Raw genomic sequence first — 57,671 nt, 5'->3', positions numbered from 1 at the left:
GCCGATTACCGTGACTTCAACCGCGAGACCTATGTGCGCGGCCGCGCCACCTTCGACGAGACCTACGCGGGCTTCAAACGTCTGCTCCTGGCCACCTGGCGCCGCGACGAACTGGCCGCGCAGGCGGCGGCGGAATGAGCGGCGGCGCGCCACGGGATCGGCCTGCGGCCAATGCCTCCGGCGGGGAGTATTTTTGGCCCAGTGAAAGAGCAGGCTGTGCCAGCAAGGCGGCCTCGGTTTGCCTTCCTGCGGGTCCGACCTCTCAATGGCCAAAGTCCGCCGCCCTCCTGGGCCCCGTCTCGCTCTTTCACTGGGCCAGAAATACTCCGGGGGAGTCCGCCGCAGGCGGGCGAGGGCGGAGCCCCCTACCCCGGACCGGAGGGGACTGTTTCGCGCGCGAAACATTTTGCGCGCGCCCGGCCCACGCCCTCTTAACCCTTGCTGCCCAGCCTGTGGGCGCCGTCCCCCGAAAGGAGTCCGTCCATGGCCAAGCGTAAACGTCTGACCCCCGCCAACCCCAATTTCCTGGGCGCCCCCGAGGGCAAGCCGCTGCCGCAGACCGGCCTGGCGGCCGAGCCCGATGTTCCCGAGGCGGCGCCGGAGGCCAAGAGCATCCCCCTGGGTGTCGCGCCGGTGCGTGGGCGCAAGCCGCCGATTGCCCGGGTCTCGGGGGAAAGCGCCGCCCAGGCCGCGTTGGAGGAGCTGTCGGCCGAGATGACCCGGGTGCGCGACGAGGGCCGCCTGGTGCATGATCTGCCCCTGGACGACATCGAGACCGGCCATCTGGTGCGCGACCGGCTGGAGGCCGAGGAGGACGAGTTGCAGGTGCTGATCGAAAGCCTGCGCCGCCGCGGTCAGCAGACCCCGGTGGAGGTGGTCGACCGGGGCGCGGGTGCCCGGCCGCGCTACGGGCTGATCTCGGGCTGGCGGCGCATGGCGGCGCTGGCCCGGCTGCGGGCCGAGGATCCGAGATTCGGCCAGGTGCTGGCCCTGGTGCGGCGGCCCAAGGATTCCTCGGAGGCCTATGTGGCCATGGTCGAGGAAAACGAGATCCGCGTCGGGCTGAGCTATTACGAACGCGCCCGGATCGCGGTGAAATCGGTCGAACAGGGGGTCTATCCCGATCTGAAGACGGCGCTGAACACGCTGTTCGAAAATGTTTCGCGCGCGAAACGTTCGAAGATCAAAAGCTTCACTCGCCTGGTGACAACGCTGGATGGCGCGCTGACCTTCCCCGCCCAGATCGGCGAACGCCTGGGCCTGGAGCTGGCCAAGCGGCTGGACGAGGAACCGGGGCTGGGCGAACGCCTGCGCGGGCGCCTGGCCGAGGCGGGCCCGGCCAGCGCGGAGGAGGAACAGCGCCTCCTCTCTGCCCAGCCTGGCCCGGCCAGGGCGCCGGCGACAGAGCGGGGCCAGGACAGCGGCAAAGAGCGGGCGGGGCAGGGCGGCGCGGTGGCCGTCGCGGCCGAGGCGGGGCGGATTGTCCTGTCGGGCCCCGGGGTCGCTGACCCGGCCTTCCTGGCCGAGCTGCGCCGCTGGCTGGCGCGGCGCTGACCCTGCGCCGGGGGGAGTGCCCAAATGCCCGGCAGCGGGGCAGGGGCGCCCGGGCGCACCGCGCCGCCCTCTTGCGCTGTCCCGGCTTTCCCGGCAGCTCTCGGGGCAGGATCACAGGCCGGGCCGGGAATAACTGCAATGTCTGATCGTCACGGGCGTCTGGTGGGGGCGCTGCTTACCCTGGGCGCCCTGCTGGTGCTGGGCTGCGCCGCCGGGCGGCTGGTGCCGGAACAGTGGATCGGCAGCTCGATCCTGCGGTTCCTGGAAAACCCCGCCCCCTGGGGCCTGGCCCTGGCGGCGGGGCTGGGCCTGCTGGCGGCGGGGCTGGGGGCGCGGCGCAGCGGCGCGGCCCTGGCCCTGCTGAGCCTGGTGGCGGGCGCCGCGATCACCCTCGATCACCTGCGCCTCAGCCTGCCGCGGGTGCCGCCTGCGCCAGGCGGCGCGGGCGAGATCCGGGTGCTGTTCTTCAACGTGCTGCAAAGCAATACCGCCCATGCCCAGGCCATCGCCCGGATGACCATCGCCCTGGACCCCGACGTGGCGATCTTTGCCGAGGCCTCGGGGCTGGCCCCGGCGCGGGATCTGCTGGCGGCGCATTTCCCCTTCGCCACCGGCTGCGACGCGGCCACGCCCGAGGGCGCCTGCGACCTGGCGGTCTATGCCCGGCGCCCCTTCCTGGATCATGAGATCGGCCCCGTGGCGGCCTTCTCGCGACAGGGCTACTTTCGCGGCCGCACCCTGGATTCCACCGGCGCCGAGGTCGAGGTCTTCGGGGTGCATCTGCTGAAACCCTGGTTCTCGGGCTTTGCCGAGGGCGAGCGGGACAAGCTGACCTGGCGGTCGCTGTTTTCCCGGGCCCGGCCGGCGCTGATGGTGGGGGATTTCAACGCCGCCCCCTGGACCCATGCCCTGTCGGACCTCTTGCGCCAGTCCGGGTTTCGCGCCGCCCGCGCCATCACCGCCACCTGGCCGCCCGCCGCCGGGGCCTTCGGCGTGCCGCTGGATCATGCGCTGGTGCGCGGCGGGATGCGCCTGGTGGCGGTCGAGCCGATCGGCGCCGATCTGGGCTCGAACCACCGCGGGCTGCTGGTCACCGCGCGGCGGGTGCCGAAAGAGGGCGAGACCGGGGACTGATCAGCTCTGCTCGAAGAGCACCTCGTCGGGCGAGATCAGGGCCACGGTCAGCCGCCCCGTGGCATAGGCGCCGGTGTCGATCGCGATTCGCCCGGCCCGGGCCTGGGGTTGGTCGACGATCGTGTGGCCGTGGACGATCCATTGCCCGTCTTCGCGCGGGGTGCCCTCGAAGTCGGGATGCCCCCAGAGCAGGGTCTGACGCTCTTGTCGGTCCAGCGGTCGCTGCGGGTCGGCGGCGGCATGGACCACGGTGACATTGCCCGAGGTCCAGATCAGCGGCCGCCCCTCGAGCCAGCGCCGCAGCTCGGGGCCCAGGGCCTCGGTCAGGCGCTCTGCGATCTCGCGCCACTGTGCCGCCGAGGCGTTCTCGGAGATATAGCCCAGGCCGAAGCTGGCCAGGGTCTGCAAGCCGCCATAGCGGACCCAGCGGGGGCCCTTCTCTTCGGGCGCGGCGAGGAACTCGAGCATCATCTGTTCGTGGTTGCCGAGCAGGCAGGTGACGCCTGGCCGGACCTGGCTCAGGGCGTAGAGGCGGTGCAGGACCTGGGCGCTTTGTTCGCCGCGGTCGATGTAGTCGCCGACGAAGATCAGCGGGAAGGCGGTCAGCCACTGGCCGTCGGGGCTGTCGAGCCTCGTCAGCAGCCGGTCCAGCAGGTCCAGCCGCCCGTGGATGTCGCCGACCGCCAGCAGCGGCTGATCCGGGGCCGGGGGGAGCTCGGCCTCGGGGGGCGCGTCGCGCCGGAGGCGCTTGAGGACTTTCATGGCCAGGTCTTCTCGTCTTCGTCTTCGGAAGTGGTCCCATACCTTGCCATGGGGCGGGGCGCCATCAAGCCCTGCCTTTGGGCGGATTGTCGCTATGACGGGACCGGCGCCCCCCCCTGGGGTCAGCCGGGCCGGGGCGGGGGGCAAAGCGCCGCAATATGCGGCGGTCCGTGGGCGGCTCAGGCCGAGGGCGCGGGGGCTGTGCGCTTGCCCGGGTGGCGGCGGGAGCCGCGCAGCCAGGCCTGGGCGGGCCGTTCCACCAGGCGGAACGACAGGGCGGCGGCGCCGGTGGCACAGGCCAGGAAAAGCGCGAAGCACAGCAGGGGCGGCAGATGCGCGGTCAGGTCGAGGCGGTTGACGATGGTCAGGAAGGGGGCGTGGAGCAGGTAGAGGCTGAAGGAGATCTGGCCGAACCAGGTCAGCAGGCGCCCCGAGAAGAGGCGGAAGGGCCCCGCCGCCCGCAGGGTGAACCACATCAGGACCGGCAGCAGCGCGATGACGAAGGCATCGAAGGGGTTCGGATAGTCGCGCAGCCCCAGGGCTGCGCGGATCTGCGGCGGCGTCAGCAGCAGCAGGGCGAAGACCCCCCAGGACAGGGCGATCAGCCCGGGCCCGGCCGGGGCGGCCCTGCTGTCGGCGCGGGGCAGCAGGTTGCGCGCCCCGGTGTCCAGCAGCCAGCGCACCAGCACGCCGATCAGGAAGAAATGCAGCCAGAAGGCCAGGGTGCGGGTGTCGCCCAGCCCGGACTTGAGAAGCGGCATGGCCAGAAGGGCAAGCCCCATGAGAGCGGCCAGCATGGACAGCAGCAGGCCTTTGCCCTGGGCCCACCAGATGGCCAGGAAGAGGAGGTAGAAATGGATCTCGATCGGGATCGACCAGAAGACGCCGCTGCCCCGGAGCAGCAGCCAGTTCCCGGCCACGTCCCCGAGGGTGTCGAAGGAATAGAAGGCCTCGCCCAGGGCCAGGAACAGCAGGGTGTTGAGGAAGACCAGCAGGTAGAACAGCGGCAGCACCCGGGACAGGCGCGCCAGCATGTAGGATCCGACGCTGTCGCGGGTCATCTCGCGGCCGAAGGTGACATGGGCCATGAGGAAACCGCTGAGGGCGTAGAAGAGGCAGACGCCGACCTGTCCCATGCCTTCGCCCAGGATCTCGGGTAGCATCCCTGCGTTGGCGGAATGCGAGACCAGCACCATGAGGGCGGCGAAGCCGCGCAATCCGTTCAGCGACGGCAGGGTCTTGTCGAGGGGGTGATACATGGCCATCCGAAAGGGGGGTCTGTGATAATATCGGTGAATATTATCTCTATGGGTATCACAAAGCCGGCCGCCGTTTATGGAAAATGCGGTTCAGGCCGGGTGCAGGGCGTGGGTGGGCGGCGGGTTGCTCAGGGCTGCAGCAGGGCGGCGTAGTCTGCCGCCACCAGGGCCGTCAGCCGGGCATAGCTGCGCGCGTCGCGCACCCAGGTCCCGGCCCGGGCCTGCTCGGCTGCCGAGGGGGGCCCTGCCTGGGCCGCCCGGGCCAGGGCCGCCGCGAATCCCGGCGCGGTGAAATCGCACATCTCGGCCAGGCCGGTGCCCTTGGCCACCACGTCCTGGTCGGGGTGGTGATTGGCCACCACCCGGCGGCCCATGGCGGCATATTCCACCAGCTTCGTGGGCGTGGCCGAGGCCAGCATGGGGATGTCGGCGGGGTAGGGGGCCAGGCAGATATCGGCCCGGCGCACATGGGTCAGCATCGTCTCCAGCGCCATGAAGGGCTGAAAGATCACCCGGTCGGCCAGGCCGCGCGCCTCGAAAGGGGCCAGCACGGTGGCGCGTTCGGCCTCGGTGCTCTTGCCGATCAGGGCGAAGACCCAGGCGGGGTTTGCCGCGCAGAAGCGCGCGACCCCCTCGGCGGGCACCTCCATCCGGCGCGAGGCATCCAGGGTGCCGGTATAGAGCACCAGCTTGCGCTCGGCATAGGCGGGGTCCCGGGCCGGGGCCAGGCTGTCGGGGGTGAAGCGGTCGCAATCCACGCCCATGGGGACGGCGGTGATCCTGGCCGCCGGGATGCGGCGGCGGGTGATGTCGCGCTTCATCTGCTCGCTTTGCACGAAGATATGGCGCGCCAAGGGCAGGGCCAGGCCGAAGAGCGAGGCCCGCCCCGCCAGCCCGATGGCGCCGCGCACCAGCCCCGCGGCGATCTTGCGGCTGCGAAAACTGTCGCGCGCCCGGTGCAGATAGCCTTCCTCCATCGGGTAGGACATCCAGTAGACGAAGGGGCGCCCGCGCGCCCGCGCCGCCAGGGCATAGGCCCAGGCCACCAGGAAGGTGTCGCGGCATTGCACCGCGTCATAGCGCCCGGCCAGCACCCGGCCCAGGGCGCCCAGGTGGCCCCGGATCTGCGCCGGCAGCCCGCGCCCCATGACATGGACGGTGCCCCGCCCCTGGGGGTCGGTCCGGCTGGCCCCGCCCGCCTCGTCGCGCATCAGCCAGTCGAAATCATACTCCGCCGCCAGCCCGTCGTGAAACAGCCGGGTGATGTCGACGCGAAAGGCCGGATGGGTGTCGCGGGCGGTGACCAGGATGCGCGGGCGGCGGGGCATTCGGCTATTCTCCGCGCATTTTCAATACCTTGGCGGGAACGCCGCCGACGATGGCGCGGGGCGGGATGGTGCCGCGCACCACCGCGCCCGCAGCCACCACGGCGCCATCGCCGATCACCGCCCCGTCCAGCACGGTGACATGGGCGCCGATCCAGACATCCTCGCCGATGGTGATCCCCTTCAGGTCCAGCCCCTGTTCGCGGATCGGCCGGGTCAGGTCGCTGGTCACGTGGTTTTGTGCCACGATGGCCGTATGGGCGGCGATGCGGCAGTCGCGACCGATCTTCACCCCCCCCGCCGCATAGATCACGCAATAGGGGTTAAGCGAGCAGTCATCGCCGATCACGACCCCACCGTCGAAGCTGCGGATGACCGTGCCGTCGTGGATCTTGCAATTCCGGCCGATCCGGATCGGCCCCCGGGCGCTGGCCTGAAGCCGGGTGTTGCGATAGACGATCGTCTTTGCCCCGATCGAGATCTGGCGGGCCTGCTGGATCGAGACGCCGGGCCACAGGGTCACCCTCGGGCAGCGGCGCCGCAGGCGCCAGCGCTGGCGCATGTTCCGCAGCAGGATCATCAGCATCATCGGTGCATCCCCATCAGTTTCAGGATCCGGCGGTTGCCACCGGTCAAGGCTTCGATTTCGGCCCGTTCCTCGGGGGTGCGCAGGGCCAGGCGCAGATAGGCCAGGGCGCAGGGCAGTCCCAGCAGGACCAGGGCCAGCAGCACCAGCAGGTCCGAGCCGAGCAGCTGTTGCAGCCCCCGGCCCAGGGCAATGTAGCTGCCCCAGATGCCAAGGGTGACCAGGGTGAAATAGCCCAGGTGGCGGGGCCGGGCGATGTCGCGCACGAACCACCAGACGAACAGATCCTTGGCCAGGGTACAGACCCCAGTGGCCACCACCACCCCGGCCAGACCGAACAGGGGGATCAGCACCAGGTTCAGGGCAAAGTTCAGAAAGCTGAATATCTTGGAATACAGAACGATATCCGCTCGCTCGCGGAGCTGTGCGACCAGTCCAACCGGTCGTCCGATTATCCCTGTCGCAACCGTGATGCCCATGACCGCCACGACCACCCATGCAAATTCAAGGAACTTGCCGCTGAAGACCACTCTCAGCAAGGGTTCGATTCCTGCCGCAGTGCCCGCCCAGAGAGGTACGAGGACCAGGAAGCTTGACTTGAACATGATCCCGAAGAGGGTGTTAATCTGCTCTTTCTGGGTGCTGGTATCCAGAGTGAAGAACATTGGCTGGATGACCGTGTAGAAGAACTGCATGGGGTTCACCCGCAGCACGATGTCGGCGAATTTTCCCGCGAAGGCATAGGCGCCGACGGCCACCGGGTCGGTCATCGCCCCCAGGAACAGGTTGTCGATGTCCCGGCCCAGGCCCAGCACCCCCACGTCGTTGAAGTTGTAGAAGGCGGCATAGCGGAAGATCCGCTTGCGTTCCGTCCCGCCCAGGGTGGCGGGCCCGCCCTGCAGGGGGCGGACATGGCGCAGGTAGGAGGTGCCCAGCAAGGCCAGCATCAGCAGATAGGCCGCCAGATCCACCCAGAGCACCACCGACAGGCCCAGGCCCGCCTGCATCATCACCAGGTAGCCCAGCACCTTGCCCCCCGACAGCGCGATCTGCCCGACCAGGGAATAGCCCTGGAACATGAAGCCCGGCAGCACCTGCAGCAGGACGCGGCACTGGAAGTGGGTCAGCACCACCAGCAGCAGCGGCAGGTAGAGGTGTTCATAGCCCTGCAGGTCGTACATCCGGGTCAGCGGCTCGAGGAAGAACAGCGCGCCGCCCGCCAGCAGCAGGATGGACCCGGCCCGCAGCAGCATGGCGGTGATGGCCACCCGCTTGGCCCGGGTGTATTCGCCGCTCTTGGCGTATTCCGGCACGAAGCGCTGCACCATGCTGGAGATCCCCAGGGACAGGATCATGCCGATGAAGGCCAGCACCGACAGGAACAGGGCATAGATCCCGTAATCATGTTCCGGCAGCAGGTTCACGATCAGCACCAGGCTGACCCCGGTCAGCACCTGGCTGATCGGGCGCATCATCAGCGTCTGGCGCATCCCGCGTTTCGCCGTGTCACGGGTGTAGAGATTGCTCATGTCAGAAGGGTCACCAGGGGGGACAGGGCAGGCAGGCCGAAGGCCTGGGCGGAATAGGCGCGCGCCCGGGCGCCGATCTCGGCGCGCAGGGCCGGGTCGGCCAGCAGGCGGGTGATGTCGCGTTCCATCCCGTCCAAGCTGCCGGAGCGGAAGCCCATGCCCTTTTGCAGTGCGTCATCGGGATCGGCGTTCAGGCTGACCACCGGCACGGCGCGCATCCAGGCCTGCAGGAAGGTATTGGGGAAACCCTCGGCGGTGGAGGTGTTCACGAAGATCGCGGCCCGGGCCATCAGATCCAGCACCGCGCCCTGGGGGAGGGCGCCCAGATGGGTGATATTGGGCTGGGCCCCGATCTGGCGCAGCAGCTCGGCGTAGTCCTCCTTGGCCTGGCCCACCATGACGAATTGCGCCCCCGTGCCTTCCAGGCGCCGGGCCAGGTCGAGGAAGAGTTCGGGCTGCTTGAACGCCTTGAAGTTGGCAACCCAGAGGACCAGCGGCGGATCGGCGCGCAGGTCCGGCTCGGGCAGATCGGGGACCGGCTGGGCATTGGGCAGCACCAGGTCCACCTCGCGGCCATAGTGCGCCTTCAGCAGCTCGGCCTGCAACGGGGTCTGGGCGATGATGTGATCGGCCTGGACCAGCCCCTTTTCCAGCAGCGCCTTGTCGATCCGTTTCAGGAAGTTGCGCGGATAGGGCTTTCGCAGCGGGGTGACATCCTTGTCATGGGCCAGATGCAGGACCAGCTTCGCCCCCGCGGCCCTGGCCGCCCGCGCACAGGCCCAGGTATAGGCGCCGGCATCGCGGTTGTAGATCACCGCCGGTTTCAGCGCCTTCAGCCGCGCCAGCAGCACCGGCAGGTCGACGAAATAGGCATAGCGCGCCAGCCCCGGCACCTTGGGCAGCACCGACAGGGCGTGGCTGGGATGGGCATAGCCCAGATTGCCCTGGCGGCAGAAATAGGTGGCCGCGCGCCCCTCGTGGCCGGGGGTCCGGGCCAGTTCCTGCAAGATCAGATGGGCCTGGTATTCGGCCCCGCCCGCCTGGGCCGAGACATGGCCGGGCAGCACGAAGGCCAGCTGGCGTTTCGCCGGATCGGGGGCGGGCTGCGGTTTCGGATGCAGGTTCAGCGCCACCCGCGCCCGGGCCTTCACCACCTCGCGGCGCGGCAGGGATCGGCGGATGCGGCGCAGGGTGACATCGCGGTCGCGCATCGCCAGCCCCTCGGGCAGGGGGGTGGCCTCTTCGCGGCCCCGCGCCTCCAGGAAGGCCTCCATCCGGCCGATCAGCGGGTCCTCGGCCTTCTGGCGGTCGATATGGGCGGCCAGATCGGGGTCGTTGGGGGCCTTGTAGTAGATCGAGTGCAACTGCGAGCTGTCGACATAGCTGCCGCCCATCAGGGAGGCCTCGACCGCGTTCAGGTGGCGCCGGGCAGAGCGGTTGCCGAAAAGCGTGTGGTGGACCTTTTCCCAATAGCGTTCCTTGCCGGGGAAATAGGGGATGCCCAGCTGGGCGCAGACCGCCTCCAGCCGCTCGGGGCGGGTGGCGAAATCGCGGTAGGAGAGGGTGATGAAATCCGCCCCCAGCTGGTGCACCAGCAGGCGGTGATAGTTCATCCAGTGCCGCTTCCACTGGTCCAGCTTGCCGCGGCTCTTGAAGGAGGCGGCGATCTCCAGCGGGTCCTTCCAGATGATCAGCGCGGCGCTGTCGATGCCATGGGCGGCCAGATAGCCGCGCTGGCGGGCGATCCACAGCGGATCCTTGCTGCTGTCGACGGCGAAGTCGATCCCGGGGTGCTGCGCGAAGAGGGCCGGGTAGAAATCCTTTTCGGGCACGTCCCTCAGGTTCTGCCAGATCCGGCAGGTGGGATCGGCACAGGCACAGCGGGGTGTCAGGTGGTGGGCCTGTTCGGGCCGGTAGGTAAAGCTGAGTTCGCCGCAGGAGAAGCCGCGCGGATCATTGGCCACCACCAGGTCCATCATGGTGGACCCGCTGTAGGAGGTGGAGCCGACGAAGAGGACCGTCTTGCGGCGGTCGGCGGCGGCAGGAGAGACGGTCATGCGGGGGCCTCCGTCCGGGCCCGCCGGTTGCGGAGGTCCTGGGAATAGGTGACCCAGAGCAGGGCCATGAGCATCATGAAGAGGAGTTTCACGGTCACGGATTCCGTCATCGAGGGTTTGTAGACAAGGGACAGGATGAGGATCAGGGCAATCCCCGCGATGGTGCGGTAGCGGCTGGTGAAAAGGGCATCGCGGGTGCGTTTCGACTGGACCAGCCCGAACCGCATGGCGGCCAGCATCGTGGTCAGGAAGAGGCTGAAGCCGATGATCCCCACATCCCACAAGAGCTGGGCCGCTGCGGTCGAGGTCAGCTTCAGCGGCACATAGGCCAGGGCGATCATGCCACTGCCGAAGCGGCTGATGCGGCTGGCCCCCAGCCCGTAGCCGACCCAGGCGGCCAGGGTGTCCTGCTGGACATGGGTGTACCAGATATGGAGCGTCGCCACCCGGCCCAGTTCGCCGGCCTCGTAGTCGACATTGTCGGTGTCCAGGAAGCGCTCCAGCGTGGCATCGGCCATTTCCAGCGCGCTGACATCGGCCATGTCGGCGTAGCGGGCGCCATAGTTGAAGGTGGCATAGGCGGACCACAGCAGCGTAATCGCCCCCAGAAGGACGGTGCCGAAGAGGATGGCCTTGTGCGGTTCGCGCTTGATCCGGGGCCATTGCTGCATGACCAGCAGGATCGGCAGATAGACGAAGAAGGCCTTCGTCTCGCCTATGCCGGTGATCACGAAGACCGCCGCGAAGATCGCCCAGAACAGGCGTCCGCTGATGCGGTTGCTCTGGTAAAGGTGCAGCGCCATGGCGAAGGAGGCGATCATGAACAGCATCAGGTCGGAATTCCGGCCGACTCCGCCGTAGATCCCGCCGAAAGACCCGGCGACGGTGTCCCAGTTCGTCGTTCCGCGGGCGACGAAGAAGCGCTGGTGCAGGGTGATCGGCAGTTGTAGGAAGGGCAGGCAGGCCAGCGCCTTCTCGAACCAGTCGATATGCCTTTCGGGATCGCGGCGGGTCACCATCAGCACGGCGGGTAAGCTGGCATAGACCATCAGGAAGGTGATCAGCGACACGATCAGTTGCACCAGCCCGGTCATGTTGGTCAGAGAGAAGGCGCACCAGACGACCGCGGTCAGCGCGAAGAGCCAGATGAAGGCCGGGGCCGGGGCCATCTCCAGCCCGCGGGCCTTGCGTGGTAGGCCCCACAGAAGCAGGCCGAGGCCCAGCAGGGAAGGCGCCAGCATGAAGCCCGAGACCCGGCCGTAATATTCGATCAACCCGGCCAGCAGGATGGTGAAGATCAGGTAGGCGCGCAGCAGGAAGGCACCGGGCAGCGCGATGAACAGCACCCCGCCGCCCACCAGGGACAGCAGGGCCACCGCCGTGGCCCCCGAGGTGCCGGTGCCCGCGCCGCTGACATAGAGAATGCCGGCGATGAGCAGCGACAGCGGCAGGAAGAACAGGATGAGACGGCCGGTATTCATGCGCGATGTCTCTCTTCGGGCTCATCGGCCCTGCGCGGGGCGCGCGGGGCGGGAAAATCTGGCGCGGGTCGCGCCGGTGATGCGGTCACCCTGCCACGGAAAAGAGGGGCGAGGCTGCCCTCCTTTTGGCTATGCGGCGCCCTCAGGCTTGCAGGAAGCGCAGGATCCGCTTGCGGGTATTCTTGTCGGTCAGGAACGCGCCCGCGTAGTGGCGGGTGAAGATCAGGCTTTGTTGGACGAAATAGGGCAGCCCGTCCAGAGCCAGCTTCTTCGGCGGCGCGTCATAGCCGACGCGGCCCCGGCAGGCGCCGACGATGCGGTCCGCCGCCCAGCATTCGAAGCCCGAGACCTCGCGCCGGACGGGGCGGGCCACGGTCCGGTCGTCGCGGAACGAGGTGTTGCTGCCCAGGGATGTCAGGTCCAGATCCTCGGGGATGGTGGTGCCCAGAAAGGCGTTCATCCGCCGCATCTGCGCGGAGGTCTCGGCCACCAGATCCTCGTAGCGGACGATCTCGACGCTGTCGGGATAGCGCGCCCGGGCGCCTTCATAGCCGCGGATGGCGCGTTTCCAGGCGGCGGCCTGGGCCAGGGGGTGATAGCGGCGCAGGGCCTGGGCATTGGGGCGGAAGCGGAAGGATTTCAGCACCGCGAAGGGATCGCGCATCATGAAGAGGATCCGCGCCTGCGGATAGGCGCGCTTGATCTTGTCGACGTGATACAGATCCTGCGGCGTGTTCCAGCCCCAACGGGTCTTGCCTGCCGCCGCTGCGGCGGTGGACATCACATGGGTCATCATCGTGGCCCAGTGGTTCTGGGGCACCTTGTCGAAGGTGATCCGGGCCAGCACCTGGTCCAGCTGTTCGGCGGTCAGCCGCGAGGAGTTTTCGAGTTTCTTCGAGGTGCTCACGGCGGCGCGCCAGGTGATCATCTCGGTCAGCTGGGCCAGGAAGGCGCGGGCGTCCTCGGGCGTGGCGAAACCGTCCCAGCTGTCGGTCGCATCCACCTGTTGCAGGAAATAGGCATCGTTGATCACGAAAAGCTCTGGCGCCTGGTTCAGCACCGCAGTGCACAGGGTGGAGCCGCTGCGGGGCAGTCCTACGAGAACAACAGGGTCGGTCATCTGTCAGTTTCCACGCGCTTGGGAACGGAATGGCAAGGGGCTGCTCAGGACGTCTGGCGCGCCGGGCTGGAGCCCCGCCCGGCCAGACGCCGGGCGCCGCGTACCAGGGGTTTTTCAATGAAGAGATAGGCGAGGTAGCCCAGGAGGCAGATCCCCGGGATGGCGGTCGCCAGGAAGATCCCCTGGGCCAGGGCGGTGTCGTCCGGCAGGCCGAGCCGCTGCCAGACCAGACGGTAGAAGGACAGCGGGAAGAGATGCATCAGGTAGATCGTGTAGGAGGCGTCGCCGATCGCATTGAGCCAGGCCAGCCCCGGGCGCCGCGCCAGCCCCTCCAGACTGGGAGTGGCCAGCAGGATCAGCGCCGCCGCCGGGCCCCAGACCAGGCCGCGCAGGCTGTCGTGGTTCTCGAAGCGCACGGTGTAAAGCGCCCAGGCCAGCCCCAGCAGGATCAGCAGCCCGGCCAGGGGCGCGGGCAGGCGCAGCCCGGCCTGGCTGGCCAGGGCGCCGCCGCTCACCAGCAGCACGATCGCCGCCGCGGTCAGCCAGACGCGCAGGCGCAGGCTGATGGCAATGGCGATGGCGAAAAGCAGGTAGAAGAACATCTCGTAGTTCAGCGTCCAGCCCAGGCGGAGGAAGGGCGAGGTGCTGCCGGTCACCGGGTTCTCATGGGCGATGAAGAGCATCGACAGCAGGACGTGCCCGGCGCTTGCCTCGGTGCCGCGGAAGGCCCCGGGGGCCACCAGGTAGATGGCCAGGGCCAGCAGGGTGTAGAACCAGTAGGTCGGCACGATCCGCAGCACCCGTTCGGCCAGGAAGCTGGACCAGGTGACCAGCCGGCGGCTGGAGATGAAGACCATGATGAAGCCGCTGATCACGAAGAAGATGTCGACGCCGAAATGGCCCGTCACCTGCCAGGGGCTCTTGCCCGGGGCCAGCTGGTTGCTGGCATGGGCAAAGAGCACCAGCACCACCGCCAGGGCGCGCAGGCCCTGGAGGGAGTAGAGCTTTCCATCTGTGGCGGGAAGGGTCTTCATCTGCGATCCGTACTCAGGGCTGGGCCGGGGCGGCCGGCATCGGGACGAGAGGCCACAGGGTCTTGCGCCGTTCGGGCGGGGCGTCGCGCTGGATGACGCGCCCGGGGGTGCCCACCACCGTGGCATTGTCCGGCACGTCCTGGATCACCACCGCCCCGGCGCCGATCATGACGTCATTGCCGCTGGTTATATCGTTCACCAGTCCGACGCTCGGGCCGATATAGACGTAATCGCTGATGATCGCCGCCCGGCTGTCGCCGGTGGCCCCGATGGTGGTGAACTGGCTGAGATTGCAGTTGTTGCCGATCTGGGTCTTGGGATGCAGATGCAGCGCATAGCGTTCCGCCAGCCGGTTGCGCCGCCAGCGCGCCAGACGCCGCAGCAGCGGGTTGGGCACATCGACCAGGCGGAACCAGACCTGGAAACGGAAGCCGCGGTTCTGCCGGTAGCAGCGCAGCAGCGCCCGGGTGTCGGTGCGCCCGGTATAGCGAAACAGGTCGCTGCGGATGTCATCCCGAGCAGGGGCATCGGTCAGGTTCATCGGCGGCCTCCTTCGGCCAGGCGCGGGGCGCGGGGCATCAGGCCTTGCCCCAGATCTTGCGATAGGCCGCGACCAGGGCGGGCACCTGGTAGGGCCAGGCCATTTCCGTCTCGACCCGCTGGCGACCGAAGGCGCCCATGGCGGCGCGGCGCGCGGGATCGGCCAGAAGGGCCTCGATCTTGTCGGCGAAATCGACGGTGTCGTTCTCGGCGGCGTAAAGGCTGGCTTCCAGCGCGGAATAGCGGCCCTCGGTCACGTCGAACTGCACGATCGGCTTTTCGAAGGCCATGTATTCCAGGATCTTGTTCATCGTCGACTTGTCGTTCATTTCGTTCACCCGGTCGGGGTTCACGCAGACATCCGCGGTCGAGAGCACCTCGAAAAGATCCTGATCCGGCGCCCGGCCGGTGAAGGTGACATAGTCCTCAAGGCCCATGTCCGCCGACATCTGGCGCAGGGCGTCCAGGCTGGGCCCGCCGCCCACAAGGCAGAACTGGATGTCCTCGCGGCCCTTGTCGCGGACCAGGTGGCGGATGGATTCCAGCAGCAGGTCAACGCCTTCCTGATCGCCCATGACGCCCACATAGCCCACCATGTACTGGCGCCCGTTGCGCCATTTTGGCGCGTCGGGCTGGCGGATCAGCCGGGTCAGGTCGGGGCCCGAGCGGACGATGAAGACGTTTTCGGGGTCCATGCCGCCACGCTCGATGGCGATCTTGCGGTAGCTCTGGTTGGTGGCGATCGACACCCGGGCGGCCTTGAAAGTCATCCGCTCGAAGAAGCGCATCGCCTTCCAGAAGAAATCCCGGCGGCCGAACTTGGCCTCGTAGAGCTCGGGATTGATGTCGTGGTGATCGAAAAGGTACTTCACCCCCAGAAGCTTGAAGGGGATCGCCACCAGGAAGATCAGGTCGGGCGGGTTGCAGCCGTGGATCACGTGGAAGCCACGGGTGAAGTAGATCTTCAGCGCCAGCCAGGTTTCCCAGAAGAGCGCCGCGCCATATTCCAGGAAATAGCCCGTGGCGCCCTTGGCATCCAGCGGCAGGGGGTGGCGGTAGACCTTGATCCCCTCGTCTTCCCAGACGCTTTCCTCGTGGCCCTTGCCCTTGGGGCAGATGATCGACACCCGGGCGCCCGCCGCCGACAGGGTGCGGGCCTCCATCCAGACGCGGCGGTCGAAGGGCACGGGCAGGTTTTCCACCACCATCAGCACCTTCAGCCCCGCCAGGGGGGTGGTCTCGCGCAGCGCGTCCATGCTGATGGCGGTCAGCGCCGTCCCGGGGGCCTCAGTCATACTGATAGGTGGCGATGAGGGGGACATCGGGCAGGTCCAGGTCTTCGACCGTGCGGTTCGAGGCGACGATCAGATCCCAGGGGCCGGTCTCGGCACTGGCCTTGTCAACCAGCAGGTCCTGCATGGTCGGCAGATGGGTATAGGCATAGCCCAGGTTCTGGCCGCGCAGGTTGGCGGGTTTCAGCGCCGGGTCATAGACCGACAGCTGATAGCCGTTCTCCAGCAGCTTGCGGGCGATGTCGACATTGGGGCTTTCGCGCAGATCGTCGGTATCGGCCTTGAAGGCCAGGCCGACCATCAGGATCTTCCCGCCCTTGGGCGCGGCGCGCATGATGTCCTCGGCCTGATAGCTTTTGTGGCTTTCGTTCGAGGACAGAAGCGAATTGATCAGATAGGTCCCCGCGCCCACGTCCTGGGCCACATATTGCAGCGCGCGCACGTCCTTGGGCAGGCAGGAGCCGCCGAAGGCGCCGCCCGGGCGGGTGTAATAGGCCGAGATGTTCAGCTTGGTGTCCGAGACGAAGATCTCGTGCACCTTCTTGGCCGAGATGCCCATGCGGTGGCAGACGCGGCCGATCTCGTTGGCATAGGCCACCTTCACCGCGTGCCAGGTGTTGTCCACGAACTTGGTGATCTCGGCCTCGCGGTAGGCGGTGTAGAAGACCGGCGCCTCGAGCCCTGCGTTCATCGCGTCCATGGCGGCGGCGGGCTGGCCGTCCCTGGTGCCGATGACGATCTTGGGCGGGTTGAAGAAATCCCAGACGGCGCTGGATTCGCGCAGGAATTCGGGGTTGTAAACCAGTTCGACCTTGCCCGAGAGATCGCCGTCCAGGGCATGGCGGAAGATCGGTTCGATCAGCGTGTCCATGGTGCCGGGCCGGAAGGTCGAGCGGAAGGCCACGGTCAGCGGCCTGGCCCGGTCGGTGCCGCTGAGGTTGGCGGCGATCTGGCGCGCCACCTCGGCGATATAGCTCATGTTGTGCGAACCGTCGGTGGCCGAGGGGGTGCCGACGCAGACGATGGCCAGGTCGACATCCGACAGGTCGGTCAGGGTCTGGGTGGCGGTGATCAGCCCCTTGGCGCGGGCCTCGGCGAAGAGCTCGTCCAGCTGCGGTTCGGTGATCGGGGTCCGGCCTTCGGAAATGTCCCGGATCTTGTCCGCGCTGACATCGACGCCGACGATTTCATGTCCCTGGGAGGCAAGACAACAGGCGGCGGTGAACCCGACGTAGCCCAGGCCATAGATGGCGATTTTCATGCTGGGGAGGCTCCAGTAACGATTCGTATTAAGATGCAGGGGGCAGGGGCGACGGCGGGGGCGCTCAGGTCCCCGTCGCTTTGAACACGACCTGCACCGTCTTGTAGAGGATCTTCAGGTCGCTGCGGAACGACAGGTCCTGCCAGTAGCGGGTGTCGTAATCGACCCGCTCGACGAAGGAGGTTTCGCCACGGCCCATGACCTGCCACAGGCCGGTGATGCCCGGGCGCATGTGGTAATAGGCGACGCCGCCGGCCTGGCGATACATGACCTCTTGCGAGCTCATGAAGGGGCGCGGCCCGATGAAGCTCATGTCGCCCGCCAGCACGTTCCAGATCTGCGGCAGCTCGTCCAGGCTGGTGGCGCGGATGAAGCGGCCGAGGGGGGTGATGCGGGGATCGACCTTCAACTTCTGGTAGGTCTTCCATTCCGCCGCGATCTTGGGGTCGCGGGCGCAGAGGTCCGTCAGGATCTGCTCGGAATCGACATGCATCGAGCGGATCTTCCAGCAGGTGAACAGGCGGCCGTCCTTGCCGACCCGCATCTGCGAATAGAAGCCCGGGCCGCCGTCGCGCCGGGTCAGCAGCCAGATGGCCAGGATCACCGGCACCAGCATGGGCAGCAGCAGCAGGGCCAGGGAGATGTCGAACAACCGCTTGCCGAACCTGGCATAGAAGCGGTCATGGCGGGCTTCGGCAATTGCTTGCCGGGCCTGGGGGTCGAGGGGCTCGACGGTTTCGAGACCGTAGGGGGTCGTACCGCTGAAATCTTTCATGGTTGCGCCTTCCGCTGGGTCATATGCGCCAAATGGGATGTCGAAATAGGGGTCGTCACGGCCTGGGGGCCAGTTGGTTCGTCTGAAAGTACTTACCTTCACTATTATCGCCAAGGTTGAGTCGTTGCATCCCTCACGGCCCTGTATTTCGTCTCGATCATGTCCTGCGCATGAAAAAATATGCGCTTGCAGAAAAACTTTGCACCCGCAGCAAGGGTGGGGTCATGAAGAGTGGTAGAGGTGGGGGACTGTCGGGTCAACATGAGGCACCCCCCCGGCGCCCGGAGCTGCGGTGTTTCCGCCGTTGCCCCGCCCTGGCGCCTTGATAAGACGCACGTTTAAGTCCCGGGTTCAAGACCCGGGGGTCCGGTTCCGGCCGGATGCCCGGCTGTGACGGTGTCTCTGGGGCGCGGGCGGCAGATATCCTCTTGCTAATCAATGTTATGTTAATAATTCGTTTACCGTTGCGCGGTCGGGGTCCCGTGATCCGGAGGATCGGCCCGGGATCTGTCCCCCGCGACCTGCGCACGGTCCTTTCAGACTTCGTTCCGCCCTGCTGCGGAGAATGCCCGCCACATCGTGCAACGGACGAAGGCAGCTGCCATGGCGATCATCTACACTGCGGCCCCCCTGCAACAGCCGACGCAGCCCGGCGCCTCTGGCGCGACGGGCTATCAGGATATCCTGGTCATGCGGGCCGCCGTGAAATTCGGCACCTGCCGCGACATCCTGGAAAGCGACCTGGGCTATCGCAGCGAGAAATACTGGTACAACTACCTTTACCCGGGCGAGACGCTGCGGGCGATGACCACCCAGTCCTACCGGGTCGCCGAAGAGACGGCGACGGATCATCACGTGATGACCAAGGGGGGGCTGAAGCTTTACGTGCTGCCCAATGACGGCAAGATCACCTTGCAGCAATGCGGGGCGATGCTGGACGGGGTGAGCGATGACACCGAGGCGCTGCGCCTGGCGCTGGACATCCTGCCCGACGGCGGCACGCTGAGCATCGGCGGCACCGCCTTGATCCAGGGGAGCGTACAGCCGACGCAGCCGCGCAACGGGGTCACGGTGACCGACGGCACCCTGCTGCGCACGCAGGGCGGCGAGGCCAGTGCGAATGCGCCGGTCTTCGACCTGAGCGGCTGGACCCGGTCGTTGTTCCGGCTGAGCTTCTCGCTTGGCAACGACAGCTCGGCCAGCCGGGAAATCGCCTTCCTCCTGCGCGGCTGCGAGGATCTCGCGTTGCAGGATTGCATCTTCGATGCGTGTCATTACGGGGTGCTGGGGTCCGGCGCGGTGTCGCGCGACATCCGGCTGCTGAACTGCCGCGGGGTGAATGCCCGCTCCGAGCATGAGGCCAGCGTGGCGGCCGGGATGGTCGCGGCGCAGGGCGGCGGGGCCATGGTCTTTGGCAATGACGTGCTGAACGAGGTCACCATAGATCAATGCGAGGGCCGGGGCTGGAACCACCTGGCCCTGTCGGGGGATGCCAGCGGCTGGACGGTGTCGAACTCTGCCATGGACGACAGCGGCGACAGCACGATCTACCTGCGGGGCAGCAATCACCTGGTGCAGAACTGCGCGATCCGGCGGGCGGGCAAGGACGGGATCAAGATCCTGGACTACCGTTCCGGCGCCCGGGGAGAGTACAATATCATCTCCGACTGCCGGGTTCTGGGGGCGGGCTATACCAAGTCCGACGGCGGGATCTGCGTCAACCTGGAGACGGATCACAGCAAGATCGCGGGGTTGGTGCTTCAGGTCGATGCCACCTCGGCGCTGGCCTCGGAGGCTACCTCGGGGGTGACCGTCTCGGGCGAGAACATCCTGGTGGAGAACGTGGTGGTGAACGGCGCGGGCGGCTATGCCGAGGCGGGGGTCGGCGTGGGGGTGTCGATCAACAACAGCGCCCGCAACACGTCGCATCTGACCCTGTCGAACCTGCGGGCCACGGCGGTGCGCTATGCCTGCACCATGTATTCCCGCCCCGGCTGGACGGTCAGCCGGGTGGTGCTGAGCGACCTGTGGTGCCGGGATGTCGATGGCGCGGTCATGGTCTACGACCTGAGCCAGAACACCTCGCGGGTGACCGTCTCGGGGGGCGGGCTCGACGGGGCGTCGAGCCATGGCATGACCTTTGCCGGGGTGGCCGATCTGACGGTCGAGGGATTCGCGTTCATGAATGTCGCGGGCGATGCCTATTGCCTCAACATCCGCCAGGGATCGAGCGGGCGGTTCCTGGGCTGCGCCTGGGACAGTACCGCCCTGGCACCGGTGAAGACCGACCAGGCCGGGCCGGGCACGCAGCGCGGCAACGACTGGAACTATTGCGACCGGGCCACGGGGCCCGTGCCCGGGACCTGGTGGTGGGTGGGGGATCGGGTGCGGTTCCGCGAAACCGCGCCCGGAGAGGTGCCGGGCCTGATCTGCACCGCCTCGGGGACGGTGGCGGGCGGCGGGGCGGTCTTTGCCGAGGAGGCTGCGTTGCCGAGCTGATCCGGGCGGGGCCTGACGGGGCGGCGGCGCATAAATTTTGGCCTTGCTGCCCCCGGGACAGGAGGATCTGGGGCCACAGGCCGGGCCAGGCGAGCGGAACCTTGCTGTTGCGCGCATTTGGGGAGACCCGCCAATCTTATCAGTGATATGGTCCGGAGCATGTTCGAAAGTGACTCTGTGGTATAAAGTCATGCCCGACTGTTCCGACCCTGTCCCGCCTGGGCCTTGCGCGCGCCGCCCTCTTCTCCCCGCTGATTTCAAAAGACGATTTAGATGAACCAACCCTTCCAAAGTTCCGCCGGCTCCGAGCGCGAGAGCGCCCCGCAGGCCTTGCGTCAGCGTCTTATGAACAGCGAAGACGGCGTCGATATCTCGTCGCTGACAGCGGCCCTGTGGCGGGGCAAGTGGTGGATCGCGGCGGCGACCCTCGTGATGGCCATGATCGGTGCCTATTACGCCAATGCCATCGCCACCCCGATCTACCGGGCCAGTTCCGTGGTCATGCTGGAGACCCGCGAGGAAAGCGTGGTCGACATCGGCAATGTGATCGGCGGGCTGGGCACCGATACCACGGCGGTGAACACCGAGGTCGAGGTGATCCGCAGCCGGCTGCTGCTTGGCAAGGTTGTCGATGCCCTTGATCTGACCCAGGACCCCGAGTTCAACCCGCTGCTGAGCACGCCCAGCCCCCTGGTGCAGCGCAAGCAGCGGCTGATGGCGCTGCTGACGGGGCTGTTCGGCGGCGGGACGGAGCAGAGCGGCCCGGCCACGGATGAGCGGGCGGAAACGGCCCGGCAGGTGCAGATCCGGGAACGGGCGATCAACCGGCTGCTGACCCGCATGTCGGTCAGTAACATCCCGCTCAGCCTGGTGTTCCGCATCACGGTGCAGACCGAGGATGGCGAGAAATCGGCGCGCATCGCCGACACGGTCGCCGATCTGTACATCCTGAACCAGATCGAGACCAAGTTCGAGGCGACCGAACAGGCCACCAGCTGGCTGACGCAGCGCGTCTCCAGCCTGCAGACGGACCTGGAACAGGCGGAGCAGGAGGTGAAGGACTTCAGCGCCCAGACCTCGCTGGTCAACCAGACCAACCTGGCCGGGATGGAACGGCAGCTGAAAGAGACCCGCGACCGGATCGCGGATGTCGAGGCCACGCAGCAGCAGACGCAGGCCCGCCTGGCGGTGCTGCGCGCCGCCACCACCCCGCCGGAGCAGGCCCGGGTCGCGGAGGATCCCCAGCTGGGGCGCCTGTTGCCGCGGATCGGCGAGACCGGCATCGCCGCCGATTTCGAGGCCCGCTGGCAACAGGTCGTCAGCCGCGCCGAGCTGGAAGCGGCGCGGGCCGAAAGCCAGCTGACCGCCCTGCGCCGCTCGGCCGACACGATGGCCGAGGAGATCCGCCAGCAAAGCGCCGACCTGATCCAGCTGCAACAGCTGACCCGCGAAGCGGAAGCCAGCCGGCTGCTCTATGAATATTTCCTCAACCGCCTGAAGGAGACCTCGGCGCAGCAGGGGATCCAGCAGGCCGACAGCCGCGTGCTGTCCGGCGCGGTGATCCCGGGCGGGCCCTCGGCCCCGAACAAGCCCCTGGTCATCGGCCTGGCCGCCTTCGTCGGGCTGCTGTTCAGCGCCGCCCTGGTCCTCTTCCGCGAAAGCCGCCAGGACGGGTTCCGCCTGGCCCAGGACCTGGAAGATGCCACCGGCCTGCCGGTCATGGGGCAGATCCCGCTGGTGCCCAAGGTGCGGCGCCAGGACGTGCTGACCTACCTGGCGGAGAAACCCACCTCGGCGGCGGCCGAGGCGATCCGCAACCTCAGGACTTCGGTGCTGCTGTCGCATGTGGATGCGACGCCGCAGCTGATCGGCATCACCTCGTCGCTGCCCGGCGAGGGCAAGACCACCATGTCCATGGCCCTGGCGCAGAACTTCGCCTCGCTCGGCAAGAAGGTCCTGCTGATCGAGGGCGACATCCGGCGCCGCGTCTTCAACCTCTATCTCGATGCCAATCAGGACAGGGGCCTGCTGTCGGTGCTGAGCGGCGAACATGCGCTGGAAGAGGTCCTGGTGCGCGACGACCGGATCAATGCCGACATCCTGATCGGCCAGAAAAGCAACACCAACGCGGCGGATGTCTTTACCTCCGATCGTTTCGGGGCGCTGATCGCCGAGGTGCGGGCCAAGTATGACGTGATCATCCTCGACACGCCGCCGGTGCTGGTGGTGCCCGATGCGCGGATCCTGGCACAGCATGTGGATGCGCTGATCTTCGCGGTGCATTGGGATTCCACCTCGCGCACCCAGGTCCGGGATGCGATGCGCATGTTCGAGACGGTCAACCAGCCGATCAGCGGCCTGGTGCTGAACCAGATCGATCCCAAGGGGATGAAACGCTACGGCTATGGTGAACGCTACGGGGCCTATGCGGCCTACGGGCGGCGCTATTACACCAACTGATCCCGTGCCCCCGCGGGGCGCGGATCAGGGAAAGACGCCTGAGAGCCGCCCCGGGCCGGGCGGTTCTTCCCGTTTGTCCGCCACCGCCGGACCCCCGAGCTGGGGGCGCACCGGGCGGGCGGCGCCGCTGCCGTCCCAGGGGCAATCCTGGTAGCGGCCGGTCGTCCCGGCCCCATGGACCAGGCAGTGCCGCCCCGGCGCCAGTGCGGCGAAGCGGACCTCCGTCAGCTGGATCTCGGCCCCCGGGGCCAGCAGCTGGAGCGCGTCCCAGGCCGCGCCCTCGATCCCGCCGCCCTGCACCGTCACTCGTCCGATCCCGCCCGGCCGTTCGGTGGCGACCCGCCCGAGCGCCCGGCAGTCCTGGGCCTGGCCCGCGCGCAGGGTCACCGCGTCCAGCCCCTCTCCGGCCACGACCCAGAGCCAGGACAGGCCCTGCCCGCGGATCCCCTCGGCGGTCAGGCCGCGGGTCGGGCGGGTCCTGTGGCCGCGCAGGGCAAGGCCGATCATCCGCCCCGGATCGGGATCGGGGTCCACATCGGCCGACACGCCAGCGGCAGGCCGCGAATCGACGGCAGGTCCGGTCACCGTGATGTCGCGCAGGGTGGTGCCGCTGCCCGAGACCTGCACCCCGACCTCGCCCCGGGCCGCCAGCCCGGCGCGGCGTGGTCCCGCGCAGGTGATCTCGCAGGTGGCGATCAGGCTGTTCTCGGTCTGGCAGCTGATCCCCTTGCCGCCGTCGGGCCGGGTATGGCCCATGCCGCCGGTCACCTGGCAATCGGTGATGGCATTGTCATGCCCGGCCCGGCCATCGGTGAAATCCAGGATCTTGATCCCGTCCTTGCCCGCCCGCGTGGCCCGGCAGCGCCGGATCCGGTGATGCGCGCCGCGCAGGTAGAAGGCGCTGTCGCCGCTGTCGGCCAGGGCGCAATCCTCCAGCAGCCAGCCCTGGCTGTCGCCGGACAGGACCAGGTGATTCCAGCCCTGGCCGGTGCAGCCGCGCACCGTGACCCGGTCCATCCGCCCCGCCCCCATGACCAGGGCGCCGCCGCCCGCGCGCAGGGCCCGGGCGGTGGCCTCGGCCGCCGCCAGACCCGCGCCCCGGGCGCGGCGGCGCAGGGCCTCGACGCTGCCCCGGGTCTGTCCGTGGCAGGCCTCGACCGTGATGTCGCGCGACCGTTGCCCGCCCCCGGCCAGACCGTAGTAGCAGGCGTCGAACCGGCAGCCGGCGATCACCAGGTCGCGGCAGCCGTCCAGGCGCAGGCCGCCGTCGCGCGCCGCCCGGCCCGTGCCCTGCCCTGCCCGGAAGGTCAGCCCCTCCAGGCGGCAGCCCTGCCAGTCCCGCAGCTCCAGCAGCGCCTGCCAGTCCGGGGCGCGTGCCCGGGGCGGATCCGGCGCGGCGGGACGGCGCAGGATCCGCCCTGCCGCCAGGGTGATGTCGCGGCGCGCGGGCGGCAGCGCCAGCGGCTGATCGAGCCAGAGGTCGCCGCCGATCTCCAGCCGGTGGCCCGGCGGCAGCAGGGCCAGGGCCCGGGCCAGGATCGCCCCGTCCGCGTCGCCGCCCCCGGCCTCACCGCCCCTGGCCTCGGGGCCCGCCAGCCGGGCGCCGAACTGGCGCAGGCTGAGCTGCCCGTCGACCGAGACCGGCCAGAGCGGGGCGCCCCCGGCGGTGACCAGGGGGGCCGCCGCCTCGTTCCGGGCGCCCTGGCGGAACAGCGCCCGGCCGACGCGCAGGAACCCGCCCTGCCCCGCGGGCGGTCGGGTGGGGTCGGCCAGCAGGGCGGCCATGTCGGGATAGCTGCGGTGCGGCACCTCGCGCCCGCCCGGGGTCAGCCCGTCATGGACCACCGGGCGGCCGGTGTCGGCCCGCACCCCCAGGGTGCCGGGCAGGGCAAGCCCTGCGGCAGGCAGGCTGGCAAGCTGGGAAATCATGGCCGCTCCGGGGATCAGACCCCGCCAGCAGGCCATGGGCGCCGGCCCGGGACAAGCCCCCCGGCCCGGAGCCCGCCCGGGATGGGCGTGGTTCCGCTGCGGGCGGCGCCCCGGGGGGCGCCCGCAGGGCTCATGTGAGGACCGATCGGGCAGGCCTGCCCCCGGCGGGGCGGCAGGCGGGGCGCGCGATCAGCGGCTGGCGATGGCCGCGCCCTGGGTGATCAGCGAGGGCACGATCTGTTGCAGCGTGCGGTTCCAGCGCGTCACCGGCTGTTCGGCGATGAAGATCACGTCATCGGGACGCAGTTCGAACTTGGTTGCCAGCAGCAGGTTGGCGGCATTGCGCACATCCAGATGCCAGGCGGTGACGGCGCCGAACTCGCGCGGGTCGTCCGAGGCGCGCAGCACGTAGATCTGGCTGATGTCGGCGGTTTCCGTGGGCATCCCCCGGGCGTTGTCGCCATAAAGGGCATCGGCCAGCGAGGCGCGGGTCTCGAAGGGCAGGGCAAAGCGGCCCTGCACCCCGACCTCGCCCGCCAGATAGGCGTAGTCGCGTTCGACCCCGCCCAGCTCGAGCCGGGTCATGTAGTTCGTGCGCGCCGCCTCATAGCTGGACTGGCGCAGCGAGATTTCCTGGTTCATCGCCTGCAGGGCGCTGAGCCGGCTGCTCTGGCGGAAGTCGGCCAGGCGGATCTGCTGGTCGAAATAGGCCTGGGCCAGGGTCAGGTCGTAAGAGGTGTCGACGAAGACGCTGTCGCCATCCAGCAGCCGCACCCGGGCCAGTTCGCGGTTGGAATAGAGCTCGGTCACCGGGATCTGGTAGAGGGTGCCGTCGCGGTAGATGCGCACCGAGGCCAGGTCGATATCGGGCACCTGCACGCCGCCGACGGCGGCCAGGGCCTCGTCCAGATAAAGCGGGGTCAGCTGGATCGGCACCACCCGGGGGCTGCCGACGGCGCCGCCGATGGCCACCTTCTTGGAGTTGAACTCGGCGATTTCCAGGCTGAAGGTCGGGTCGATCTGGTTCTCGACCAGGCGCTGGAACAGCCGCGCCTCGGCCTCTTCCAGGGTCAGCCCGGCCAGGTTCACCCGGCCGACATTGGGAATGGCGATGGCGCCGTCATCCTGCACCGTATAGCCCTCGCGGGAGTTGCTGGCGGCCAGCAGGCCGGTCAGCTCTTCCAGGGTCGAGCCGCTTTGCGGCACCGCCAGCAGCAGCACGTCGCCGACGCCGATCTGATAGGGGGCCTCGGGCGGGGCGGGCGGCAGGCGGGTTTCCAGCGGCAGGCGCGGCTTGTCCGACAGGGCCGGTTCCGGCAGGGCGCCGGTGCCCATGGCCACCGTGCTGCCGGTGGCGGGCATTTCCGACAGGATTGCGGGCAGGGTGCGCGGCGCATAGGCCGAACGGTTGGCGACCATGACCGTCTGGGCGTTCATCTCGACCACCTGCACCTTGGCACCGGCATTGGCCACCGTATCGACCGAGGGGCTGTGGTAGATGACCCCGCAGCCGCCGAGAAGCCCAGACAGGACACTGAGGGTGAAAAGGGCTTTCAGGCGGCGCATTCTGCTTCTCCCACAAAGTGAAATGACGGTGTCTTCTTAGCGGCTTTCGCGCGCACCGTATGGTTTTCGGTCACGACCGGCTCCCTTCGGGAGAGAATGTGACCATGCGGCCACCGACCCGCTGCTGCGAGCCTCCGGCGGGGCCGTAGCTGTTGATGAAACCGTCGTCGGGGCCCGCGCAATCCTCGCGGGTGACGGGACCGGCCGGGCTGGCGGCGCGGGTCACGGTGCAGACATAGGTCTGCAATTGCAGGGTCCGGTCCTTGGTCATGCGGTTCTCGAAGCGGCGGGCCAGGCCGGGCTGGCCGCTGGCCAGGCGCGCCTGAAGCTCGGCCAGGTCCGAGAACATCAGGTCGTCGGCGGTGCTGCGGCTGGCCACCACGACGCCGTTTCGCATGTCGATCGCCGCCCCGTCGGGGGCGCGCCAGCGCACCACGCCATCGGCCGCGGGCCCGTCGCGGCGCAGCGCCACGCCCGCGCCCTCGTCCGCCTGCATCCGAAGGACCGGCGCCCCGGCCTCCTGCAGGGCCAGGTAGCGCGGATCGACCGGCGCGGGCGGCAGCAGGCCGCCCCCGACCTGGCGCAGCACCGCGCGGTTGAAGGTTCCATCGGCGGGGTTCGAGCTGGCCAGCGGCACGGCGCAGCCCGCCAGGCTCAGCAGCAGACCGAGCGGCAGCAGGGCGCGCGACAGGATATGGGCCGGATGTCTCATCGCCAGAAGCTTCCCCAATCCTGCGGGTCGTCCAGCTGCTGCGCCCGGCGCACCGGCTCGTAGAGGCGGTTGGACAGGTCCAGCCGCGCGCCCCCCTCGGCGCGCAGCGGCCGGTAGGTGAAATCGGCCGTCCGTTCCGAGGGCTGGCCGAACAGCCAGCTGCCCGGGACCGAGAAGATGATCCCCTTGTCGAAGGAGCCCTCGCCGAATTCCTCGGCCGACATGGTGGTCTGGGTGGCGAAGACGCCCAGGCGGAAGCCGCTTTCGAATTCCCGCGTCAGGGTCAGCGTCGCGCCCCAGTCCTGGGCCAGGTAGCGGCCCGCGTCGATCTGGGCCAGGTAGCCGCCGCCGAAATCGTAATAGGCCGAGACGAAGCCGGTGGCGGTCTCGTAGTCGCGGAAACCGAACAGCCCGTCGGTGGCGCGCTGGCGCACCAGGTTCAGTTCCGCGCCAAGCGCCAGGGGGCTGTCCAGCGGGCTCCACAGCAGCTCGCCCGAGACGCCGCCGTACATCTGTTCCAGATAGCCCATGGACAGCCGCCCATAGAGGGCATCGCCCGGCTGGAAGAAATATTCCGCCATCAGCTCGCGGATCTCCAGGCCGGTGTCACGGTCGTAAAGGCCCGCGTCCGCCCGCGCCCAGGGGCCTGGGGTGTCGGGCAGCGGGATGCTGTCGCGTTCCACCAGGGCCAGGGGCTGGCGCAGCTGGCCGCTCAGCAGCAGGCTGGAACGGTTGCCCAGGCTGGCCAGGTAGGAGGCGTCGAAGCGCAGCCCGGTTTCGGCCAGCGGATGGTCGGGGCGGCTGTGGCGCGTGCCGGTGTAAAGGCTGATGCCATAGCGCAGCGGGCTGGCCGCGCCGGGATCCAGCGGCAGGGTGCGGTCCTGGGCGATCTCGGCCCGGGCATAGCTTTTCCAGGCGCCTTGCAGGTCGTGGTCCAGCTCTTCCAGGTCCGAGCGGCGCAGGGTGACCGAGGTGGGCGCCAGGCCGGTGTCGGTCACCGGGGTCAGGGTCAGGATCTCGACCTGGGGCGGCAGCACGCCGGTCAGGGCGCGGGCGGCGCGACCCACGGCCTGGGTCTCGCTCAGGTAGGTGTCGTTGCGCAGCTGCACCCGCACCCGGGCGCCCTGGCGCTCATAGGCCAGCAGGGTCAGCCCCTGGGCGGCCAGGGCGGCGCGCACCCGGGCGGTTTCGTCACCGCTCTGGGGGCCGTCGTCCAGGCCCCAGCTGGCCAGGACCGCCGCATCGCGCGGCACCACGGCGGGGCCTGCCCCCTCGCGCCCCGAGGGCGGGCCGGGCGGGGCCTTGGGGTTGATCCGATAGCTCAGCGCCAGGCCCAGGGTATTGCCGTAGAGATAGGCGCCGGTCAGGTCGAGGCCGTTGTCGAACCGGTAGGTGGCGCCGATGTTGACGGGGCTGTCGCGGTGAAAGCCGGGATTGGCGCTGCCTTCCAGCTCATAGGCGTCCGAGGAGATCTCGGCCGAGAGCAGCAGCCGGTCGGTGGCCTGGTATTGCACCCCGCCGAAGAGGGCGGCATCGCCCTTGAACCACTGGCCGAAATCCACATCGCCCACATTGCCCAGGCTGGCGCCGGTGACATTGTCGGGGCGGGTGCGGAAATTGTCCGACAGATAGGACAGCGGGTTGCGGAAACTGCCGGCGCTGCCCAGGCGGCCCCAGCCCAGGCCGATGGTGCCGCGCAGGCGGTTGTCGAAGAACCCCTTGGTGGCGACCAGATATTCCCCGGCATAGACCCCGGTGCCGCCGAAGTCGCGCAGGCCCAGGGTCAGCGCCGGGCGCCGCGCGCCCTCGGTCATGATCTGATAGCTGATGTCGAAGCTGCGGTCGAAGTAATAGGGCTTGTCGGGGCTCTGGTTGGGGATGTTCTGAAGCGCGGAATAGCGGAAGGTGCCGGCCAGGCGCGGGGTGAACTGGAAATGCGCGATGCCGCGGTTCATGTCGCCGAAGCTGGACAGGGTGAAGGAGAGGTCCGCATCCCGGGTCATGTCCGCCGTCGGCATCTCCAGGATGCCGGGGGTGCCGTGAAAGCCCAGGGTCGGCCGAATCTGCGCCGCCGCCGCCAGCGATAGCCCGCACAGCGCCAGGGCAAAGCCCAGGCTGCGGAACAGCGACCACCACCCTACAGACTTCACACCATGCCCCTCTCGTCTCCAGCGTCTTACGCTGTTGTGTTCTGCCCCCACCTCTTAGGGGGTTCCACCGAAAAATGCCATGCCCGAGAGGCTTTGCGCAGGGCTGACGTCATTTTGCGACACCGGATTGGCGAGTTGTCGCCGCGCTGTCCCGCCGGGCGGCCAGAGCCCGCCGCGATTGTAGCGGGCGCGGGCGCACTCGCCCGAAAATAGAGCGCTGCGCGACCTCTCGCCGACAGCAGCCGGGGCAGAGTTGGTCTGCGGGGTCTGGAGTTGGACTTACTGGAATATAGCATATTCCCGAATATAGCATTTTCCGAAGGTAGATTTACACGTACAGATAGAGACGCCCGGCGATCCTCTCCCCGCCTGTCGTTGTAAAAGGTGTGCTGCAACCGTGTCTTCCCTATCCGCTTCCGCCACGGCCTCCCTCTCTGCTTGGGGCCTGACGCCCGCGCATCTTTCGGGCGCCTTCCCCTCTCTGGAAATGGTGCGGTGCCTGATGGCCTGGTGGGTGGTCGTCGCCCATATGCTGCAAATGGTAGGCGGGGTCTTCTGGCTGCCAGAGCCGCTGTTCGATGCCCTCAACCGTCCCGGGCGGGCGGTGAATGTCTTCATCGTGCTCAGCGGCTTCGTTATCACCCATTTGCGGCTGGCCAATCCCGAACCCTACCCGGCCTATATCCTGCGCCGCGGCTTCCGGGTCTACCCGATCTACCTGGTCTGCCTGGCCCTGGCCCTGGCGGTATCGCCGCTGCTGCCCGCGGCGCAGGTCACCCCCTGGTCCGATGGCGCCGGCGACCTGGCCCGCTGGCAGGAGCAATGGGACAATTTCGGCGCTCACATGCTGCTGCACCTGACGCTGCTGCACGGGACGGTGCCCGAAACCGTGCTGCCCTATGCTTCGGGGACCTTCCTGGCCCCGGCCTGGAGCCTGTCGCTGGAATGGCAGTTCTACCTGCTGGCGCCGGTCCTGATCGGAGGACTGTTGATGCGCGGGGCGCGCGGCTGGATTGGCTGGCTGGCCCTGGCCGCCCTGATGGCGCTGAACCTCCAGGCCCGCCAGGCCTGGGGCGCGGAGTACGGCCATCCCTCGGCCTTGCCGCTGGCGCTGAACTTCTTCCTGCTGGGGATTCTCAGCCGCGAGCTGTTGCAGGATATCGCCGAGGGGCGTCTGCCGCTGCGCCCGCTGGTCGGCCTGGGCGTGCTGATTTTCGGCGGGCTGGTGCCCAAGCTGGAGGTGCTGATCTGGGCGCTTTGCGGCCTGGCCATCCTGGGGGATGTGGGTTTGGGGGGACGGCTGGGGGCGGGTTATCGCGCGTTGCGCGGGCGGGCCGACTGGATGGTCGGCCTGGGCAAGATCTCCTATTCCACCTACCTGGTGCACAGCCCAGTCCTGATCCTGATGGTCGGCGCCACCCGGCTGTGGATCTCGCCGTCGATGATGGCCGCCGCCTTCGCCGGTGTCCTGGCGCTGCCGATCGTGCTGTGGCTGTCCAAGCTGTGCTATCGCCATATCGAGACGCCGGGGATCGCCCTGGGGCGGGCCGCGGCCGCGCGCCTGTTGCCGCCGCGCGGGACTCCCGGAGAGGGTGGTTAGCCCCCGGCGCGGCGGGGCCGGGGCCTATTGCCTTTATTCCCTGCGCTCACTGCGCGGATTACCTCGCAAGCGCAGCATCGGACAGGTTTCACGTTGCATTCCCTGGCTGTGCATATAATCTTTAGTCACATTATAGGCGCATGGACTGGCGGCCCGATCCGTGCCGCGCCGGACTGCCCAAAGAGTTGTTTAATAGACTAAAATTGACGAAATGATGCAGCCCATGCAGGCGTTGGAGGTCTTCCTTAATGGCCCCCGAACCTATGTTCAGGGCACACAGATGATCGCCCGAGCCCTGGAGCTTGCCGTAGCGACCTCGCCCGGCCCCCATGTGCTTACTGCGGCCACCTTCCAGCGGATCACCGACCGCCTCGTCTCGGTCGCCGCCCCCGGCACCGGGGCGCCCGAGCAGGTGCTGGGCACCCTCCAGCTGGAGACCGGCGCGGACCGCACCAGTTACGAGCTGATCGAGGGCGACACCATCGGCGTCCTCCCTGCCTGGCGCGAGATCGCCGAGGCCCGGTAAAGCCCGCTGACCGCCAGTTTCGCCCTCGAGGGGCTGATCTGCGGCGAGGATTACCTCATGGCGGTGGTGCAGATCGTCAAGGGTCTGCACGAGGCGCTTGGCGCGGATGTCCATGATGTCTGGCTGACCGGCTTCGGCAGCGCCAACATCCCCTTCAACCCCTTCCCCGCGACCGCCGGGCGGCTGGATGTCAGATTCCGCCGCGGGATGCGCGGCGAGGAGGGCTGGCAGACCCTGATGATGACCAGTTTCGAAAGCCCGAACTGGCGGCGCCGATCCGCGCCGCGGTGGCCTTCGTCTTCAAATCCGAAAGCATTGATCATGTCCATTGAGGCCATCGGCAAGGCCCTGCCCGCGAAGATCCAGACCGCCGAGGACGTCGCCGAGGCGACCGGGGCGGACCCGGCCTTCGTGCGCGGCAAGGTCGGCCTGGGTCAGCGCCATGTGCTCTCGCCCGGCGAGACCGGGCTGGACCTGGGCGAGGCGGCGGTGCGCAACCTGCTGGAGAAAAGCGCCCTGGAGGCCGACCAGATCGACCTGCTGATCTACGTCACGCAGACCCCCGACCGCCGCATCCTCCATAATGCCGCGCCGCTGGCCCACAGGCTGGGCCTGTCCCGCGGCCTGGCCAGTTTCGACCTGGCCCTGGGCTGTTCGGGCTTCGTCCATGCGCTGTCGGTGGCCGAAAGCTTCCTGGCCGGTCACGGCATGAGCAATGCGGTGATCGTCACCTGCGATCCCTATTCGCGGATCATGGACAGCGGCGACAAGGCCACCAACGTGGTCTTCGGCGATGCCGCCGCCGCCACCTGGATCCGCCGCGACGGCCCGACCACCCGTACCCTATCGATTGATTTCGGCACCGATGGCGGCGGCGCGGATGCGATCCGCATCGATGCCGGGGGCGCCGCCTTGCCGCTGGTCTCGCTGGACACCCCCGAGGGGATCGAGGCCTATGAACCTGTCGCGCTGCGCCTGCACATGGAAGGCCGCGACGTCTTCAACTTCGTCAATGCAACCATCCCCGGCAGCATCAAGGCCAGTCTGAACAAGGCCGGTCTGACGGTCGACGACATCGACGCCTTCGCGCTGCACCAGGGCTCGGCCTACATGGTAGACGCCCTGGCCCGCCGGGCCGGACTGCCGAAGGACAAACTGCTGATGAATATCGCGGACTACGGCAACACCGTCTCTTCGACCGTGCCCCTGCTGCTGGAACCGCTGCTGGACGCTCCGGCGCCCGAGACCCGCCGCGTGCTGATTTCCGGGTTCGGGGTCGGCCTGTCCTGGGCCACCGCCGTTCTCGAACTCTCTCCTCCGGAAAACTGAAAAGGTATCTGAGATGACCGAAGCTGAAGCCCTCGACATGATCAAGAAGGCCCGGGACATCGTGTCCCCGGGCAGCGGCGACAAGGTGACGCCCGAAACCGAGCTGCAACAGGACGAGATCCTGGATTCGCTCGACCTGATGAACTTCATGTTCGAGCTCGAGCACCTGAAGGGTTCGAAGATCGAATAGGTCACCGAGACCTTCGGGGATTACCGGGTCTCGACCCTGATGGGCTTCCTCACCGAATAAGCCTGATTTCGGGAAGACAGCAGATATGAAAGCCTTGTCGGGGGTCCTTCTGGCGGCGGGCCTGTGTGCCGCGGCCGTTGTTGGCTTCACCTACAGCAGCAAGGGGGGGCGTCCTGGCCGCCCTGACCGGCGCCGGGGGCCGCGCCCTGGCCTGGCTCGAGATGTACCGCCATTTCCTGGTGCTCTACCTGGATTTCACCGGCTACAGCGATATCGCCATCGGTTCGGGGCTGCTCTTCGGCATTCGCATTCCCGAGAACTTCCGCTGGCCGCTGGTCTCGACCTCGATCCAGGAATTCTGGCAGCGCTGGCACCTCAGCCTGGGGGCCTTCATCGGCACCTACCTGTTCAAGCCGATCGTGCGCCAGACCGGCAAGCCCGCCCTGGGGATCTTCCTGGCCTTCCTCTTCGTCGGGCTGTGGCACAATGTCAGCATCCCCTACCTGATCTGGGGCTTCGGCCATGGCGCGGCGCTGGCGATCACCATGATGCTGCGCAAGGCGGGGGCCTTCAAGACGACCTCGGCCCTGGCCGCACGGGCCATGCAACTGGGGGGCTGGCTGTTCACAATCAGCTTCGTCTCCTTCATGTCCAGCTTCGCCAACCAGGGCTCGCTTGAGGGCCCCGTCCTCTTCATCCGCAGCCTGATCCTGAACTGAGGAGACCGCCGATGTCCCACCAGGCCCGTTACCTCGGCCAGCAGGCCCTGACCCGCCTCAGGGGGGGCTCGGCGATCCCCGCAAGGTGGCCTTCCTGCTGGGGGTCCTTGGCTGGATCCTGATCTGCCGCAACTACCCCTTCGACTGGGGCATCCCCGAATACGCCGCCTACTGAGGGCGCGCCAAAGGCAAAGGGGGCGGCCGCCGGATCCCGGTGGCCGCCCCCTGAGCTTAGAGCCTGGGCCTGAACCTCAGCCCTCTTTCAGCACCACGCCGGGGGCATAGGCGATGAAGAAGGGGTTGGCGTAATCGGCCTTGCCATAGCGCAGCGGGCTGTGATCGTCGAAGCGCACCACCTGGCCGCCCGCCCCCGCCAGCACCGCGTGACCGGCGGCCGTGTCCCATTCCATGGTGCGGCCCAGACGCGGGTAAAGATCCGCCTCGCCCGTGGCCACCAGGCAGAATTTCAGCGAGGATCCGGCGCTGGTCATGTCCTTCACCGCATATTGGCCGATGTAGTCGTCGGTGGCCTGGTCGCGGTGCGATTTCGAGGCCACGACCATCAGCGCGGCGTTGTCGGGCGCGGAGACGGCGATCGGCTTCACCTCGCCCGGGGTGGCACCGAAGGGGCCCAGCTCTTCGACGGTGCTGCCATCGGCCAGGGTATAGAACATCCGGTCGCGGGCCGGGGCATAGACCACGCCGCGGGTTGGCACACCGTCCTCGACCAGGGCGATATTGACGGTGAAATCGCCGCGCCGGTTGATGAATTCCTTGGTGCCGTCCAGCGGATCGACGATCAGGAAGGTGGGGGCCGTCTGCCCGTGCGAGGCCGATTGTTCCTCGGTCACCAGCAGGACATCGGGGAAGGCGGCGCGCAGACCGGCCGAGATCAGCGCATCGGCGGCCTCGTCGGCGGCGGTCACCGGGCTTTCATCCGACTTGGTCTTCACCTCGAAATCGTCGGAATTGTAGATCTCCATGATCTTTGCGCCGGCCTCCAGCGCCAGGGTCCGCATCACGGTCACGAGGGTGTCGTAGTCCAAGGCTCTCTCCTTCGGAAATCTGCTCGTCAAATGGGTCAGGCAAAGACGCCGCCCCCGAAGGGGCGGCGCAGGCAGATCAGGGGATCAGCCGGGCGATGATCGCATCGGCCGCCTGCTCCGGCGTCATCTCGGTGGTGTCGACGCGGATCTCGGGGGCGTCGGGCGCCTCATAGGGGCTGTCGATCCCGGTGAAGTTCTTCAGCTGGCCCGAGCGCGCCTTGGCATAAAGCCCCTTCACGTCGCGGGCCTCGGCCACTTCCAGGGGCGTATCGACGAAGACCTCGACGAACTCGCCCGGCTGCATCATCGCCCGCACCATGTCGCGTTCGGCCCGGAAGGGCGAGATGAAGGCGGTGATGACGATCAGGCCCGCATCGGTCATCAGCTTGGCCACTTCGCCGACCCGGCGGATATTCTCGATCCGGTCGGCCTCGGTAAAGCCCAGATCCTTGTTCAGCCCGTGGCGCACGTTGTCGCCATCCAGCAGGAAGGTGTGGCGGTTCATCCGCGCCAGCTTCTTCTCCAGGATGTTGCCGATGGTCGACTTGCCCGAACCCGACAGGCCCGTCAGCCAGACCACCGCCGGTTTCTGGTTCTTCATCGCCGCATGGTCGTCGCGGGTGATGTCGGTGGCCTGCCAGTGGATGTTCTGGGCCCGGCGCAGGGCAAAGTTGATCATGCCGGCCGCGACGGTCTGGTTGGTGAACTTGTCCACCAGGATGAAGCCGCCCAGGTCGTGGTTCTCGGCGTAGGGGGCAAAGGGGATCTCGCGGTCGGTGGTGATGTTCGCCACGCCGATGGCATTCAGGTCCAGCGTCTTCGAGGCCAGGTGGTCCTGGGTGTTGACGTTCACCTCGTATTTCGGGTGCTGCACCGTGGCCGACACGGTCTGGGTGCCGATCTTCAGCCAATAGGCGCGGCCCGGCACCATCTCGGTCTCATCCATCCAGATGAGGGTCGTTTCGAACTGGTCGGCCACTTCCAGCGGGCTTTGGGCGGCCACGATGACCTGGCCGCGGGAGCAGTCGATCTCGTCCTCCAGGGTCAGGGTCACCGCCTCGCCGGCCACGGCCATGGCGCGGTCGCCGTCGAAGGTGACGATGCGCGCCACCTTCGAGGTCTTGCCCGAGGGCAGAACCCGGATCGGATCGCCGGGCTGGATCACCCCCGAGGCGATCAGGCCGGAAAAGCCGCGGAAATCGAGGTTGGGGCGGTTCACCCATTGCACCGGCATCCGGAAGGGGGCCGCCTGGGGTTCCTTGGTGCTGTCGATATCCACCGTCTCCAGGTGCGGCAGCAGCGAGGGGCCGTCGTACCAGGGGGTATTCTCGGAGGGTGCGGTGATATTGTCGCCCATGTAGCCCGAGATCGGGATCGGCACGAAGACCTCGATGCCGATCGAGGCGGCGAAGGCGCGGTAGTCGGCGACGATCTGGTCGAAGACCTCCTGGCTGTACTCCACCAGGTCCATCTTGTTGACCGCCAGCACCAGGTTCTTGATGCCCAAGAGATGCACCAGGTAGCTGTGGCGCTTGGTCTGGGTCAGCACCCCCTTGCGGGCGTCGATCAGGATCACCGCCAGGTCGGCGGTGGAGGCGCCGGTGACCATGTTGCGGGTGTATTGCTCGTGGCCGGGGGTGTCGGCGACGATGAACTTGCGCTTTTCCGTGGTGAAGAAGCGATAGGCCACGTCGATGGTGATGCCCTGCTCGCGCTCGGCGGCCAGGCCATCCACCAGCAGGGCAAAGTCGATGCCCTCGCCCTGGGTGCCCGACTTCTTGCTGTCGGCCTCCAGCGTCGCCAGCTGGTCCTCGAAGATCATCTTGCTGTCGTACAGCAGCCGGCCGATCAGCGTCGACTTGCCGTCATCCACCGAGCCGCAGGTGATGAAACGCAGCATGGTCTTGTGCTGATGCGTGTCGAGATAGGCGTCGATGTCTTCCGCGATCAGCGCGTCGGTCTTGTAGATCGGGTCGTGGTCTTTGGTCATGGGGATCCCCTGAAATCTGAAGCGGCCTGAAAAGCGAAGCGGTCAGAAATATCCGTCCTGCTTCTTCTTCTCCATCGAGGCGGCCTGATCGTGGTCGATGGCGCGCCCCTGGCGTTCGGAGGTGGTGGTCAGCAGGGTTTCCTGAATGACCTCGGGAAGGGTTTTCGCGGTGCTTTCCACCGCCCCGGTCAGCGGGTAGCAACCGAGCGTGCGGAAGCGGATCGAGCGCATCACCGGCTCTTCGCCATCGCGCAGCGGGAAGCGGTCGTCATCGACCATCAGCAGCATCCCGTCGCGTTCCACCGTGGGGCGTTCCTCGGCCATGTAGAGGGGCACGATGTCGATGCCTTCGAGGTGGATGTACTGCCAGATGTCCAGCTCGGTCCAGTTCGAGATCGGGAAGACCCGCATCGACTCGCCCTTGTTCTTGCGGGCGTTGTACAGGCGCCAAAGCTCGGGGCGCTGGTTCTTCGGATCCCAGCGGTGCGCGGCGGTGCGGAAGGAAAAGACCCGTTCCTTGGCGCGCGATTTTTCCTCGTCGCGGCGCGCGCCGCCGAAGGCCGCGTCAAAGCCGTGCTTGTCCAGCGCCTGTTTCAGACCTTCGGTCTTCCACATGTCGGTGTGCAGGCTGCCGTGATCGAAGGGGTTGATGCCGCGTTCGACCGCCTCGGGGTTCTGATAGACGATCAGCTCCATCCCCGCATCGGCGGCGGCGCGGTCGCGCAGCTTGTACATGTCCTGGAATTTCCAGGTGGTATCCACATGCATCAGCGGGAAGGGCGGCGGCGAGGGATAGAAGGCCTTCTTGGCCAGATGCAGCATCACCGCGCTGTCCTTGCCCACGGAATAAAGCATCACCGGGTTTTCGGCTTCGGCGGCAACCTCGCGCAGGATGTGGATGCTCTCGGCTTCCAGGCGCTGGAGGTGGGTCAGGGTCTTGCTGGTCATGGAAATCCTGTCTGCTCGTCTGCTGTCAGATCGCTTGCCTCAGAGCTAAGCCAGTGGTTTGATGCGGGCACCCCCCAAATGGGAGGTGCGCGGGAAAGCGCGGGAAAGAAAGGCGTTTCTCCGCGATTTCCCGCCAGATCCGGCGGATTGTCCCAGTTTTCCGCCCAAGGGACAGGCAGATAACCCGCCAGACAGGGGCGAGGCAGGACAGATGGCCAGCGAGATCGAGATCTTCCAGACCCTTTTGTCCGCCGCCACCGGCCAGGCCGGGGCGCCGGGCTGGCCCGAGCTGCTGCGCCTGCTGGCCGAGACCACCCGGGCCGACAGCCTGGCCCTGCGGTTCGACCAGCGCGGGCGGCGGGTGGCGGCCTGGCACCATGGCCCGCCGCCGCCCGAGCTGGCCCAGCCCGAGAAGCTGCGCGCAGGCCGGGTCTATGCCCAGGGCGACCTGCCGGGCCTGGGGCCGCGCCCGGCGCCGCTGCGCGCCCTGCGCGCGCCCGCGGGCCCCGGGGGCTGCGCCCTTTTGCTGATGCGCCGCGCCCCGGGGGCCGAGGATTTCCGCGCCATCGACGGGGTGCAGCTGTCCACGCTCGCCCCCTATCTGGGCCCCGCCCTGACCGGCTGGCAGGGGGCCGAGGCGGTCCGCGCCCGCGCCGCGCGCGACCGCGCCCTGGCCCGCGACCTGGGCGCGGGCTGGATCCTCTTTTCCCCCACGGGGCAAATCCTCGACCGGGGGGCGGGGCTGGAGGGGCTGCTGGCGGGCAGCGGGGCGCGGCTCACGGGCGACGGGCGGTTGCATCTGCCCGAGGAGGGGTCGGCCCAGGCCCTGCGCGCCGCCCTGGCCCGCCCCGATCCCGCCTGGCTGCTGCTGAGCGCCGCGCCCCGGCTGGAGGTCTGGATCACCCCCGAAGGCCCCGGCGCCCGGCTGGCCCGGCTGCGCCGCCCGCCTGGGGCGGCGGCTCTGCCGCCCGCCCGGGTTGCGGCGCAGTTTGCCCTGGCGCCCGCCGAGGCGCGGCTGGCGCAGCGGATCTGCGACGGCCGCTCTCTGGCCGAGGCGGCGGGTGATCTGGGCTGGACCCTGGAAAGCACCCGCAGCGCCTCGAAACAGGTCTTTGCCCGGATGGGGGTGCGTGGTCAGGCCGGGGTGATCCGGCAGATGCAGGGCGGCGCCCTGTGGCTGGCCCCGCCGGAGGGCGACCCGGAAATGCAAGAGGCCGGGCCGGACAGCGAGGTCTGACCCCCCTGCCCCGAACCGGTGTCGAAGGTTCGGGCCTCAGCCCGCCTTCATCAGATCGTCGATGGCCTTCAGCCGGGTCAGCACGGCCCGCATCTCTGCCAGCGGCACCATGTTCGGCCCGTCCGAGGGCGAGCGCGCGGGGTCTTCATGGGTTTCCATGAAAAGCGCCGCGGTGCCGACCGCCACGGCAGCCCGCGCCAGGGGCGGCACGAACTCGCGCTGCCCCCCCGTCGAGGTGCCAAGCCCGCCCGGCAGCTGCACCGAATGGGTGGCATCAAAGACCACCGGAAAGCCCGTCTCGGCCATGATCGGCAGCGAGCGGAAATCGGAAACCAGCATGTTGTAGCCAAAGCTGGTGCCGCGATCGCAAAGCATGATCTTCTCGTTGCCCGTGCTCAGCACCTTGTCGGCGACGTTCTTCATGTCCCAGGGCGCCAGGAACTGACCCTTCTTGATGTTCAGCGCCTTTCCGGTTTCCCCGGCGGCCAGCAGCAGGTCGGTCTGACGGCAGAGGAAGGCCGGGATCTGCAGGATATCGACCACTTCGGCGGCGCGCTGCACCTGGGGCACGTCATGGACATCCGTCACCACCGGACAGCCGAATTCCTCGCGGATCGCGTTGAGGATCTCCAGACCCGCCTCGATGCCGAGGCCCCGCACGCCCGACAGGGACGAGCGGTTGGCCTTGTCGTAGCTGGCCTTGAAGACAAAGGGGATGCCCAGATCGGCGCAGGTCTCGGCCAGATTGCCCGCCAGCATCCGGGCGTGCTCCAGGCTTTCCAGCTGGCAGGGACCGGCCAGCAGGGTGAAGGGGCGGTCGTTGGCAACCGTCAGGTCGCGGATCTGGACGGGCTTGGGGGTCGTCATGGGTTCAGCACCTTCTCGATACGGGCGATGTCTTCGGGGTTGTTCAGCTCCCAGAAGATCCGGCCCTTGGCGTCGACCTCGACGCATTTCAGTTTCGCGCCGTTCTCCAGGAACCGCAGCTGTTCCAGCCCTTCCAGCTTTTCCAGCGGCCCTTCGGGCCAGGCGCCATAGGCGGCCAGGGCCCGGGGGCGATAGGCATAGACCCCCACATGGTGGAAGACCGGCACGGCGCCGGGGGCAAAGGCCTTGCCGCCGGTGTAGGGGATCACTTCCTTCGAGAAGTAAAGCGCGTTGCGGGCCGCATCGAAAACCGCCGTCGTGCCGCCCACGCGGTCATGCTTGCGGTCTTCAAGGAACATCGCCAGCGTCTCGGGATCGCAGCGCAGGACGGGGGTGGCGGCATCCAGGGTTTGATCTTCGCCCATGGCGGCGATCAGGTCTGACAGGAACCAGGGGGGCGTCAGCGGCGCGTCGCCTTGCAGGTTCACCACCAGATCCGGGTCGAGGCTCCCTTTCGCCAGGGCATCGGCGCAGCGCTCGGTGCCATTGCGGCAATCCTCGGAGGTCATGATGACCTCGGCGCCAAAGCCGCGCGCCGCCTCGGCGATGCGGTCGTCATCGGTGGCCACGAAGACCGCATCGGCCTCGGGCACCGACATCGCCGCCTCCCAGCTTCGCTGGATCAGGGTCTTGGCGCCATCGGGGCCGGTCAGCACCGCCAGCGGCTTTCCCGGATAGCGGGTCGAGGCATAGCGGGCGGGGATCAGGATCACGGTTTGCATCGGGGTCTCCTCGGGCCACGGGGCAGGCGGCGGGGTCAGGCCAAAAGGTTACGCCACACCGGCGCGCAGGCAATCATGCAGGCGGATCAGCCCCAGGGGGCGGCCCGCCTCATCGACGACGAAAAGCGCGGTGATCTTCTTGTCATTCATCACCTGCACCGCTTCCGAGGCCAGGGCATCCGGGGCTATGACCTTGGGCCCGGCGGTGGCCACCTCGCCCACACTGGCGTCGAACAGCCGGTCGAGGTGACGGCGCAGGTCGCCATCGGTGATGATGCCGCTGAGCTTGCTGGCGGGCGTGCCGTCCTCGGTCACCCCCAAGACGCCAAAGCCCTTGCCGGACATGGACACCAGCCCCTGGCGCATCGGCAGGGAGGCCTCGACCAGCGGCAGCTCGGCGGCGGGCACCATCACCGCCTCGACGCGCAGCAGCTGCGCGCCCAGCTTGCCGCCGGGGTGGAAGACGCGGAAATCGTCGCGGCCAAAGCCCCGCCCCATCATCAGCGCCACGGCCAGCGCATCGCCAAGCGCCAGGGTCGCCGTGGTCGAGGTGGTGGGCGCCATGCCCATGGGGCAGGCCTCGTCGGCGTCGGGCAGCAAAAGCACCACATCGGCCTCGCGCGCCAGGGTGCTTTGCGCCCGGCGGGTGATGGCAATCAGCGGGATCGAGAAGCGCCGGGCATAGGTCAGCAGATCCGCCAGTTCCGTGGTCTCGCCCGAGTTCGACAGCACCAGGCAGGCGTCGTTCCGGGTGATCATGCCCAGATCGCCATGGCTGGCCTCGGTCGGGTGGACGAACTGCGCGGGCGTGCCGGTCGAGGCGAAGGTGGCGGCGATCTTGCGCCCCACGTGGCCCGACTTGCCGACGCCCGCGACCACCACCCGGCCCGTCACCGCGCGCAGGATGTCGATTGCCTGGCGGTGCGGCGCGCCCAGGGTGCCGGCCATCTGGTGCAGCGCCCCGGCCTCGACCGTCAGCACCCGGGCCATCTCGCCCAGCACGTCGTTTTTCAGCTCGGATGCGGTCATGATTTGGGCTCCTTCATTGGCCGTCGGCATAGCCCCGAAGGCGCCACAAGAGCAAGGGTGGCTGGGAGCCGTCAGTGCTCTTGGAGACTCTCGGCGTTCGGGGCCCCCGGCGCGAGAACTGAGGCGTGTGGCTGCCTCACGGCTGGAAACCTCTCCTCACCCCAGAGATTGAAAAGAGGCCAGACGCCATCACGCTGGTAGTGGTAATCCCGATAGATGTGGACGATAGAGTTCTTGTCGGGAGCACAGGCAGGGTCGTTTCGTTTACCCCACCAAGCCTGAGCCGCCTCGACCTCGCAACGCAGAAGCGCGCCAAACTTCCGGGTCCTCACCAGTTCAGCAAGGGCTTGATGAGGGGTGAGCGGGGCGCTGCGCAATTCTCGCTCTTTCAGGGCCAGTTTGTGCAGGAAATACGCGGCTTCATCTGGGACGGTACCCAGCCTTGGCGCCTGGGGGCCTCCGAGGATCAGCTGGTCAAGCGCCTCGTCCGAGAGCTCGAACAGTTCACGGCCACGCTCGAGGCGCCGGTGCACCGCAGTATTCACCCACCTTTCCGCCAGTATCTCTGAAGACATAGCCACGGCCTCCTGTGCGGTCTTGAAATTGATTTCAGTGAAGAAGATATGCGCCGGGCCCCAGGTCCACTTATCGTCGCTCAGAAGAGACACACGAAGATTCTGGAGCAGCCCGTCAGCGTCGTGGCAGACCTCGAGTTGCGTGTGGCAGATCAGCTGGCGGATATCTGCCAGTAGCGCAGGATCTATCCGCGTTGTGATCTCCGTGTGCAGATCGAGTACGGCGCGACGCAGATGAACGAATACAGCCTTTGGGTAGGCGAACGGCAGGATAAGCATTGGATTCTCCTTGGCTTTAATGGCTTTTTCAGTGGTTGCCACGACAGCCCGACTGGCGCCGGGTAGCTCGTGAACCCAACCCGGCGCCAGTCGGACTGTTTGGAAGGCCGGCAAGCGGAAAGGACGCGGTCCTGTTCACACCAGTCAGGGCGACTTGGCCGGGGCCACCTGGCGCAGCAGACTTTTCAGTAGAGCCACGCTCTGTGCTGAGTGACCGAACCTGTGACCAAGCCAGATCTCCGCATCCCTCGGAGCCATGCGGACGTTCGAAAACACTTTGCGCGTCGGCATCCCGTATTCGATCCAGCGTTCAACCGTTCGTTCGCTCGTGCTGAGAGCGCTGGCGAGCGCAACCTTGGAGAGCAAAGGCAACTGATAAGCCTGCCGATGCTCCCCTCTTGGTATCGGCCCCTGTTCAACCGCCCAAACCTGGCTCCAGGATGTCCTCCATGCCCCGCACAAGCGCACGCCGGGCAGGCGCCCGGACCGAAAGTAGGCACGCACGGTTGCATGAGAGAGCGCGAAGTGTTGGGCTGTTGCAGCCACGTCGAGAGCGAAGTCATGTGCAAAGTTCATGAAGAACAGATTGTCCCCGGGACCGCGCACTCCAAACGTTCCTGGAAAAAATCTTGCGGAGTCGATTTTCGAGCTCCCCTTGGGGCCTCGCAAGTCACTAAATTGGTCTAAGGGAAGGCGCATGTCTGGCCGACATGTAGAGCCCTCACTCGGAGACACTCATGCCGTGTTTCTCCCCTGCGGCATGTTTTGCCCGGATTGCCAGCCAGTCTCGTTGTGCAGCGGTTTGCTGAGAGAGGGCCTCGTACTCCGCCCCTGCGTCTCTGGAAGAATGCCCCAGCAGAGCAGCAACGGCCGCTGGTGCGGTGGCAGGATCGTGAAGCCTCAGATAGTCCGCAGCCAGCGTCCTGAGATCGTGTATCGGTACGCCAATCGCCGCAGAGACTCTCTCGCTTGGCCAGCGCCGATCGAAGCCAGCCAGTTCGTGCGTCAGCCAGTTCATTCCGACCAGTTCGGTGTAGCATCGATGCGCATGGCGGCGTGGTCGCCCGGCCAGAAGGTGCTGATCGAGCACCCAACCGATTTCGGTCCACAAAGTGCCAGCATCCAACCAGACGCCGGTCTTTTCCTGTTGCCAACGGAGGCCCCAAGCCCCCCAGGGGTCTCGCACCAAAGCCTCACCAAGACGCCAGGACGCAATATCGCCGCTTCGAGGCGGCACATTGAGTGTCACCGCGAGAATGGCAGCTGTCGCGCGTGCAGTCGCGGCTTCGGAGCGCCAATCGGCACTGGCATCAGCCGTTTCCAGGTTCCGAATGACGGCATGGAGGACCTCCGAATACCCACCCTGTTCATAGAGCGCTTCTATGCGCGTCTGCTTGAGCTTGGGGATGCGTCTGGCTTCGCGAAGGAGCCCCATCTGGACCGATCGCAACCCGGCAACCGCATCCGCGTCATGGTGACCATGCGTTCCAAGGCTCACCAAGCCGCCGAGATAATTAGCGATCGTTGATGGCCGCAGCCCTGCTTCACGAAATTTTCGCGCCATCTCCCAGCCAAGCAGCCACCCGAGCCGTGGTGGACAGATCATCCTGGGCAACAGTTCGGCACAGCGATTGATGGAGGCCACATGCCGTCGGAGCGTACTCTCAGCGATCGGGGCTTCCTGCAGTGCAGGCAGTAGCTTGATCCAAGCCTCGGGCCAATTGCGCGGTTCGGTAACGCCCCGATGATGCCCGGAGCCGGCCACCCGGGGCCCACCAGGCCGTGCACGATAGTAGGCCCGCCGAAGCGCCCGGCCTTCGGCGAGACACATCCCGGGCGCATGGAGCTCGAGCATCCGCAGGAGCAGCCCCAGAGCGGACTCGTTACGGCAAGCCGCGGCGAAACTCGCCTGAGACGGCAAATCCGGGACATCTTGGCGGGCGGCCAGCACTTCGAAGAAACGCGCGACCGCAGTGATCGCACCGGCAGGTAGATCGGCACGCGCAGCTATCATGCGCTCCCGTACATCGGCAGGTACTGCCGCGAGCCGGACCCGAGCTTTGTCATCACGCATCACGTAGTCTCCTTCTGAGGGTCTTGAGTAAGTCCGGGTGCTCCGCAAGGATCGCGGCGCGCGCCTCTCGCGCCGCCGTCTGCCCGTCATCGCGGCCGTAGTGTTTCCGAGCGGTACCTTCGAGATTGCCCAGAACCGACGAGACAAAGGCATAATCCCCGGGTCGGAGAGCGAGGCTGAGCAGAGCCACGACGTGGCGCATGCGATGCGGTGTTTCATGCACACCGAGCACGTCGGACGCATCCCGCCACAGTTCCAGAAAGGCGCTGGTGGAATAGCTGCCGCGCGGCAGCGCGACCAGATCCCCTTCATCCTGAGCCGGCAAGGCCGAGCCAGGAAAGAGGTAAACATTGTCCGGGTCGAGGCCCTGTAGTTCGATCAATCTCGGTCGACCTTCATTGAGCCACGCGCGGAGTACCTCCGCATCGGACCCCACGACATCAACGTTGATCCAAGCGTTGTTCTTCACTTCCCAGGGTGCGAACCGAAATGTCATCATTGTCTCATTCGGTGATGTCCGAAGCAGGTTCGCATGTGCTTCACCCGATGCAGCGATCCTGACATGGCGCAGGCAGGCGGTCCTAAGAGGTCGCGACATCTGAAGCGCGTAGCCGGCCGCTCCAGCGAGCAGGCGTAGCGCCGTCACTTCCCGAGCCTTCTGCTTTGAACTGACGGCCTCAGCGAGGGCTCTATGTGCAATCTCAGAGATACGCGTCGGCGCGTTGGCCCAGACAGAAGCCAGATCAGGGCGCTGCCGCAACCTGCCCGCAATCCGGTCGACCTCCATGATAACGGAATTGTTCTTCGAGACCTTCCGCTTCGCCCGTGGCGCGTCGTAGTGCTTCGTCTTCAGGAGCGTGATGACCGCCGCCAGACCGGAATCTCCGAACCCATACCGCGCCAAGGTGACGAGATGCGTCAGTCGTGTTTTCAAAGTCGTCGATTCCAGCCCGGCTTTCAGATCGGTGCCAGCATCTGACCGATCGATCTGCTGCGTGATGGCAGCCCTTACGATCTCAATATCGAAGAGCTCGCGCACAGTCTCTAAGTCCAGTACGTCACGACCGCTGTCTTCCCAAGCGCGTACCAACCAAGTAACAGCCTGCCGATACGCATTGCGAGCGACCGTCGGCTTGCCGACCTCCCGACCCTCCTGAGAAGCACGGATATCGGCTTCGGCCGTGACCATCTTTGGGTCTTCTCCAGCTTCGATCCGAGCGAGCAGCTTGTCAGCCATGTCCTCGCTGCCAGCAAGACAGGCATCAGCCAGAGCTTCGAAAGAAATTCGAAATGGCTTCGGCAGGGTCGTCCAATCGATCCGTCGCGCCCTACTGGAGCCAACCGGAGGCACGAGGCTCCCTCCGGGCAGGAACTCCTGAATGGCTGCCGGGGCATGCGAGGCGCCCTTCAACTCATTCACGAAGACAACAGCTTTGCGCAGGCTCTTGCGCCCTTCTGCGGAGACTTCTCGCCCGATCCGATCAATCTCGTCCTGTGTCAGCGCTTCCGGTGCACAACTTGCCCGCGCCCGCAAAATCGTGAGGGTGCGGTGCCGCCCCATGGGCCAGAACGCCCCGGATCCCGCCGCCCCCTCCTCGGCCGCAATCACTTCCATAAGCTGCGTAAAACGCTGTCGATGCGCTGGCGCAGCAAAAGGCAGCAGCTCTTTTGATTGCAGGAAACGCCGAAGCGCGGATCGCACCCGGGAATCCGCACGGCGCCCGTTCGCCTTCATGTTCCGAGCGCGACTGACCAGCGCATAGCCTTCACCCGCCACGGTAGTCTCGAAGAACCGCATGCTGGCTGGCAAATTGACAATGTCATCATCGAGCATGCAGAGCCGCGCCGGAACATGCCGGATCGCCTGGATCGTGTCAGTGCTCGCTCCCTGTGCAACAGCCCATTCCAGGAGGTCTCGGAAGGTATGTTGAGTCATTTCCATCTCCTTGTTCGGCCACCATCCGGCCCTCACAGCGAGGGGCCGGATGGTGGCTGAATCGGAGATAGAAAAAGAACTGTTTGCATCCGAAGCTGGCGCGCTCCGAGATTGCTGAACACAGATTCAGGTACACGCTTCGGGGGCCGTGACCAGGCCGTTCCTGAGAAATTTATGCTTCGTCGCGGCGGTGACGAGCCAATGTCTGGTACATTGATGCAAGCAAACTGGGAATCACAAATGGCAGACATCAGAATTGACCGCACAGGGAGGGAGTTGCACGGTACGCCGCCCCTGCTTGGCCAGACAGAGGTGCCATCGCTGCCGGCTGAGAAAAGCATCGGAGGATTCTGACTGATGCCTGCTGCAGCCCCGGCGCACTGCAAACTGCAGTTCATGCGACAACGTCGTCTCAGCGTCTATCCCGACGAATTCGACCTGGAACAGGACATTTGTGACATCACCATGTGGCTCACCGTGAAGCTTCACCTCCGTTCCACCCATCTCTGGATCGATCGTCACTACACTCACCAGGGTCGCCAGATCGCGTCTGTGCGGGCGATGAGCCGGGGGCGAAAACAGAATGCCTGACGCCCCACGCAATAGATGCGTTCTTGGCCCTGGGCTACGAGATCAGCGACTCGGGGGCTGATACTTATGTTCATCAGCACTGCGACGGACGGCACTCAAAACATGAAGAGCTTAGCGCATACGAGCGCATAGAGGCTGCGCTGCAAGCGGCGTCTGACACCACAGATTGTGGATGAGCTCTGGAGTTGCGAGTTGATACCCATCTCGTGGTGGGGAGTGCGTTGCGCAATATGCGCAACGGATTCGTTTCTCAAATCTTTGGGCGTCGATATCTATGCGTCGGGTCATCGGCGCCCTCCGGCCGCGCCGCAAGCGCTTCGGCGATCGGCAGACGTTTTTGCTTTCGCCGGGGCAAGCCACGCAGCGTCACTTCATGCGGCGGCCCGCTGCGCGCCAGGCGCTCATAGAGCTCACGTCCGGTCGCGAATTCCGATGACTGTTTTTCGTCTCGCTTCATGCACGGAGTGTAACATGTTCTGTCATCTCGCGGAAGATGTGCAGCAGTCAGCGTGACATCGAGATGCATTGTCACATAAACAGCGCATACTGAGGCACTATGCTGTTTTTATATGTCTCTCCAGTAGCTTATGTGAGCGACGTAGAAATACTTTATCGTCTTCGGTATATTGACGCAGAAACTGCCGAATTTCAGCGGCCTTTTATCGCAAACGAGAAACTGCACATGAAATACTTGGTTCTCGCAGACTTGCATTACGATTTTTGGAAGCAGTCCGATCGCGATCCGTTTGCGGGGCTCGAGCGCGAAATCGGATCTCTGGATCTACTGATCTTAGCTGGCGACATCAGCAACAAACCGACAGTTCGCTGGAAGACGGCTCTCGACGCCTTGAAGGTTCTGCTGCCGCCGGAACGCATTGCTGTGTTTCCCGGGAACCACGACTTCTACCAGTTCCGGATAGACGGTGAGGATCGCCTGAAGAGCATCGCCGCAGCTGCGGGCGTGCTCTACGCCAACATGAACGATATTCGTCTCAACGACACGCGACTGCTTTGCGCGACCCTTTGGAGCGATTTCGAGATTGGGCCAGGGCGAATGATCAACGAAGACCATATCCCGCGCCGGATGAATGACTACAAGCTGATCCGAGTCGCCGGAGACGGCTACCGGAAGCTGCGCGCGAGAGACGTGATCCAGCGCCATCTCGCTCACCGGAACTGGCTCGACCTCGAGCTCTCCAGGAAGTTCTCCGGCCGCACGATCGTTGTCACGCATCACGCCCCACATCCCGATGTGCTGCACAACTACAGCGAAGATCTCGAGGCGGCATACGCCAGCGACCTGACCTCACTCATCGCGCGGCACGCCCCCGATGCATGGCTCTTTGGACACAGTCACGATGCCTGCGGCACCACCGTCGGGTCGACCCGCTTGGAAAATGTCTCTCTCGGGTATCCCTGGGAAGTATCGGACCCTGCTGAGCGTATCCGCTCTCTTATACGAGAGACTGAAACGGTAGCAGATACTGAATGACACCACGTCCCGAACACCTGACGCCGCTGTAGTTCGCTATAACTCGAGTGCCAGAAACGCACAGGTTGGCGGGGATTTTCCAGATTTCGCAAAAGGGCCGGCAAACATATCGCCAATATATGTTCGGTGGCCTTTGTGCGGCTGGCGAAGAAACTGCCGCCTTGGCGGGGATTTGCACATCGTCCTGTGCGATTAAAAGTGACAGCGCCGCTCTTATCGGGTCTCGCAGGCTCGCATCACCTGCGAGACACACAGCACCTGAGCGCAGTGCCCAAGTCTCAGGAAGCTGCCGCACCGGAACGCTCATGAAGGAGCAGATGCAACCGTCTCAACTGCGCGGTGCGCAAGGCGCGCATTTGCTCGGCGAGGGCGCGCGCCGTATTCGGCTCATACCTCGCAACAAGTATCAGAAGTTCAGCTTGGGCCCGACGTACCCAGGACGTCCCTCCAAGGTCCGTGAGTTGCAGGCCCTCGGGAGACAGGGATGCGGCCAGACAGGTGAGTTCCAGCGTAACCAGATCCGACACAGCGGTTTCGAGAGCTGTACGCGTACCTGCTCGCGGCGGATCCTGAGCACAGTTTTTCAGCCAGTTGCGTAACCGAAAACTCCACGTTCTTCCCTGTTCCGCCGAAGGCAACAGGACATCCAGCGCAGCATGTCGATCATGACTGTAAACTTGCAGATCCAGGTAAAGAGCATCCATTCTCATATCATTTCCTTTCGAGAAGATCTTCAGCGCCGCCGTTTCGGTTCGGTTTTCGCGCGGGCGCCACCAGCGCCGCCCGCGGACAAACCAACCGAGGCCGTTACCCAGCCTTCGTGCCGCTCTTAGATTTCAAAGGGGTGGCCAGCTTTTTTACGGCGGCTTCCACGCCGAGGATGCAGACCCCGCCGCTCGGCTGCGCGCCGTCGCTCCTGACATGTCCAACTGGCGGCGATACGGGCCACCAGGTCCTGTTGTCGATCCAGCAGGTTCTCAGTCAGATGTCCCAGCACAGGCGTACCCGCTGCATTCTTGTCCAGGCGAGGATCGGATTGGGAGACACGAATCCGACGTGCCAGAACAAAACGGCTCGCGTGCTCCAACCCGCAAGCCTCAAACTCGTCATTCACTCGCAGCTCGTAGCCAGCGTTGGCCCGACCAGAGGACGTAGTGCAATACGCCAGCAAAAACTCGTCTCTCGTTGCATCCAACACCAGGGCCGGCCGAGCGTAGGGCGAAGGCCCCTCTTTGTAGGGAAACTTGAAAGACACGATATCCCCCGGCGCGATCCGAGGGTTTTCAATGAAAGGCATAGTGGAGGTCCTTCTGGAACAGGCAACGGTAGCGAACCGATGCGGTGGCCTCACAGCACCGCATCGGCTTTCTACCGAACCCTTCTCTGCACCCGCCATTTTCTAATGAGATGAAAAAGCAAGGGCATTGCAGAGGCGAACCTTCTTCCTTGCCCCAAATCACATCCGCCAACTCATGCTCATTGCGGGACGCTACGCGAGCGTTCCGAAAGGAAACTGCATGGGCCGATGCTCCGTGGCTGGATTAACCAACGCCGGGGAAGGCGAACTGAGGGCGTCAAGTACCTTGGCCGCTTTTGGTCCGTCAGAGCAAAAGGTGCGCTGCCACGACTACGGGGTCTGCTGAATGGAACTGGTGAGCCCAGCCTCAGGCATGGACCCGGTCCAAGCGATGCGCGGCGCAGGGATCTTGACCCCGAAGCGCGGGCTGACCCAGCCCCCCTGCCCCGGCTGATCGCCCTGGCCCTCGCGGATCTCGACCCGGCCGCCCTCGGGCAGGACCAGGCGGGCCAGCGGGCCCTGGGGGTCGGCGATCTCGATCCCCTGCCCCGTCTCGGTGGCCGTGGCCCCCGCGGGCAGTTGCCAGACGATCTCGACCGGCTGATCGGTCGGCCCGCTGAGGCGGTCGGTGACGGCAAAGCCCCCCGGGGCGGCGGTGATGCGGCGGATGTGACGCACCCCGAACCGTTTCTCATAGCCGTCGTGTTCGGCCTCGATGGACCAGTCGGGGCCCGGGGTGGTGCCGATCAGATGGGCGCGCGCCTTGTGCGACCAGTTGAAGGGCCCCGAGATCACGCTTTGATCGGCGCCCGCGATGTTCAGCGTGCTGTGCGAGGGGGTGCCCCGGAACCAGTCCCGCCAGATGCCGCCCGAATGGTACAGATAGGTGCCCGGGTCGACGAAAAGCGGCCGGTCGCCGATCCAGGCGCTGATCGCATTGGCATCCGCGTTGCCATGGGCGGCGATGGACAGATAGCCCAGGGGGCCGTGATCCATCAGCACCCGCAGGCCATCGGCGCCGCGCCACTGGCTCAGGCCGCCCTCGGGGAAGGTCACCAGGCCAGGCGCCGGGGCCGGCCCGGTCGCGGGGGCAGCAAAGACAACCTCGCGCAGATCGCGAGGGGCGGGCACCGGGCCTGCGGCGGGTTGGCCCAGGTAGCCTGCCACGCAGGCGGCGACGCTGGCGCCGTAGCGGTCTTCATGGCCTGCCAGGGTCAGCACCTTGCCCTCGTCATCGTCGCACAGGGGCGGCAGCTGGCCCTGGCTGTCCGACAGGGTGGCGATGAAACGGGCGAAGGCCGCCAGGCGCCCCTCCACCGCCCCGCCCAGGGGCTGGCCCGCCGCCCGGGCGGCCAGGGCCGAGACCAGCAGGAACTCGCAGGTGAAGGCGCCATAGGTGGGCGATTGTTCCGCCGGGGCGCCATCGGCGAAGATCTGCAAGGCCGCCTCGCGCTCCAGCCCCTTGCGGGCATTGGCGGCCAGCCGGTCGCCCCCCGCCAGCCCGGGCACCGACAGGCCCAGCAAAAGCTCGGCCGCCAGTTCCGCCACCAGGTGGTTGTTGGCCGAGGAGAAGCGCGAGGGATAGCGCGCCAGCCAGACCGCATGGGCCGACAGCAGCTGGCGCAGCAGGGCCAGGGTCTTGGGCGCCAGCGCCGCGCCGCAAAGGCTGGAGACCACCAGCAGGCTGATGGCGCGCAGGGCCAGTTCGATCCCCGAATTCCACCCCAGCCCCCGGAAGGGCGGGTTGGTGCGGTGCCAGCTTTCGATCACCGCCTCGATGGCCGCCAGATAGGCCGCCTGTCCGGTCAGCGCATGGGCCGCCGCCAGCGGGTGCAGGAATTGCAGGCGGTTGAACTCCCACACATATTTGATGTCGCCAATGTCGGCGCGGTGGCGATAGGAGATATCGAAGGTATAGCGTTCGGCCCCGTCCCAGGCCTGGCCGGTCACCGGGTCCAGCCGCCAAAGCCCGTCCAGATCCGGCCCCGCCAGATCGAAGGCGGGCCAGTCCTGGCCCAGGGCGCTGAACCGCCCCGCCAGGATCGCATCGGCGGCGGCCAGGATGCGGGCGCGGTCGTCCGCTGCGGCCTCGCCCAGGGTGAAGCCGGGGATGGCGGGCGCGGGGCCGGGGCTTTCATAAAGCGGCCAGCCCTCCAGGGTGCCGCGCGCGGCCTTCTTCAGGCGGATCTCGCGGACCCGGTGCAGCACCTCTGCCGGGCTCATGGATCGCAGGCGGTTGATATACCAGGCCAGGCTCATGCGGCGTCCTTTCCAGCGGCGGCGCGGGCGGCATCGGCGCGCCAGTGCCCGACCAGGCGGGCGACATAGCCCTCAATCTCCAGATGCTCTTCGTGAAAGGCCCGGGCGGCGGCGCCCAGGCGGGCGCGGGTCTGGGGCTCGGCCAGAAGCCGGGCAAAGGCCGCCGTCAGGGCCGCCACATCGCCGGGTTGCACCAGGATCCCGGTCACATCGTCGGTGATGATGTCCTCGGTGGCGCCCACGGGGGTGGTGACCACGGGCAGGCCCGCGGCCATGCCCTCGATCACCGACATCGGCAGGTTCTCGTCATAGGAGGGCAGGGTCAGGATATCGGCCTGGCGCAGATAGGCCTCGACCTCGGCCGGGCCGACCCAGCCGGGAAAGGCGGCCTTCTCGCCCAGACCGGCAGCGGCGGCGCGGGCCTTCGCCTCTTCGACCGCGCCATTGCCGCCGATGACGGCGCGCCAGGGCAGGCCCTCGGGGATCCGCGCCAAGGCCTCGATCAGATCATAGGTGCCCTTGCGCTCGCCGATGGCGCCCAGGAAGAGGATCATCGGCACCCCATCCCCAGAGGTCTTCTCGCCCTCGAACCGCGGGGTGGCATTGGGGACGATCTTCAGCAGCGGAGCCTTGGTCCCCAGGCGGTCGGCGACGAAATCGCGCCAGACCGTGCCCAGCAGATAGGCCGCCGTGGCATGGGTGAAGATATAGTCGATGCGCGCCCGCAGCGCCGGTTTCGCCCCCGCCCAGTACTGCCGGAAGCGCGAGCCGTGCAGATGCACCACGTAAGGAATGCCCAGACGCACGCAAAGCCGCACCAGCTGATACTTGCGCGCCACCGAGGCCTTCTGCGACAGGTTCACATGCACGATATCGGCGCGGCCCTGGGCCTTCAGCCGCCGCAGATCGCGCATCGCCCGCCAGGTATAGAAGGGCGCCTTCCAGATCGGCCCGGCGCCCCGGGTGGTCAGGAAATGCAGGCGCAGGTCTGGGTCGGCCACCCGGGCCGCCTCGCCCCGGACATAGTCCATGATGCGGTCGATGCCGCCCTTGCCGCCCTCGCCCAGGGGGGTCAGCACGACCACGTCCAGCGGTTTCCTGTCGCTCTCGGCCATCGGGCCCTCCTGATCGGTGGCGGCGCGTCAGACGCCGTAATAGTCGCGATACCAGCGGACGAAGGCCGCCACCCCCTCGGGCACCGAGGTCTTCGGGCGATAGCCGGTCAGGGTATAGAGCAGATCCGCATCGGCCCAGGTGGCGGGCACGTCGCCCGCCTGCATGGGCATCAGGTTCCGCTCGGCGCGCCGCCCCGTGGCGGCCTCGATGGCGGCGATGAAATCGGTCAGCTGCACGGCCTCGGAATTGCCGATATTGACCACCCGCCAGGGGGCCACCGGCGACAGGCTCTCGCCCTCGGGCACCTGGCCGTCCTCGGGGCGTTCGGGGATCGCTTCGGTGGTCAGCAGGCGGATCCCCTCGACCAGGTCGTCGATATAGGTAAAGTCGCGCTTCATGTCGCCATGGTTGTAGACGTCGATCGGCCGGTCCTCGAGGATCGCCTTGGTGAACTTGAACAGCGCCATGTCGGGCCGCCCCCAGGGCCCGTAGACGGTGAAGAAACGGAACATGGTCACCGGCAGGCCGAAGAGATGGGCGTAGGAATGCGCCATGTTCTCGGTCGATTTCTTCGTCGCCGCATAGAAGGACATCTGGAAATCCGCCCGGTCGGTTTCGCGGTAGGGCATCGCCGTATTGGCGCCATAGGCCGAAGAGGTCGAGGCCAGCAGCATGTGCTGCGGCGGATAGGCCCGGGCGGCCTCCAGCAGTTCGAAGGTGCCGACGATATTGCTTTCCAGGTAAGAGCGCGGGTTCTCGATCGAGTAGCGCACGCCGGCCTGGGCGGCCAGGTGGATGACGAAATCCGGGCGCTCGCGCGCAAACAGATCCATCAGCAGGCCGGGGGTTTCCACCTTGTCGTTGATCGCGGTGAAATGCGGGCTTTGCAGCAGCATGGCCTGCCGCCGCTCCTTCAGGGCGACCTCGTAGTAATCGGTCATCGCATCCAGGCCGATGACGCGGAAGCCATCCGCCAGGAAACGCCGACAGACGCTGTGGCCGATGAACCCGGCCGATCCGGTGACAAGAACGGTCTGCATGGGCGCTTCCTTAATCCGAGCCGAAGAGGTCGCGGGTGAAGACCTTGTCTTCCACATCCGCCAGATCCGGGGTCATGCGGTTGGCGATGATCACGTCGGACCGCCGCTTGAAGTCCTCCAGGTCGTGCAGCACCTCGGAGTTGAAGAAATCGGGCGCCTCCAGGGCCGGTTCATAGACGATGACCGGAATGCCCTTGGCCTTGATCCGCTTCATGATCCCCTGGATCGAGCTTTGGCGGAAATTGTCGGATCCGGCCTTCATCACCAGCCGGTGGATGCCCACCACCCTGGGCTGCATCGCCACCACCTGGTCCGACAGGAAATCCTTGCGGGTGCGGTTGGCGTCGACGATGGCGCGGATCAGGTTCTGCGGCACCTCGGAATAATTCGCCAGAAGCTGCTTGGTGTCCTTGGGCAGGCAATAGCCGCCGTAGCCGAAGGAGGGGTTGTTGTAGTGGCTGCCGATGCGGGGGTCATGGCCGATGCCCTCGACGATGGCGCGGGTGTCCATGCCCAGGGACATGGCATAGCTGTCCAGCTCGTTGAAATAGGCCACGCGCAGGGCGAGGTAGGTATTGGCGAAAAGCTTGATCGCCTCGGCCTCGGCCGAGCCGCAGAAGATCGTCGGGATGTCGTCCTTCAGCGCGCCCTCGGCCAGCAGCCGCGCGAAGGTGCGGGCGCGGTCGCTGTCCTCGCCCACCACGATCCGCGACGGGTAAAGGTTGTCGTACAGCGCCTTGCCCTCGCGCAGGAATTCCGGGCTGAACAGGATATTGCCGGTGCCGAAGCGCTGATTCACCTCGGCGGTATAGCCCACGGGGATGGTGGACTTGATCACGATGGTGGCGGCGGGATTGATGCGCAGCACATCGGCGATCACCGCCTCGACGCTGCGGGTATCGAAATGGTTGGTGACCGGATCGTAGTTGGTGGGGGTCGAGACGATGACATAGTCCGCCCCCGCATAGGCTACCTCTGGGTCGGTGGTGGCCGACAGATCCAGATCCTTTTCCGCCAGATACTGCTCGATCTCGGCATCGACGATCGGGCTTTGCCGGGCGTTGATCTTCTCGACCCGCTCTGGCGACAGATCCACGGCGACGACCTGGTGGTTCTGGGCCAGCAGAACCGCGTTGGACAGGCCGACATAGCCGATCCCGGCGACGGCAATCTTCATGCTCTCGTCCTCTCTCTCGTCTGTCCGGGCTCAGCTGCGCGCGTAGACGTCTTCGTAGCGCACGATGTCGTCCTCGCCGACATAGGCGCCGGTCTGCACCTCGATCAGCACCATGGGGATCTTGCCGGGGTTCTCCATCCGGTGAACGCAGCCAAGCGGCAGGTAGACCGACTGGTTCTCCGTCACCAGGCGGACCTCGTCGTCGATGGTCACCTTGGCGGTGCCCTCGACCACGATCCAATGTTCCGATCGGTGGAAATGGCTTTGCAGGCTCAGCGCCGCGCCGGGGTGCACCAGGATCCGCTTCACCTGGAAACGGTCCCCCACCACCAGGCTTTCGAACCAGCCCCAGGGGCGGTGGTCCTTGGGGAAATGGGTGGCCTGGGCGGCGCCCTTGGCCTTCAGCGCCGTCACCGCCTTCTTGACGTCCTGGGCCCGGTCCATCGAGGCCACCAGCACGGCGTCGTTCATCGCGATGGCCATGACATTGTCCAGGCCGATCCCCACCACCTCCAGCCGGTCGCTTTCCGAACGCAGCAGCGAATTGGTGCAGTCAATCGCCGTGGCCTCGCCCGAGGTGGCCACGCCGTTTGCATCGGGGCCGGTCTCGCGCCAGACCGCATCCCAGCCCCCGAGGTCGGACCAGCCGCCGGCGAAGGGCACCACCGACAGGTTCGGCGCCTTTTCCATCACCGCATAGTCGATCGAGATATCCTCGGCCGTGGCCCAGGGCTCGGGCGCCAGGCGCAGGAAGCCCAGGTCGGGCTTGGCCTCGGCCAGGGCCGCCTCGACCGGGGCGATCAGCTGCGGGCAATGGGCCCCGAAGGCCGCCACGGCGTCGCGCGCCTTCAGCAGGAAGATCCCGGCGTTCCACAGGTAATTGCCCGCCGCCAGCATCTCGGTGGCGCGGGCCTCGTCGGGTTTCTCGACGAAGCGGCTCAGCTTGACGGCGGCGCCGTCCTCCCCCGGCTTCTGGGACAGCTCCAGATAGCCATAGCCGGTTTCGGGATGGGTGGGCGCGATGCCGAAGGTCACCAGATCGCCCGCGGCCACGGCGGCCAGGCCCTTTTCCACCGCGGCGTGGAAGGCGGCGGTATCGGGCACCACATGGTCCGAGGGCGCCACCAGCATCACCGCCTCGGGGTCGCTTTCGGCCAGCCACAGGGCGGCGGCCAGGATGGCGGGGGCGGTGTTGCGCCCCTCGGGTTCGATCAGGATCGCGCCGGGGTCGATGCCGACCGCGGCCAGCTGTTCGGTGACGATGAAGCGGAAGTCGGAATTGGTCAGCACCAGCGGCGCGGCAAAACTCAGCTGCCCGCTTTCCCCCGCCAGCCGCCTGGCCGAGGCCTGGAACAGGGTCTCTTCCCCGATCAGCGGAACGAACTGTTTCGGATAGCTTTTCCTCGAAAGGGGCCAGAGGCGCGTTCCGGATCCACCGCACAGCAGCACGGGCGTAATCGTCGTGAATGACATCCTGTCCAAACCTATGAAGAAAATACGTCTGCGCTACTGTTAGCAGGGAATGAGATCAGCTCAACCCCGGGTCAGGGCCCGGACCGCCCGGTTCGCTGCGCCGCGGCGCAAACAGGCAGGACCTTGCCGGGGATGCCTGCGGTTTTTGCAGCCCTCCCCCGCCGGCCTCCGGTCACGCCCCGGCCCGGTCGGTTGACATCGCCCCCCGCCGCGCGACAGTCCGGAACGGATATTTCCGGGCCCGCCGCGCCTTTGGGGGGCATTCATTGAACGACGAAGGTTTCGACATGCAGCATATTCTGGTCACCGGCGGTGCGGGCTATATCGGCTCGCACGCCTGCAAGGCGCTGGCGCGGGCGGGGTTCACGCCGGTCACCTATGATTCCCTTGTCACCGGCTGGCAGGACGCGGTGAAATTCGGCCCCTTCGAGAAGGGCGACCTGATGGACCGCGCCCGGCTGGACGCGGTCTTTGCCAAATACGAGCCCGCCGCCGTGATGCATTTCGCCGCCCTCAGCCAGGTCGGCGAGTCGATGCGCGATCCGGGCCTCTACTGGCGCAACAACGTCCTGGGCTCGCTCAACCTGGTCGAGGCGGCGGTGGATGCGGGCTGCATGAACATGGTCTTCTCCTCGACCTGCGCCACCTATGGCGAACATGACAACGTGGTGCTGGACGAGGACACGCCGCAGCTGCCGATCAACGCCTATGGGGCGTCGAAAAAGGCGGTGGAAGAGATCCTGCGCAACTTCGGCGAAAGCCACGGGCTGCGCCATGTGATCTTTCGCTATTTCAACGTGGCGGGGGGCGATCCCGAGGCCGAGGTGGGCGAATACCACCGCCCCGAGACCCACCTGATCCCGATCATGCTGGAGGCGATCGACGGCAAGCGCCCGGCCCTGACCATCTTCGGCACCGATTACGACACGCCGGACGGCACCTGCATCCGCGATTACGTCCATGTCTGCGACCTGGTCGACGCCCATGTGCTGGGGGTGCGCTGGCTGGAGGCGGGCAAGGGCAACCGGGTGTTCAACCTCGGCACCGGGGCGGGGTTCTCGGTGCGCGAGGTGA

General features: G+C 66.8%; 47 protein-coding genes (1 of these 47 running past the window's edge). 14 read left to right on the top strand and 33 right to left on the bottom strand.

The window, feature by feature from the left end; translation table 11 throughout:
- The 3 genes from ACRARE_RS21580 to ACRARE_RS21570 form a co-directional block, all read left to right on the top strand.
- On the top strand, positions 1–138 hold the final stretch of the coding sequence (locus ACRARE_RS21580; protein WP_432658483.1) for an AAA family ATPase. Its footprint begins 1,239 nt before the window's first position; the window shows 138 of its 1,377 coding nt (coding positions 1,240–1,377); the start codon falls outside the window, past its left edge; its stop codon occupies positions 136–138.
- A gap of 345 nt (positions 139–483) precedes the next feature.
- The gene (locus ACRARE_RS21575) at positions 484–1,554 is read left to right on the top strand and encodes a ParB N-terminal domain-containing protein (protein ID WP_432658482.1); all 1,071 of its coding nucleotides are present in this window, start codon (positions 484–486) and stop codon (positions 1,552–1,554) included.
- 138 nt (positions 1,555–1,692) lie between these two features.
- Positions 1,693–2,688, top strand: coding sequence for an endonuclease/exonuclease/phosphatase family protein (locus ACRARE_RS21570; RefSeq protein WP_432658481.1), 996 nt, complete (start codon positions 1,693–1,695; stop codon positions 2,686–2,688).
- Here ACRARE_RS21570 and ACRARE_RS21565 read toward each other — a convergent pair whose 3' ends face one another.
- From ACRARE_RS21565 to ACRARE_RS21505, 13 genes are all read right to left on the bottom strand, one after another.
- Positions 2,689–3,450, bottom strand: a complete 762-nt coding sequence (locus tag ACRARE_RS21565; protein WP_432658480.1) for a metallophosphoesterase — start codon at positions 3,448–3,450, stop codon at positions 2,689–2,691.
- 179 nt (positions 3,451–3,629) lie between these two features.
- Entirely contained in the window at positions 3,630–4,709 is a 1,080-nt protein-coding gene (locus ACRARE_RS21560; protein ID WP_432658479.1) for an acyltransferase family protein, read from the bottom strand.
- A 128-nt stretch (positions 4,710–4,837) separates the two neighbouring features.
- On the bottom strand, positions 4,838–6,037 hold the full coding sequence (locus ACRARE_RS21555; RefSeq protein WP_432658478.1) for a glycosyltransferase: 1,200 nt from the start codon (positions 6,035–6,037) through the stop codon (positions 4,838–4,840).
- A gap of 4 nt (positions 6,038–6,041) precedes the next feature.
- Positions 6,042–6,623, bottom strand: a complete 582-nt coding sequence (locus ACRARE_RS21550; protein ID WP_432658477.1) for an acyltransferase — start codon at positions 6,621–6,623, stop codon at positions 6,042–6,044.
- A complete protein-coding gene (locus ACRARE_RS21545; protein WP_432658476.1) occupies positions 6,620–8,149 on the bottom strand; it encodes a lipopolysaccharide biosynthesis protein in 1,530 nt (509 codons plus the stop codon). Before ACRARE_RS21545 ends, ACRARE_RS21550 begins: the two co-directional genes overlap by 4 nt.
- Positions 8,146–10,206: a glycosyltransferase gene (locus tag ACRARE_RS21540; RefSeq protein ID WP_432658475.1), complete on the bottom strand. Its 2,061-nt coding sequence runs from the start codon at positions 10,204–10,206 to the stop codon at positions 8,146–8,148. Before ACRARE_RS21540 ends, ACRARE_RS21545 begins: the two co-directional genes overlap by 4 nt.
- Positions 10,203–11,687 (bottom strand): hypothetical protein, encoded by a 1,485-nt coding sequence (locus ACRARE_RS21535; RefSeq protein ID WP_432658474.1) that lies wholly within the window; start codon positions 11,685–11,687, stop codon positions 10,203–10,205. The genes ACRARE_RS21540 and ACRARE_RS21535 overlap by 4 nt, the downstream gene beginning before the upstream one ends.
- A 142-nt stretch (positions 11,688–11,829) precedes the next feature.
- Positions 11,830–12,807 (bottom strand): sulfotransferase family protein, encoded by a 978-nt coding sequence (locus tag ACRARE_RS21530; RefSeq protein WP_432658473.1) that lies wholly within the window; start codon positions 12,805–12,807, stop codon positions 11,830–11,832.
- A gap of 44 nt (positions 12,808–12,851) precedes the next feature.
- On the bottom strand, positions 12,852–13,841 hold the full coding sequence (locus ACRARE_RS21525) for an acyltransferase family protein (RefSeq protein WP_432658472.1): 990 nt from the start codon (positions 13,839–13,841) through the stop codon (positions 12,852–12,854).
- A 13-nt stretch (positions 13,842–13,854) separates the two neighbouring features.
- Positions 13,855–14,382, bottom strand: a complete 528-nt coding sequence (locus ACRARE_RS21520) for an LbetaH domain-containing protein (RefSeq protein ID WP_432658471.1) — start codon at positions 14,380–14,382, stop codon at positions 13,855–13,857.
- A gap of 37 nt (positions 14,383–14,419) precedes the next feature.
- A complete protein-coding gene (locus ACRARE_RS21515) occupies positions 14,420–15,676 on the bottom strand; it encodes a glycosyltransferase family 4 protein (protein WP_432658470.1) in 1,257 nt (418 codons plus the stop codon).
- Entirely contained in the window at positions 15,669–16,934 is a 1,266-nt protein-coding gene (locus ACRARE_RS21510) for a nucleotide sugar dehydrogenase (RefSeq protein WP_432658469.1), read from the bottom strand. The genes ACRARE_RS21515 and ACRARE_RS21510 overlap by 8 nt, the downstream gene beginning before the upstream one ends.
- Before the next feature lie 64 nt (positions 16,935–16,998).
- Positions 16,999–17,709, bottom strand: coding sequence for a sugar transferase (locus ACRARE_RS21505; protein WP_432658468.1), 711 nt, complete (start codon positions 17,707–17,709; stop codon positions 16,999–17,001).
- Positions 17,710–18,312: 603 nt separating this feature from the next.
- Here ACRARE_RS21505 and ACRARE_RS21500 point away from each other — a divergent pair.
- On the top strand, positions 18,313–20,208 hold the full coding sequence (locus ACRARE_RS21500) for a right-handed parallel beta-helix repeat-containing protein (RefSeq protein ID WP_432658467.1): 1,896 nt from the start codon (positions 18,313–18,315) through the stop codon (positions 20,206–20,208).
- Between the two features lie 273 nt (positions 20,209–20,481).
- Entirely contained in the window at positions 20,482–22,668 is a 2,187-nt protein-coding gene (locus ACRARE_RS21495; protein ID WP_432658466.1) for a polysaccharide biosynthesis tyrosine autokinase, read from the top strand.
- Between the two features lie 24 nt (positions 22,669–22,692).
- Here ACRARE_RS21495 and ACRARE_RS21490 read toward each other — a convergent pair whose 3' ends face one another.
- From ACRARE_RS21490 to ACRARE_RS21475, 4 genes are all read right to left on the bottom strand, one after another.
- A complete protein-coding gene (locus tag ACRARE_RS21490) occupies positions 22,693–24,597 on the bottom strand; it encodes a right-handed parallel beta-helix repeat-containing protein (RefSeq protein ID WP_432658465.1) in 1,905 nt (634 codons plus the stop codon).
- A gap of 189 nt (positions 24,598–24,786) precedes the next feature.
- A complete protein-coding gene (locus tag ACRARE_RS21485; protein WP_432658464.1) occupies positions 24,787–26,163 on the bottom strand; it encodes a polysaccharide biosynthesis/export family protein in 1,377 nt (458 codons plus the stop codon).
- A 70-nt stretch (positions 26,164–26,233) separates the two neighbouring features.
- On the bottom strand, positions 26,234–26,875 hold the full coding sequence (locus ACRARE_RS21480; RefSeq protein WP_432658463.1) for a hypothetical protein: 642 nt from the start codon (positions 26,873–26,875) through the stop codon (positions 26,234–26,236).
- On the bottom strand, positions 26,872–29,025 hold the full coding sequence (locus tag ACRARE_RS21475; protein ID WP_432658462.1) for a YjbH domain-containing protein: 2,154 nt from the start codon (positions 29,023–29,025) through the stop codon (positions 26,872–26,874). The genes ACRARE_RS21480 and ACRARE_RS21475 overlap by 4 nt, the downstream gene beginning before the upstream one ends.
- A 487-nt stretch (positions 29,026–29,512) precedes the next feature.
- Between ACRARE_RS21475 and ACRARE_RS21470 the strand changes: the two genes are divergently transcribed.
- From ACRARE_RS21470 to ACRARE_RS21450, 5 genes are all read left to right on the top strand, one after another.
- Positions 29,513–30,625: an acyltransferase family protein gene (locus tag ACRARE_RS21470; RefSeq protein WP_432658486.1), complete on the top strand. Its 1,113-nt coding sequence runs from the start codon at positions 29,513–29,515 to the stop codon at positions 30,623–30,625.
- 280 nt (positions 30,626–30,905) lie between these two features.
- The gene (locus tag ACRARE_RS21465; RefSeq protein ID WP_432658461.1) at positions 30,906–31,151 is read left to right on the top strand and encodes a hypothetical protein; all 246 of its coding nucleotides are present in this window, start codon (positions 30,906–30,908) and stop codon (positions 31,149–31,151) included.
- A 57-nt stretch (positions 31,152–31,208) separates the two neighbouring features.
- Entirely contained in the window at positions 31,209–32,480 is a 1,272-nt protein-coding gene (locus tag ACRARE_RS21460) for a 3-oxoacyl-ACP synthase III family protein (protein ID WP_432658460.1), read from the top strand.
- A gap of 13 nt (positions 32,481–32,493) precedes the next feature.
- Entirely contained in the window at positions 32,494–32,670 is a 177-nt protein-coding gene (locus tag ACRARE_RS21455) for a hypothetical protein (protein ID WP_432658459.1), read from the top strand.
- 140 nt (positions 32,671–32,810) lie between these two features.
- Entirely contained in the window at positions 32,811–33,389 is a 579-nt protein-coding gene (locus tag ACRARE_RS21450; RefSeq protein WP_432658458.1) for an MBOAT family O-acyltransferase, read from the top strand.
- Positions 33,390–33,640: 251 nt separating this feature from the next.
- Here ACRARE_RS21450 and cysQ read toward each other — a convergent pair whose 3' ends face one another.
- The 3 genes from cysQ to cysD all read right to left on the bottom strand — a co-directional run bounded on the left by cysQ (position 33,641) and on the right by cysD (position 37,373).
- A complete protein-coding gene (gene cysQ / locus ACRARE_RS21445) occupies positions 33,641–34,435 on the bottom strand; it encodes a 3'(2'),5'-bisphosphate nucleotidase CysQ (protein ID WP_432658457.1) in 795 nt (264 codons plus the stop codon).
- A gap of 76 nt (positions 34,436–34,511) precedes the next feature.
- Positions 34,512–36,425 carry a sulfate adenylyltransferase subunit CysN gene (cysN, locus tag ACRARE_RS21440; protein ID WP_432658456.1) on the bottom strand — a complete coding sequence of 638 codons (1,914 nt, stop codon included), beginning with the start codon at positions 36,423–36,425 and terminating at the stop codon, positions 34,512–34,514.
- Positions 36,426–36,467: 42 nt separating this feature from the next.
- On the bottom strand, positions 36,468–37,373 hold the full coding sequence (gene cysD, locus ACRARE_RS21435) for a sulfate adenylyltransferase subunit CysD (RefSeq protein WP_432658455.1): 906 nt from the start codon (positions 37,371–37,373) through the stop codon (positions 36,468–36,470).
- 211 nt (positions 37,374–37,584) lie between these two features.
- Here cysD and ACRARE_RS21430 point away from each other — a divergent pair, with 211 nt between their 5' ends.
- The gene (locus ACRARE_RS21430) at positions 37,585–38,610 is read left to right on the top strand and encodes a helix-turn-helix transcriptional regulator (protein WP_432658454.1); all 1,026 of its coding nucleotides are present in this window, start codon (positions 37,585–37,587) and stop codon (positions 38,608–38,610) included.
- A 36-nt stretch (positions 38,611–38,646) separates the two neighbouring features.
- Here the strand turns inward: ACRARE_RS21430 and kdsA are convergent, their stop codons facing one another.
- The 6 genes from kdsA to ACRARE_RS21400 all read right to left on the bottom strand — a co-directional run bounded on the left by kdsA (position 38,647) and on the right by ACRARE_RS21400 (position 46,152).
- A complete protein-coding gene (gene kdsA, locus ACRARE_RS21425) occupies positions 38,647–39,477 on the bottom strand; it encodes a 3-deoxy-8-phosphooctulonate synthase (RefSeq protein WP_432658453.1) in 831 nt (276 codons plus the stop codon).
- Complete coding sequence (locus ACRARE_RS21420; protein WP_432658452.1) at positions 39,474–40,259, bottom strand: 3-deoxy-manno-octulosonate cytidylyltransferase; 786 nt, start codon at positions 40,257–40,259, stop codon at positions 39,474–39,476. Before ACRARE_RS21420 ends, kdsA begins: the two co-directional genes overlap by 4 nt.
- A gap of 48 nt (positions 40,260–40,307) precedes the next feature.
- Complete coding sequence (locus tag ACRARE_RS21415) at positions 40,308–41,288, bottom strand: KpsF/GutQ family sugar-phosphate isomerase (protein WP_432658451.1); 981 nt, start codon at positions 41,286–41,288, stop codon at positions 40,308–40,310.
- Positions 41,289–41,359: 71 nt separating this feature from the next.
- Positions 41,360–42,142, bottom strand: coding sequence for a hypothetical protein (locus ACRARE_RS21410; RefSeq protein ID WP_432658450.1), 783 nt, complete (start codon positions 42,140–42,142; stop codon positions 41,360–41,362).
- A 721-nt stretch (positions 42,143–42,863) separates the two neighbouring features.
- On the bottom strand, positions 42,864–44,216 hold the full coding sequence (locus ACRARE_RS21405) for a hypothetical protein (protein WP_432658449.1): 1,353 nt from the start codon (positions 44,214–44,216) through the stop codon (positions 42,864–42,866).
- Positions 44,209–46,152, bottom strand: coding sequence for a hypothetical protein (locus ACRARE_RS21400; protein WP_432658448.1), 1,944 nt, complete (start codon positions 46,150–46,152; stop codon positions 44,209–44,211). The genes ACRARE_RS21405 and ACRARE_RS21400 overlap by 8 nt, the downstream gene beginning before the upstream one ends.
- A 357-nt stretch (positions 46,153–46,509) precedes the next feature.
- Between ACRARE_RS21400 and ACRARE_RS21395 the strand changes: the two genes are divergently transcribed.
- The gene (locus ACRARE_RS21395) at positions 46,510–46,743 is read left to right on the top strand and encodes a hypothetical protein (RefSeq protein WP_432658447.1); all 234 of its coding nucleotides are present in this window, start codon (positions 46,510–46,512) and stop codon (positions 46,741–46,743) included.
- 556 nt (positions 46,744–47,299) lie between these two features.
- A complete protein-coding gene (locus ACRARE_RS21390) occupies positions 47,300–48,235 on the top strand; it encodes a metallophosphoesterase (RefSeq protein WP_432658446.1) in 936 nt (311 codons plus the stop codon).
- Positions 48,236–48,513: 278 nt separating this feature from the next.
- On the opposite strand, the gene ACRARE_RS21385 is transcribed toward ACRARE_RS21390, so the two are convergent.
- The 7 genes from ACRARE_RS21385 to ACRARE_RS21355 all read right to left on the bottom strand — a co-directional run bounded on the left by ACRARE_RS21385 (position 48,514) and on the right by ACRARE_RS21355 (position 56,597).
- Complete coding sequence (locus ACRARE_RS21385) at positions 48,514–48,939, bottom strand: hypothetical protein (protein ID WP_432658445.1); 426 nt, start codon at positions 48,937–48,939, stop codon at positions 48,514–48,516.
- Between the two features lie 125 nt (positions 48,940–49,064).
- On the bottom strand, positions 49,065–49,532 hold the full coding sequence (locus ACRARE_RS21380; protein WP_432658444.1) for a hypothetical protein: 468 nt from the start codon (positions 49,530–49,532) through the stop codon (positions 49,065–49,067).
- 330 nt (positions 49,533–49,862) lie between these two features.
- Positions 49,863–51,791 carry a heparinase II/III family protein gene (locus ACRARE_RS21375; RefSeq protein ID WP_432658443.1) on the bottom strand — a complete coding sequence of 643 codons (1,929 nt, stop codon included), beginning with the start codon at positions 51,789–51,791 and terminating at the stop codon, positions 49,863–49,865.
- The gene (locus ACRARE_RS21370; RefSeq protein ID WP_432658442.1) at positions 51,788–52,906 is read right to left on the bottom strand and encodes a glycosyltransferase family 4 protein; all 1,119 of its coding nucleotides are present in this window, start codon (positions 52,904–52,906) and stop codon (positions 51,788–51,790) included. The genes ACRARE_RS21375 and ACRARE_RS21370 overlap by 4 nt, the downstream gene beginning before the upstream one ends.
- Positions 52,907–52,933: 27 nt before the next feature.
- Positions 52,934–53,947, bottom strand: a complete 1,014-nt coding sequence (locus ACRARE_RS21365) for an NAD-dependent epimerase/dehydratase family protein (RefSeq protein ID WP_432658441.1) — start codon at positions 53,945–53,947, stop codon at positions 52,934–52,936.
- A 10-nt stretch (positions 53,948–53,957) separates the two neighbouring features.
- Positions 53,958–55,124 carry a nucleotide sugar dehydrogenase gene (locus ACRARE_RS21360; RefSeq protein WP_432658440.1) on the bottom strand — a complete coding sequence of 389 codons (1,167 nt, stop codon included), beginning with the start codon at positions 55,122–55,124 and terminating at the stop codon, positions 53,958–53,960.
- Positions 55,125–55,154: 30 nt separating this feature from the next.
- Positions 55,155–56,597, bottom strand: coding sequence for a mannose-1-phosphate guanylyltransferase/mannose-6-phosphate isomerase (locus ACRARE_RS21355; RefSeq protein WP_432658439.1), 1,443 nt, complete (start codon positions 56,595–56,597; stop codon positions 55,155–55,157).
- A gap of 287 nt (positions 56,598–56,884) precedes the next feature.
- On the opposite strand from ACRARE_RS21355, the gene galE reads away from it, so the two are divergent.
- A partial coding sequence (gene galE, locus ACRARE_RS21350; RefSeq protein WP_432658438.1) for a UDP-glucose 4-epimerase GalE occupies positions 56,885–57,671 on the top strand: 787 nt, incomplete at its 3' end.

The organism is Pseudooceanicola aquaeponti (genome assembly GCF_050897975.1).
Taxonomy (GTDB): domain Bacteria; phylum Pseudomonadota; class Alphaproteobacteria; order Rhodobacterales; family Rhodobacteraceae; genus Pseudooceanicola.
This window is presented reverse-complemented; position numbering and strand designations above follow the sequence as displayed.

Bases quoted from the DNA above. Each gene is read 5' to 3' on its own strand.
- ACRARE_RS21575 (WP_432658482.1), top strand. From the start codon at position 484: ATGGCCAAGCGTAAACGTCTGACCCCCGCCAACCCCAATTTCCTGGGC.
- ACRARE_RS21570 (WP_432658481.1), top strand. From the start codon at position 1,693: ATGTCTGATCGTCACGGGCGTCTGGTGGGGGCGCTGCTTACCCTGGGC.
- ACRARE_RS21565 (WP_432658480.1), bottom strand. From the start codon at position 3,450: ATGAAAGTCCTCAAGCGCCTCCGGCGCGACGCGCCCCCCGAGGCCGAG.
- ACRARE_RS21560 (WP_432658479.1), bottom strand. From the start codon at position 4,709: ATGTATCACCCCCTCGACAAGACCCTGCCGTCGCTGAACGGATTGCGC.
- ACRARE_RS21555 (WP_432658478.1), bottom strand. From the start codon at position 6,037: ATGCCCCGCCGCCCGCGCATCCTGGTCACCGCCCGCGACACCCATCCG.
- ACRARE_RS21550 (WP_432658477.1), bottom strand. From the start codon at position 6,623: ATGATGCTGATGATCCTGCTGCGGAACATGCGCCAGCGCTGGCGCCTG.
- ACRARE_RS21545 (WP_432658476.1), bottom strand. From the start codon at position 8,149: ATGAGCAATCTCTACACCCGTGACACGGCGAAACGCGGGATGCGCCAG.
- ACRARE_RS21540 (WP_432658475.1), bottom strand. From the start codon at position 10,206: ATGACCGTCTCTCCTGCCGCCGCCGACCGCCGCAAGACGGTCCTCTTC.
- ACRARE_RS21535 (WP_432658474.1), bottom strand. From the start codon at position 11,687: ATGAATACCGGCCGTCTCATCCTGTTCTTCCTGCCGCTGTCGCTGCTC.
- ACRARE_RS21530 (WP_432658473.1), bottom strand. From the start codon at position 12,807: ATGACCGACCCTGTTGTTCTCGTAGGACTGCCCCGCAGCGGCTCCACC.
- ACRARE_RS21525 (WP_432658472.1), bottom strand. From the start codon at position 13,841: ATGAAGACCCTTCCCGCCACAGATGGAAAGCTCTACTCCCTCCAGGGC.
- ACRARE_RS21520 (WP_432658471.1), bottom strand. From the start codon at position 14,382: ATGAACCTGACCGATGCCCCTGCTCGGGATGACATCCGCAGCGACCTG.
- ACRARE_RS21515 (WP_432658470.1), bottom strand. From the start codon at position 15,676: ATGACTGAGGCCCCCGGGACGGCGCTGACCGCCATCAGCATGGACGCG.
- ACRARE_RS21510 (WP_432658469.1), bottom strand. From the start codon at position 16,934: ATGAAAATCGCCATCTATGGCCTGGGCTACGTCGGGTTCACCGCCGCC.
- ACRARE_RS21505 (WP_432658468.1), bottom strand. From the start codon at position 17,709: ATGAAAGATTTCAGCGGTACGACCCCCTACGGTCTCGAAACCGTCGAG.
- ACRARE_RS21500 (WP_432658467.1), top strand. From the start codon at position 18,313: ATGGCGATCATCTACACTGCGGCCCCCCTGCAACAGCCGACGCAGCCC.
- ACRARE_RS21495 (WP_432658466.1), top strand. From the start codon at position 20,482: ATGAACCAACCCTTCCAAAGTTCCGCCGGCTCCGAGCGCGAGAGCGCC.
- ACRARE_RS21490 (WP_432658465.1), bottom strand. From the start codon at position 24,597: ATGATTTCCCAGCTTGCCAGCCTGCCTGCCGCAGGGCTTGCCCTGCCC.
- ACRARE_RS21485 (WP_432658464.1), bottom strand. From the start codon at position 26,163: ATGCGCCGCCTGAAAGCCCTTTTCACCCTCAGTGTCCTGTCTGGGCTT.
- ACRARE_RS21480 (WP_432658463.1), bottom strand. From the start codon at position 26,875: ATGAGACATCCGGCCCATATCCTGTCGCGCGCCCTGCTGCCGCTCGGT.
- ACRARE_RS21470 (WP_432658486.1), top strand. From the start codon at position 29,513: ATGGTGCGGTGCCTGATGGCCTGGTGGGTGGTCGTCGCCCATATGCTG.
- ACRARE_RS21465 (WP_432658461.1), top strand. From the start codon at position 30,906: ATGATCGCCCGAGCCCTGGAGCTTGCCGTAGCGACCTCGCCCGGCCCC.
- ACRARE_RS21460 (WP_432658460.1), top strand. From the start codon at position 31,209: ATGGCGGTGGTGCAGATCGTCAAGGGTCTGCACGAGGCGCTTGGCGCG.
- ACRARE_RS21455 (WP_432658459.1), top strand. From the start codon at position 32,494: ATGACCGAAGCTGAAGCCCTCGACATGATCAAGAAGGCCCGGGACATC.
- cysN (WP_432658456.1), bottom strand. From the start codon at position 36,425: ATGACCAAAGACCACGACCCGATCTACAAGACCGACGCGCTGATCGCG.
- cysD (WP_432658455.1), bottom strand. From the start codon at position 37,373: ATGACCAGCAAGACCCTGACCCACCTCCAGCGCCTGGAAGCCGAGAGC.
- ACRARE_RS21430 (WP_432658454.1), top strand. From the start codon at position 37,585: ATGGCCAGCGAGATCGAGATCTTCCAGACCCTTTTGTCCGCCGCCACC.
- kdsA (WP_432658453.1), bottom strand. From the start codon at position 39,477: ATGACGACCCCCAAGCCCGTCCAGATCCGCGACCTGACGGTTGCCAAC.
- ACRARE_RS21420 (WP_432658452.1), bottom strand. From the start codon at position 40,259: ATGCAAACCGTGATCCTGATCCCCGCCCGCTATGCCTCGACCCGCTAT.
- ACRARE_RS21415 (WP_432658451.1), bottom strand. From the start codon at position 41,288: ATGACCGCATCCGAGCTGAAAAACGACGTGCTGGGCGAGATGGCCCGG.
- ACRARE_RS21410 (WP_432658450.1), bottom strand. From the start codon at position 42,142: ATGCTTATCCTGCCGTTCGCCTACCCAAAGGCTGTATTCGTTCATCTG.
- ACRARE_RS21405 (WP_432658449.1), bottom strand. From the start codon at position 44,216: ATGCGTGATGACAAAGCTCGGGTCCGGCTCGCGGCAGTACCTGCCGAT.
- ACRARE_RS21400 (WP_432658448.1), bottom strand. From the start codon at position 46,152: ATGACTCAACATACCTTCCGAGACCTCCTGGAATGGGCTGTTGCACAG.
- ACRARE_RS21395 (WP_432658447.1), top strand. From the start codon at position 46,510: ATGCCTGCTGCAGCCCCGGCGCACTGCAAACTGCAGTTCATGCGACAA.
- ACRARE_RS21390 (WP_432658446.1), top strand. From the start codon at position 47,300: ATGCTGTTTTTATATGTCTCTCCAGTAGCTTATGTGAGCGACGTAGAA.
- ACRARE_RS21385 (WP_432658445.1), bottom strand. From the start codon at position 48,939: ATGGATGCTCTTTACCTGGATCTGCAAGTTTACAGTCATGATCGACAT.
- ACRARE_RS21380 (WP_432658444.1), bottom strand. From the start codon at position 49,532: ATGCCTTTCATTGAAAACCCTCGGATCGCGCCGGGGGATATCGTGTCT.
- ACRARE_RS21375 (WP_432658443.1), bottom strand. From the start codon at position 51,791: ATGAGCCTGGCCTGGTATATCAACCGCCTGCGATCCATGAGCCCGGCA.
- ACRARE_RS21370 (WP_432658442.1), bottom strand. From the start codon at position 52,906: ATGGCCGAGAGCGACAGGAAACCGCTGGACGTGGTCGTGCTGACCCCC.
- ACRARE_RS21365 (WP_432658441.1), bottom strand. From the start codon at position 53,947: ATGCAGACCGTTCTTGTCACCGGATCGGCCGGGTTCATCGGCCACAGC.
- ACRARE_RS21360 (WP_432658440.1), bottom strand. From the start codon at position 55,124: ATGAAGATTGCCGTCGCCGGGATCGGCTATGTCGGCCTGTCCAACGCG.
- ACRARE_RS21355 (WP_432658439.1), bottom strand. From the start codon at position 56,597: ATGTCATTCACGACGATTACGCCCGTGCTGCTGTGCGGTGGATCCGGA.